Raw genomic sequence first — 54,457 nt, 5'->3', positions numbered from 1 at the left:
TGACTTCGTTCAAGCAGGAATTGTTTGGCCCCGTGGCTTCGATCATCACCGCCCGCGACTGCGCCCACGCCGTGGCCCTGGCCAACGACAGCGAGTTCGGCCTGACCGCCACGATCTACACCGCCAACGTGGCCCTGGCCCAGCAACTGACCAGCGAACTGGAGACCGGTGGCGTGTTCATCAACGGCTACTCCGCCAGCGATCCGCGTGTGACCTTCGGCGGCGTGAAGAAAAGCGGTTTCGGTCGTGAACTGTCGCACTTCGGTGTACGTGAGTTCTGCAATGCCCAGACGGTGTGGCTGGATCGCCGTTAAATCCTGAATACGAGAAAACCGGGCATCGCCCGGTTTTTTTTTGATGCACATCACGTTCGTGAGGAAACCCGGACTCATTCGTTACAGATACTTCAACCAGGCCATGTCCCGTCGCCGAGCCTTGAGTGCGGAGAACCAGTGCACCGCCGGGAACAGCGCAATCGCCAGCACCATCGCCGCTAGCCACACAGCCGCCACCGACGAGAAGCCGAAATAACTGCCCTGATTTAGCCCGAACAACCCCACGCCGATCAGGTAGAGCAGCTTCAGCGCATACAGGTGCAGCAGATAGAAAAACATCGGCGCCGAACCGAACACCGTCAGCCAGCGAATCCAGCGTCGCTCCTGTGCACGCTCGAACACCAGCAACAGCAGCAGACCGATGCTCACCGTCAGCGTGATGAACAACAGCGACGGCGGGTATTTGGTGATGTTGAAAAAGCTCATCAGGGTTTGCAGGCTGCTGTCATTGATCGACCACGGTTTTTCGCCGTAGCCGTTGATCAACCGCAGCGCCACAAAACCGAGCAGCCCGGAGATGCCTACGATCAGCAAACGCCGCTGACGCACACCCGCATCGGCCATTCGGGCAAACCATGGCCCCAACGCGTAACCCACACCGATCACACCGATCCACGGCAGCAACGGGTACGACGTACGCAAGCGCAAGCTCTCGCTGACTTCGATCCAGCCCCGGTCATGCAGGATCGCCCAAGGCACATGCAGCGCCGATTCCGTTCCGAAATGCACACCATCGAGCAGGTTGTGCCCGGCGATGATCGTCAGGCTCACCGTCAACAACAGCCAGCGCGGCAACCAGACCAGCAGCGACAGCGCAATCATGCTCAGGCCGATGGCCCAGATCACTTGCAGATAGATCACGGTGGGCGGCCACTGGAACGTCCAGGCGAAATTCACCAGGGTGAATTCGAGCACCACCAGGAACAGACCACGCTTGAACAGGAAAGCACTGACGTCAGCCTTGCCGTCATGTTTTTCCCCGAACAGCCACGCCGACAATCCGGTCAGCAATACGAACACCGGCGCGCACAGATGCGCCAGAGTCCGGCTGAAAAACAGCGCCGGCTCCGTGCTGGCGATGTCCATCGGATCAGACACCTGACGATGCAGCAGAAAGGTTTCGCGCACGTGGTCCAGCAACATGAACAGAATGACCAGGCCGCGCAGCGCATCAATGGACAGTAGCCGGCCAGTCGCCGGCGGGACGTTTCGGTGAACAGCAAGGGTCATGAAGGGTTCGCAATCGAATGAAGAGTTCGACCGGGCCGCAGGTAAACAGCCCGGCAATTTGCGTTACCTTATAACATGAAATTCCACTTCAGCTGCTAACGGTTCTCAAGCAGAACGCAGTCGTTCCAACAGCACCTGCAACGGATGACGCACCGTCCGGTCGGCCTGGCGCTTGACCTGGCTGCGGCACGAATAGCCGGTCGCCAGTGCTTCGCCCTTCTCTACCGACGCCTCGATCTGCTTCGCCCAGGACTGCTCGTAAATCACCGCCGAGGTTTCGCGATTGCGGGCTTCGTGGCCGTAGGTGCCGGACATTCCGCAGCAACCGGTGGTCTGGGTCGTCAGTTTCAGACCGACGCGCTCGAACACTTGCTCCCATTGCCGGGTCGCGGCGGGCGCGTTGGTCTTCTCGGTGCAGTGCGCGAGCAGGCGGAAGCTTTCGCCCTCTCGCGAGTCCGTCCGTTGCGGCATGACCTTCAGCAACCACTCCTGCACCAGCGCCACTTCAGGGCAATCCACCATGCCAGGCACCTTGAGGTATTCCTGGCGATAAACCAGCGTCATCGCCGGATCGAGCCCTACCAGCGGCACGCCCGCCTGTGCCAGTTCGCGAAGTTGACCGGCATTGCGCAACGCCGCGCGATTGAACGCCGACAGGAAGCCCTGCACATGCAGCGGTTTGCCGTTGGCGCTGAACGGCGCCAGATAGACCTGATAACCCAGTCGCGAAATCAGCTCGATCAGATCCGCCAGCATGGGTGCTTCGAAATACCGGGTGAACGCGTCCTGCACCAGCACCACGCTGCGCTCGCGTTGCGCCTGAGTCAGCGCCGAAAGCACTTCGACCGACGCCGGCTGAACCTGCCAGCGGCGCATGGCCGTGTGGAAATCGAAACGGCTGAGCAGTGGCACATCGACCATGCCGCCGAGACGCTCAAGCAAGCGACGGCTGAAAGAGGTCCCCATCAAACCGTTGTAGAGAAACGGGATCCGCGCCATGTACGGGATCGTGTACTCCAGCGAGGCGATCAGATAATCCCGCGCCGGCCGCAGGTAGCGGGTGTGATACAGCTCGAGGAATCGCGAACGGAAGTCCGGCACGTTGACCTTCACCGGGCACTGCCCCGCGCAGGACTTGCAGGCCAGGCACCCGGCCATGGCGTCGTACACCTCGTGGGAGAAGTCTTGTTCCTGCGCACGGCTGTTGCGCCAGCGCTGCAGCAACGTGCTGAAAAACGGCGGACGGCGACTGGCATCGGACAACACATCGACACCCGCTTCGCCCTGCAATCGCAGCCATTCGCGAATCAGCGAAGCCCGGCCTTTTGGCGACTGCGAACGCTGGCGAGTGGCTTTCCACGACGGGCACATTGCATCGTCGGGATCGAAGTTGTAGCAGGCGCCGTTGCCGTTGCAGTGCATGGCCGCGCCGTAGTCCTGCCAGACTTTCTCGTCGATCTGCCGATCGAGTTCGCCGCGCAGGGTCACTTCGTCGATCTTCAGCAGCGCGGCGCCGGGGATGTCAGGCGTGGCGATCTTGCCGGGGTTGAACTGGTTGAAGGGATCGAATGCCGCCTTCAAGGCTTGCAGTGCCGGGTACAACGCGCCGAAGAAGGCTGGGGCATATTCCGAGCGCAGGCCCTTGCCATGCTCGCCCCACAGCAGGCCGCCATAACGCTGGGTCAGTGCGGCGACGCCATCGGACACCGGTCGCACCAGCGCGGCTTGTTGCGGATCCTTCATGTCGAGAATCGGCCGTACATGCAGCACGCCGGCATCGACGTGGCCGAACATGCCGTATTGCAGATTGTGGCTGTCGAGCAGCTCGCGAAGTTCAGCGATGTACTCGGCCAGGTGTTGCGGCGGCACGGCGGTGTCTTCGACAAACGGCTGTGGCCGCGCCTCACCGGCAACGTTCCCGAGCAACCCCACTGCGCGTTTGCGCATGCCATAAACGCGGTTCACCGCCGCATGACCGACAGCAAGCGTGTGGCCCAGTCGCTCGACTGTCGCATCGTTGCCCAAATGCTGAACGAAAGCCTCGACCCGGCCTTGCAGCTCCTCGGGATCGTCGCCGCAGAACTCCACCAGGTTGATCCCCAGCGTCGGCCTCTCGGCGCTTTCCGGGAAATACTCGGCAACGCCGTGCCAGACGATGTCCTGCATCGCCAGCAACAGCACTTTGGAGTCCACGGTCTCGATCGACAGCGGCTTGAGCGCCATCAATGCGCGGGCGTCACGCAGGGCATCCATGAAGCCGCTGTAGCGGATGTTCACCAGCATCGTGTGCCTGGGGATCGGCAGCACATTGAGCTTGGCCTCGACCACAAACCCCAGCGAACCTTCAGCGCCGCACAGCACGCTGTTGAGGTTGAAACGGTTGTCGGCCTCACGCAGGTGCGCCAGGTCGTAGCCGGTCAGGCAGCGGTTGAGGTCGGGGAAGGTTTCCCGGATCAACTCGCCCTGCTCATCGATGATCTGCCGCGCACAGCGGTACACCTCGCCGGCCCGGCCCTCGCGGGCGCATTCCGCTGCCAGTTCACTTTCTTCCAGTGGACGACCGTGCAAGCGCTCGCCACCGCGCAAAATCATGTGCAGCTCCAGCACATGGTCGCGGGTCTTGCCGTAGGTGCAACTGCCCTGGCCGCTGGCATCGGTGTTGATCATGCCGCCAACGGTGGCGCGGTTCGACGTCGACAGTTCCGGGGCGAAAAACAGCCCGGCGGATTTCAGGGCGGCGTTGAGTTGATCCTTCACCACACCGGCCTGCACCCGCACCCAACGCTGCTCAACGTTGATTTCGAGGATACGGTTCATATGTCGTGACAGATCCACGACGATGCCGTCAGTCAGCGACTGGCCATTGGTACCAGTGCCACCGCCGCGAGGTGTAATCACCACTGTCCGGTAAGCCGGCTCGGCAATCAGACGCGCCAGCAGCGCCACGTCGTCGGCGTCGCGCGGGAATACCGCCGCTTGCGGCAAACGCTGATAAATGGAGTTGTCAGTGGCCAGCACCACGCGGCTGGCATAGTCGGCGCTGATTTCGCCGCGAAAGCCATTGGTTTCAAGGGCTTTGAGAAACTGTTGGTAATCGGTGTTCAACGCGGTGGAAGGCGACAGCTGGGCAATCATCGGGCGTGCAATCTCGGTCAAAAACGGGCCGTGTGGCGGTGAACAGTTGTGCGCAACGAATGATTGCGTCACGCTCCCGCCATCTCATAGACCTTATGTTCATTGCAGAGCGATGCCGGGACAACCGTAAAATCGACCCGCAATCCATGACTAAAACGAATGAATCCACGAACCCTCACTCCCTCGATGTCGTTGCTGCTGGCGTTTGAAGCCGCCGCACGCCATGAAAGCTACACCCGCGCCGCCCACGAACTGTCGCTGACCCAGAGTGCGGTCAGCCGTCAGGTGCAGATTCTGGAAAAGATGCTCGGCATGCGCCTGTTCAGCCGTGAAGGCCGGCGGGTGATCCTGACCGACGTCGGACGCCTGTACCAGCGCGAACTGTCCGAAGCCCTCGGCCAGATCCGCAGCGCCACCCTGCAGGCCATGGCGTTCGGCTCGGGCATTCACAGCCTGCGACTGGCGACACTGCCGACCTTCGGTTCGAAATGGCTGCTGCCGCGTTTGAAAGACTTCTACACCGCGCACCCGGGCATGACCGTGCACCTGCATTCACGCATCGAAGCCATCGACTTCGACACCAGTGAAATCGACGCGGCGATTTGTGTTGGCGGCGGTGACTGGCCGGGGCTGACCGCCCATCGCCTGCACACCGAAGAACTGGTGGTGATTGCCAGTTCGCAGCTGTCCGACACCGAACGTCGCGCGGCCGACCAGGATATCGCCGGGCAACTGCTGCTCAACGTCAGCAGCAATGCCCAGGCGTGGAGTGAATGGTTCAGCCATCACGCCCTGCCTCATCGCAGCATGCGTATGGGCCCGAGTTTTGAAATGACCTCGCACCTGATCCAGGCCGTGCGCGCCAATATCGGCATCGGGCTGGTGCCGAGAATTCTGGTGGAGGATGAATTGCACAACGGTGAGCTGCTGCAACTGGGGGAGCCGATCAGCAGTCGGCGCAGCTATTACCTGGTGTACCCGGCGCGCAATGAATCGTTGGCATCGTTGAAGGCCTTTCGGGATTGGTTGGTGCAGACGCTCTGAGTGGTTATACCGATGTTCGGGTGAGCGCAAAGCCGGGGGCGGTTGATCGCCCCCTTGCATTGACTAACGCTTCAGCGGTGGAGGTGCCTTTGGTCCCTTGATCAGTGGTTTTTCCAACTGTTTCCCATCTGGCCCGTAGAACAGGCGCGCGATGTGCGGCGGCATTGGCTGTGGCGCTCTGGCGGTCATGATGAACCCTCTGAAATCGGATTGAATTCAACCCATTTAACCTTCGCGGAATCTATCAATAAAAATTCAGCACCAAAAGGTACGTCGGTTCCATCGCTGTTGAGCCAACACGGAGATTGCAACAGAAACTGCCCATTCGAAGATTCGGGCGGCCACTCCACCGGCCAGCCTAGAACGCGCCTTTCATCATCCAGATGCAGGGTGATGACGCGATCATATTTCGCAAATGCGCTGAACCACTGGCTAGGGTAGGAAGATTGTTTCGTTACGTTTCTGCTACGCAACCAACCATGTAACTTGCCAGTGACGGACAGGCAACAGGCCAGCAACCCAAACACCAGCGAAGCAAAAAACGCCCAGGCTGTTTCAGCCTTGGAATCCCACGTTCCTACAGAAAAACCCTCCCTCCCCACCCACAAGCAGACCTCACCAACACCCAGAACGGCCCCGTGAATCACAAACGTAAAAATCAACGCCTGCACAATCTGACCGAACGTATCCGGCCGCTTGAACGCCGTCAGGGTGTAGAAAATCCAGGTCGAGACAAACCCCGGGATCAGATACTGCAACAGAGGAATCACCTCTTTCACCAGATCATCCATGATCGGTCGCTCCTTGCATCAAAAAAACATTCCTTCAGAAACAGCAATGCCGGCCCGAAAAGGGCCGGCATTCAAAGGCTAGCGCAGGCTGGAGAACCGTCTGCGATCAAGTGTCACCGCGCATTACGCATCCTGCAGAATCAGATCCGCGCCCTTCTCCGCCACCATCAGCACCGCCGCATGGGTGTTGCCCGACGTGACGTTGGGGAAGATCGACGCATCGACGATCCGCAACCCGTCCAGACCATGCACCTTGAGTCGTTTGTCGACTACCGAAGTCTGCTCATCCGCCCCCATCGCGCAGGAGCCACACAGGTGATAGATCGAACCGCAGTTGTCGCGAAAGTACTGCAGCATTTGCTCGTCGGTTTCCACCGCTGGTCCGGGCAACACTTCATCGACCGTAATGCCCTTGAGTGCCGGAGCGCCCATGATTTTGCGCATCAGACGACTGCCCTGAATCACCTCGTCGATGTCCTTTTGCGTGCTCAGGTAGTTCGGGTCGATCAACGCTGCATCGCGGGGATTTTTCGAGGCAATCGTGATGTGCCCACGACTGGTGGGGCGGCACGGGTTGAAGCACAACAGAAAGCCTGAATAGGGCTCGGGCTTGAGGCTGGCCTTGTTGTTTTTCGGAATCTGGTACGACAGCGGGTTGAAATACAGCTGCAGGTTCGGATGGCTCTGCTGCGTGTCGCCCCGGAAAAAACCGCCCGCCTGATTGACACTCATCGCCAGTGCGCCCTTGCGGGTCAGCAGGTATTTCACGCCGAGCTTGAACTGGCCGAACAGCGAGCCGAGTTCATCGTTCAGGGTCGGGATATTGGCCTTGTAGTAGTAGCTGACGCACAGGTGATCCTGCAGGTTCTGCCCCACCGCCGGCAGGTGTCTGACCACCGGAATCTGATGCCTGGCCAGTAGAGCACGATCCGCCACGCCGGACAGCTGCAGAATCTTCGGCGTATCGACGGCGCCCGCACACAGGATCACTTCCTTGCGCGCCGTGAAGGTGCGCACCACGCCATGCTGGGTGATGGAAATACCGGTGGCGCGCTGCCGGCTTTCATCGAACAGTACCCGATCAACCAGCGCGTAATGCTCGACCGTCAGGTTCGGTCGGCTCAATGCCGGGTGCAAATGGGCGAAGCTGCTGGAGCTGCGCTGACCGTTGCGGGTGTTGACGTCATAGATGCCCGCACCTTCGAATTTCGGCCCGTTGAAATCGTCGCTGCGTGGGTAGCCGAGTTCGTCGCAGCCCTTGAGGAACACGTCACAGATCGGGTGAGTCTGGCCGGCCATCGGGGTGATGCTGATCGGGCCGCTGCCGCCGTGGTATTCGCTGTCGCCCAGCGGATGGTTTTCCAGTTTGCGGAAGTACGGCAGCACATCCTTGAAGCCCCAGCCATCGTTGCCGTTGGCCGCCCAGTCGTTGAAATCATGAGCCTGACCACGCACGTAGATCATCGCGTTGATCGAGCCCGAACCACCCTGGACCTTGCCGCGCGGGGCGTAGATTTCACGATTGCCCAATTGCTTCTGCGGCTGGCTGTAATACATCCAGTTGAAGGTCGGGTTGTAATACATTTTGGCGAAGCCGACCGGGATCTTGAACCAGAGGGAACTGTCCTTGCCGCCCGCTTCCAGCAGCAGCACCGTGTATTGGCCCGAGGCCGAGAGCCGATTGGCCAGCACGCAGCCAGCGGCGCCTGCGCCAGCGATGATGTAGTCGTATGTCATGCACGGTTACCGCGTAAGTCGTTGTACAAAGAATGCCTGTCAGCCAGGCACTATCCTTGTGGGAGCGAGCTTGCTCGCGATTGCGGTGCCGCATTCAACATTGATGCTGACTGAACTGACGCTATCGCGAGCAAGCTCGCTCCCACAGGTCTTGCGGTTGGGTTAGAAACCTCGTCAGCCCCTGGCCGGCGATGTGTCTTTCACGTCAGCCGGAGTCGGTGCCATCTGCAGGTGCAGACGTTCGCCGGTATAGGGCGAATGCCTGCGCACCACGTCCATGTTCAACTCCACACCCAGACCCGGCTCGGTGGACGGGATGATGTAGCCGTCCTCCCACTGCAACGGCTTTTTCAGGACCTCGGCGTGGAAGCCGCCCCAGGTCTCGATGCTTTCCTGAATCAGAAAGTTCGGCGTGCAGGCCGCGAGCTGGAAACTCGCTGCCGCACCAATCGGCCCGTTGTATAGATGCGGGGCGATTTGTGCGTAATAGGCTTCGGCCATGCTGGCGATCTTCTTGCCTTCGAGCAGGCCGCCGCAACGCGCCACGTTCATCTGCAGAATCGACGCACCGCCAGCCTGCAACAGCTTGAAGAATTCGTACTTGGTGGTCAGGCGCTCGCCGGTGGCAATCGGAATGCTGGTCTTGGCCGCGACTTGCGCCATGGCGTCTTCCTGGCCCGGCGGCACCGGTTCTTCGAACCACAGCGGATCGTATTTCTCCAGACGTTTGGCCAGGCGAATCGCCGAGGACGGCACCATTTGCCCGTGAGTGCCGAACAGCAGATCGCACCGATTGCCCACCGCTTCGCGAATCTTGCGGCAGAAGGTTTCGCAGCGTTCCAGCACTTGCAGCGAGATCTGGTGACCGGAGTACGCGGTGTACGGGCCGGCGGGGTCGAACTTCACGGCGGTGAAGCCCTTGTTCATGTTGTCGACGGCGCATTCGGCGGCCAGGTCCGGGTCGTCGTAGTCGTACTCGCCACGGCTGTTGACCGGGTACAGGTAGGTGTAGGAACGCAGGCGTTCGTGAACCTTGCCGCCGAGCAGTTCGTAGACCGGCTTGTTCGCGGCCTTGCCGATGATGTCCCAACAGGCCATTTCCAGGCCGCTGACCACCCCCATCATGGTCAGGTCGGGACGCTGGGTGAAACCGCTCGAATAGGCCTGACGGAAGAAGCGTTCGATGTGGTGCGGGTCCTGATTCAGCAGGTAGCGCTCGAACACATCTTCGATGATCGGCAGCATGGCGTTCGGGCCGAAGGTGGCAGCGTAGATCTCACCGACACCTTCAATGCCGCAGTCGGTCTTGAGCTTGACGAACAGCCAGTACATGCCGCCGATGTGCGGTGGCGGTACGGCGACAATATGGGTTTCAAGGGCGACGACTTTCATCTCAGGCACCTGTCTTTTTCGAAGCGTTGCGATTGATCCGGGCACGCAGGGTCACGGCAGCCAGAGTGCCGATCAGACCGATAGCGGCGATGTAGCCGAAATACAGCTTGTAGCCGAGGGCGCCGGGGAAATGTTCAGTGAGGTAGCCATTGATCAACGGGATAAACGCATCCGGCATGTAACCGACCACGGAGACGATGCCGATGGCCAGTCCGGTGATGCGCAGCGGAATGTTGCAGCTGTCGAGGATCGCCCAGTACAGACCGCGAATCGCGTAGGTCATCAGTCCGATGAAAATCACGGTCGCGATCAGCAGCCCCATGCTGTTGAGTGCCGGGAACACGATCAGACCGACGATTGCCAGACTCGCCAGCAACAGCGCGACGATCAGCACCGAGATGTTCGAAAACCTGTCGCCCAGCCAACCGCCACCGATGCCGCCAATGGGGCGCATCCACAGTTTGATGGTGGTGATGGTGCCGGCCATGACGGCGGTCAGGCCGCTGCCTTGCAGGTAATCCGAGAAACTGTAGGTAGCCCAAAAGATGTGATAACCGCAGAACACGATCGCGGTGACCAGCCACAGTTCGGGGATTCTCACCAACGTCGCCAGGTCAGCGAGCAGGTTGAACTTGCCCTTCTCCACCGCCGGTGTGTCCTCCATCGACTTCGGGTCCTTGATCAGCACCAGCACGCAGCCGATGGCGATACAGGTGAAGGCGTAGAGGTAAACCACGTGCCTGAAGCCTTCGGCAGTCGACTCGCCACGGGTTTCGGTGGCGAAGGCGAACAACGCCAGGGCAACGGTTGCCAGCAGCGCTTCGACCAGCCCGCGACCGCCATCGAGGATGCCGAAGAACCGGCCCTGCTCGCTGTGATGGGCAATCATCTTCACCCGCTTGAGCACCGAGGCCCAGAACGTCAGGCCGGTAGTCAGCCCCCAGCAACCGAAGATGATCATCAGCCCGGCCATCGACGGCGCGGTCGAATACCACAGCCCCAGCGCGCCGGTCGCCACCAGCGAGAAAAAGATCAGAAAACGCGGCGCGATACGGTCGGCCAACCAGCCGCTCGGCAGATAACTGAGCAGGAAAATCGTGCCGAGCATCGAGTACAGATAACCCAGCTCGCTGTGGCTGATCTGGAACACCTCGAGCATGGTCGTTTGATAGACCTGGCGCAGGTACAGAATCGGGTAGATCGCACCGGCGGCGAGCACCAGCAACATCAATTGGAAATAGCGACTTCCCTTGTCGCTGCGGCTTTTCGAAGCCGAACTGGAACCCTGAACAGCGGCAGCAGAGGATGCATGCTTGGACATTGAAATGACCTCGGGCGACCCGTGCTCCGGGCGCCCCTGATAATTGTTTTTATAGGTGTAGCGTGAGGTGGTGGATCAGTACTTCATGACCACGAGTCGGGTCTGGGTGAATTCGAGCATGCCGTGCTTGCCGTCATCGCCGCCCAGGCCCGAGCGTTTCCATCCGGCGTGGTAGCCCTGGTATGGATCGGCCGGGGTGCGGTTGACGTACAACTCACCGGCCTCGATGGCGTTGGCGACTTTCTGCGCGGTTCGGTAATTCTCGGTGTACAGCACCGACGACAGGCCGAACTGATGGTCGTTGGCCATGGCCAGCGCTTCGTCGATGTCGCGGTACTTGAGCACCGGCAGCACCGGGCCGAATATTTCTTCCTGGACGATTTCCATCCCTTGGCGGCAACCGCTGAGCAGCGTTGGCGGGTAGAAATGCCCCGGGCCTTCCGGCAGCACGCCGCCACTTTCGAGGACGGCGCCGTCGGCGATCGCACGCTCGACCATGGCGTGGATGTTCTTCTGCGAACTGGCGTTGACCAGCGGGCCCATCAGGCTCGCGTCTGTGGCGCGGTCGCCGAATTTCACGGCGGCGATTTTCGCTTTGAGCAGCGCAAGGAAACGGTCGTGAACGCTTTCCTGCACGTAGACCCGCTCCACCGCCGTGCACAGCTGGCCGCTGTGGGTGGTCTTGGAGGCAATGATTGCGCTCGCGGCGGCTTCGAGATCAGCGTCGGCCTCAATGATTGCCGGAGTCTTGCCGCCCAGCTCCAGCGACGGCTTGGCGATGTTGGCCTTGCAGTAATCGAGGACGATGCGCCCGGCGTTGACGCTGCCGGTCAGCGTGATCAGACCCACGGTTTTATGGGTGCAGACGGCTGCGGCGGTGGCGTGATCCATGGTCAGGATGTTGATTACGCCGGCCGGCATGCCTGATTGCTCCACGGCTTTGGCGATTTCGAATGCCGAGATCGGGGTGTTGTTGCTCGGGCGCACCACCACGGTATTGCCGGCAATCAGCGCCGGAGCGATTTTGCGCAACAGGGTGTAGACCGGGTAGTTGAACGGAATCAGGCACGCGACGACGCCAATCGGCTCGCGGTGCAGAAACAGGTTTTCGTCGGGGCTGTCGCTGGGAATGATCTCGCCTTCAATACGACGTGCCCATTCGGCGTGGTAACGGGTGATCTGCGCGGCATAACGAGCTTCGTTGCTGGCGTCGTTCAGGCTTTTGCCGGATTCGGCTGCCAGGGCGGCGCCGATGGCGTCGGCGCGATCTTCAAGAGCGACTGCAAACGCTCGCAGGTGTTCGGCACGCTCGATGCTGGTGAGTTTTCCCCAGACTTTCTGCGCCGCTGCGGCGGCATCGACTGCCGCCGTGGCTTCTTCGGCAGTGGCGGCCGACACCTGGCCGATCAACGCTTCGGTGGCCGGGTTGTAGACCGCGATCAGCGCCGCGCTGGCCGGCTCGATGAAGTGGCCGTTAACAAAATTTCGCTCGACTCGCATGTGCATCGCCCATCGTTTGTTTTTATCGATGGCGCCAGTCTTGTCATCGACAGCGGGTTCAACAAACGATTTATCCGGCGATCAAACATTCGAAAAACGCACGTTACTCACAACATCGCCTTCGAAGGCTCAAGCTGGCGCTGCGCCAGCCAGATCTCTTCCTGCAACCACTGACTGAACGCCTGCAATTGCGGCATCTGTGTCTGTTCCGGGCGGGTCACCAGCCAGTACGACTGGTGCCCTTCCACATGCACGTTGTGCACTTGGGTCAACTGCCCGCTGGCCAGTTCCGAGGCGACCATGTGCCAGTCGGCAATGGTGATGCCCAGCCCGTCGACAGCCGCTTGAATCGCCAGATCCAGCAGGTCGAATTCATAACCGCCCTGGGTATCGACACCGGTAATGCGCGCCGCGTCGAGCCAGTGCTTCCAGGTCAGATAACGCTGATCCTCCCGGGCCAGCACGTGCAGCAGGGTCAAACGATTGAGGTCAATGCCCTGATCGCCGCCCTCCCGCGCATAGAGCGTCGGCGCACATACGGCGATGTGCCGTTCCTGAATCAGCAACGAACTGTCGAGCCCGTCCCATTCACCGTTACCGAAGCGGATGGCGCAATCGAGGGTGCTGGTTTCCGCCAGACTGTCCTGCAAACGAGTAGTGATGCTCAGCTCCAGCTCCGGATGCTGCTCGCGCAGGCGCCCCAGGCGTGGCATCAACCAGCGGCTGGTGAAGGTGGGCGGCGCGTTGATGTGCAGGCGATTGGTATGGGTTTTCTGCTGGATGCTGCGCACGGTCAGCTCGATCTTGTCGAACGACTGATGCAACGCCCGCAGCAAGATCTTGCCGGCACCGGTCAGTTCAAGATGGTGATGGCGGCGCTCCAGCAGACTTTCGCCAAGCTGCTCTTCCAACTGCCGCACCTGACGGCTGACCGCGCTCTGGGTGACGTTGAGCAACTCGGCGGCGCGGGTGAAGCTGCCGGTGCTGCCGGCCACTTCGAATGCTTTGAGTGCATTCAGGCCGGGCATTCTGCGTTTCATACAAGGCACTCGAAAACCACTGACAAGGCGCAAAGCATCCCACGACATTGGCGAATTGTCCTACAGGATTTTCCGAGTAACATGCGTTCGACGCAGGTTTCATCATCGTTTTTATCGTTTGTCCTGTATCGGACGGAGGGCAAAACTGCGCGGCATCTCTAATAAAAACAATCGAGAGCCGCTCCATGCCCTTCCCTGCATCTTTGCGCCTGCGCACCACCTCCATCGCTCTGTTCTGCAGCTTTGCCGCCCCGGCCATGGCGGTCCAGGTCACCGACAACCTCGACCTGGGCGGCGCCATCCGTGCCCGCTGGGATGTGGACCCGGATCGCGACATCCAGAAGTTCGGCCTCGACACGGTGTTCCTCAGTGCCAGGTACAACTCCGACTCGTGGATCGGTGAAGCGCAATACCGCTTCTACGGTCGCTCCTACCCCTACCAGTACACCAAGAACTACGGCGACATCCGCTTCGCCAAGTTCGCGTGGGTCGGCTACAAGTTCAACCCTGACCAGCAAGTGCAAGTGGGCCTCAACACCGTGCCGTTCGGCTTGCAGCCGTACTTCGGCAGCACCTTCTACGAAACCCTGGGCAACGTCATCGGCCTGGAGGACGTGCAACAGATCGGCACCAAATACATCCAGCAAAGCGGCGACTGGAACATCCAGGCCGGTTATTACCTGCGCCCGGCCTGGCAAGGCAAAGGCACCAGCAAAGGCGTGACGTATTCGAGCGTGGTGTCCGAGGCCGACAGCTACGTGGCCGACGGCAGCAACAACCAGGAACGCAACACCGTGGTGCTGCGAATCGCCAGGGCAATGGATCTGGGGCCGTGGAAGTCCGAAGTCGGGATCTCCGGCCTGACCTCGACCCTCGAAAACAAGGACACCAATAACGATGGTCGGCGCAACGCCGTGGCCGTGCACTACATGGGCAAGAACGGCCCGTGGGGCGTGCAGTTGCAGGCAGCGCGGCAGCAAATGTCGCCACGCAATCCCGGCAGCGATGAAGTGGTGACCCTCGGTGGCTACGACGGCACTTACAACGTTGCCAGTCGCGGCAATCTGTACGTGGCCGACCTGAGTTACGACGTCGGCGGCAAATACCTGTTCGATCAGATCAGCGGGATCAAGCTGTACGCCAACTACAGCGCATTCGACAAGTCTGCCAGCGGCTTCAAGACGTCCGAGCGGGTGATTCTCGGGACCTCGTTTTCCGTAAGTAAATTGTGGGTGGCCACGGAGTGGCTGTTCGGCAAAAACGACCCGTACATCGGTGGCAGCAGCTACACCCAGAGCCTTGGCGCGGGTGGGCTGGACCAGTGGGAGAATCAGTTGTATGTGAACGTCGGTTACTACTTCTGATCCAGCTTCGTTTTCGCCCTTCAAATTGCTATCGCGAGCAAGCTCTCCCACAGTGGATTTGTGTCTGTGGGAGCGAGCTTGCTCGCGATGGCGTCTGCTCAAACAACACTTGCATCCGCCCATCACCAATAGTCAGATAGGCCCCTCTCAAAACAACAATAAACCGCCCGATCCGGAGTTCCGCCTCCATGCGTCAACTGCCCTCGCTCAACACCCTGCGCGTGTTCGAAGAAGTCGCCCGTCATCGCAGTTTCAGTCAGGCCGCCATCGGGTTGAACGTCACCCAGGGCGCGGTCAGTCGCCAGATCAAACAGCTTGAAGACTACCTCGGCGTGGCGCTGTTTGTGCGCACGCCTCAAGGGCTGTCGCTGACCGAAGCCGGCAGCAATCTCTCCCCGCATCTGGCCGAAGCCTTCGATCACATCGAACGCGCCTTGCAGGCCGTGCGCGTGCCCAATCTGCGCCAGCGTTTGAAAGTGCTGGCACCGCCGACCTGGGCCACCCGCTGGCTGTCGCCACACCTGCGCGCATTCTGTCAGCGCTACCCGGACATCAACCTCAGCGTCACCAACCAGATCGGCCACGACAGCCTATCGGAAGTCGATTGCCACATCCGCTTCGGCCTCGCGGCAGCGCCTCATTGCGCCAGCCGGTTGCTGGTGATGGAAAGACACATCGCGGTGGCCAGCCCGGAACTGTTCAACGGCGATCAGCCACCGGACCTGCGGCAGTTTCCGCTGCTGCACATCCTGCACGACGGCAAGCGTTTGAAGGTCTGGGAGAACTGGCTGGCGGCCATGGGCCGGGATGACATCGATGCCGGGCAAGGGCTGGAATTCAGCACCCTGGATCAGGTGATCCACACCGCGCTGGCCGGCGGTGGCTTGGCGGTGATCGACCGGCAGATGATCGAAAAGGAACTGGCCAACGGCAGCCTGTTGCCGATCACCCCGATTGAGGTGATCGGCCCTTATGGGTATTGGCTGGATGTGGCGAATGACAAGCAAGGGTTGTCGAAGGTGAGGCTTTTTACTGAGTGGCTCGGCATTGTGTCCAACCCCTGAAGAGCCCCTCACCCTAGCCCTCTCCCGGAGGGAGAGGGGACCTACCGAGGTGTTTATTAGACATACATCGACCTGATCCACCGAGCCGAACTCAGGCCTAGAAAACCATGAAAATCTGCTCCCTTTCCCCCTCTCCCCTCTGGGGCGGTCCGACGTTTCGGGAGGGCTGGGGTGAGGGGTGGATCTCAAGCAAATCACAATAGTGGCTGCTCACCGTAATAAAATCACACGGAAGCAGCTACTTTCGCAGCCACAACGCCTCCCCCCTCCACCGGACTCTGCGCCTTGCACGCCTGACTCAACGTCAACGACTTGGTCTCCGGCGCCCATGCCCAGGACAGCAACGCGCCAATCGCCAAAATCGCCGCAAGTATGCCCATGGTCGGACTCAAGCCGATCCCCGCCACGCTCACCGGCAACAGGAACGTACTGACCGCCGAACCCAGACGGCTGACCGCCGTCGCCAGACCGATCCCGCTGGCCCGCACTTCCGTCGGGAAGCTCTCCGCCGGGAACACGCCCACCAGATTGCTCACCGCCGACAACACCAACGTGAACACGCCGAACACCAGCACCATCAGCCACGCCGCACTGCCCGGCAACACCGCCAGCAGAAACAACGCCACCGCCAGAATGATGAACGCGTTGATCAGGAACCCGCGTCGGGTGAATCTGATCGTGCACCAGATGCCGATCAATGCGCCGAGGATCAGCAGCATATTGAGCATCAGCTCGGTGCCGAAACCTTCGGCCAGGCCCATCTTCTGCAGGATCGACGGCAGGAAGGTGTAGATGGCGAAGTACGGCATGACGATGCAGACGAAGAACAGACAGTTGAACGCCGTGCGCTTGCGATATTCGCGACTGAACAGCACCGCGTAACCCGAATGGTTTTCACTGGAGCGGGTTTCATCCAGTTCGACGTTGTCGCCCAGGTGCTTTTTGACGACGGCACGGGCTTCGGCCACCCGGCCCTGATTGACCAGCCAGCGTGGAGATTCCGGGGTGCCGATTCGCGCAATCAGAATCAACGCGGCAGGGATCGCCGACGACGCCAGCATCCAGCGCCAGGCATCATCACCGAGGCTCAGCATGGCAGTGCCGACGAAGGTCGCTGCGACGTAGCCGAAAGTCCAGATCACGCTGAACGAACCCAGCAATACGCCGCGATGTTTCTTCGGCGCGAACTCGGCAAGCATCGCGTGACCGACGCTGAAATCGCCGCCCAGACCGATGCCGATCAGCACCCGGCAGAGGAACAGGCTCATGGCGGTCTCGACGTAGAACTGCATCACCGAAGCGAGCGTGATCAGCACGAAACTGACCAGGAAGATTTTCTGCCGGCCAACCTTGTCCGAGATCCAGCCGAAAAACAGACTGCCGAGAAACAGGCCGATCAACGCCGAAGCGCCGATCAGGCCCTGCCAGAACGCATCGAGCTGCATCTGCGGGCTGAGTAAAGTGAACGCGATGCCGATCAGGCCCAGGATATAGCCGTCGGTAAAGTGTGCGCCGAAGGTCAGGCCGGCGATCTTGAGGTGGAAGCGCCCGATGGGCAGGTCATCGATCTTTACGGATTGAGCGGACATGTTCGTCTCCAATTGTTGTTATTGACGGAGAAACCGATAGCTCTTGCTGTTCAATTGTGGGAGCGAGCTTGCTCGCTCCCACAGGGTTCGGGCAGGCTTACAAACCACCCATCAACAGGTATTTGATCTCCAGATAGTCATCCAGACCGTACTTCGAACCTTCACGTCCAAGGCCCGATTCCTTGATGCCGCCGAACGGCGCCACCTCCGTGGAGATGATCCCTTCGTTGATACCGACCATCCCGGCTTCCAGCCCTTCGGCCATGCGCCAGACGCGGCCGATGTCGCGGCTGTAGAAGTAAGCCGAGAGGCCGAACGGCGTGTTGTTGGCCCGCGCCAACACCTCGGCTTCGTCCTTGAAGCGGAAACACGCCGCCACCGGGCCGAAGGTTTCGTCTTGGGCGATCAGCATGTTGCCGCTGGCTTCGGTGAGGATGGTCGGCTCGTAGAACGTGCCGCCCAGCGCATGTCGACGACCGCCGCACAACAGTGTGGCGCCCTTCTCCAGCGCATCGCTGACGTGGGCTTCGACCTTGGCCAGCGCGGCGGCATTGATCAACGGACCTTGTTCGGTCTCCCCCTCCAACGCACTGCCCACGCGCATCGCCGCCACGGCTTCGGCGAGTTTGCCGGTGAAGGCTTCGTAGACGCCGTCCTGAATGAAGAAGCGGTTGACGCACACACAGGTCTGCCCGGTGTTGCGGAATTTCGAGGCCATCGCGCCTTTGACGGCCGCGTCGATGTCGGCGTCGTCGAAGACAATGAACGGCGCGTTGCCGCCCAGTTCCAGCGAGACTTTTTTCAGGGTTTCGGCAGCCTGACGCATCAGCAGTTTGCCGGTGCGAGTCGAGCCGGTGAACGACAGTTTGCGCACCACACTGGACGCTTGCAGCGCGCCGCCAATGGCCACCGCGTCGCCGGAGACGATGTTGAACACACCCGCCGGAATCCCGGCCTGCTCGGCCAGTACCGCGAGGGCGAATGCCGACAGCGGGGTTTCTTCCGATGGTTTGAGAATCATCGTGCAACCCGCAGCCAGCGCCGGGCCGACCTTGCGGGTGACCATCGCCAGCGGGAAGTTCCACGGGGTGATTGCCGCGACCACGCCGATGGCTTCCCTGGTCACGATGATCCGCGCATCAGCCTTGTGGCTCGGAATCACATCACCGTAGGCACGCTTGGCTTCTTCACCGAACCATTCGAGAAAACTCGCGGCGTACACCACTTCGCCCTTGGCTTCCGCCAATGGTTTGCCCTGCTCGCGGCTGAGCAAGGTCGCCAGTTCCTGCTGGTTGGCGAGCATCAGATCGCTCCAGCGTTTCAGACGCTGGCTGCGTTCCTTGGCAGTGAGTTTGCGCCAGGCCGGCAAGGCACGATTGGCGGCTTCGATGGCGAGGTTGGTTTCCTCGGCACCAGCCTTTTGCACCTCGGCGATCAACTGACCGTTGGCCGGGTTGCGCACCGGATAAGTGGCGCCACCACTGCCCCACTGACCGTCGATAAAGTTGCCGTGACGGATCAATTCACTCATGCCACAGCCCCCTGCAATGTGAAGCGCTCCAGCCCCGGACGTGCCGCACGCAGGATGCGCTTGCCGGCGGTGTAATCGTTGATCACGTCGCACGGGGTGTAGTTGCGTTCCAGTTCATGCAGCTCCTCGGCGTCGAGTCTGGTTTCCAATGCCGCCAGTGCGCTGTCGAACTGCGCCGTGGTGTCGGCGCCGACCAGCATGCAGTCCACGCCCGGGTGATTGACGACCCAGGCCTGGGCGATCTGCGCGTTCGACACGCCACGGGCACGGGCCACGCGCTGTACCGAATGAGCGATTTCGAACGAGGCTTCGTCGCTGTACATCTGCTGGGTAAAGAAGTCGGTCTGGTTGCGGGTCGATTGCACGTCACCGGTCAACAGACCACGGGCCAGCGGGCTGAACACCGACACGCCGATGCCCTGATCGCGGCAGAACGGGATCATCTCGCGCTCTTCCTCGCGGTAAGCGCAGTTCAATTGCAGCTGCATGTTGATCGGCTTGACCCAACCATTGCGCTCGCAGGCCATGAGGATTTTCGCCAGTTGGCCGGTGAGCATGGTCGACACGCCGATGTAGCGTGCCTTGCCGGATCGCACGATGTCGTTCAGTGCGCCCATGGTTTCTTCGACCGGGGTGTTCACGTCGAAGTAATGCAGCATGAACACGTCGACGTAATCCATGTCCAGACGCTTCAGCGAGGCATCGATGCTGTCCATGATGTGCTTGCGCGAATGACCGCTGGCGTTGATCGCATTGCGGGTGCCGTAGCCGACCTTGGTAGTGATCACCAGATCTTCACGACGAGCCAGACGTTTGACGATGCGCCCCACCACTTCTTCGCCGACACCGGCGGAATAGAAATCCGCCAGGTCGATGAAATTCACGCCGTTGTTCAGCGCGTGAGCGACGATCGGCTCGCTTTGCTTTTCATTGAAGATCCATGGTTTCCAGTCCGGGGTGCCCATGTTCATGGTGCCCAGGCACAGGCGGGAGACTTGCAGGCCGGAGTTGCCCAAACGGATGTATTGCATGGCGCGGACCTCAGGCTTTTGGCGTGTAGAAAGGGTTGCTGATGTGGTTGACCACATCCTTGAGCTGCGCGGTTTCCGGCTTGCCGGTCAGGGCGGCGCGGATCGCGGTGCGGCAGGCGTTGTAGTTGTTCTGGTAGACCGCGTCGAGGTCATCGCAGGCCGGGTTGACCCAGTTGGCGGTGACGATCGCCCACTCGTCTTCGGCTTCCGGCGGCAGCGTGCCGTCGAGCAGCGCTTCGAGCACAGCTTTGGCGATACCGGCCTGAGAGGCGCCCCAGGTTGCGTTGCCGTGCAGGTCGCTGCTGATCGCAGCCTTGTTGACGTACAGGGTCATCGGCTTGACCGGGATATTCGGCTGGGCGATCACCATGAACGGGCAGTGACCCTGGCTCGGCGATGCCAGACTGTTGGCGAACGCCTGCCCTGCCGGACCATTGCGCGGGCCGATCAGGATATTGATGTGCGCGGCGTTCACGCCCGGGCCTTCGAAACCTTCACCGATGTACAGGTCGAGTTCTTTCATCAGTCATTACTCTTTGCGATGCAGAGGGATTTTTCGGGGTGATCGACAGCTCACGCGGGCCGAGAGGCCAACGGGATCAATAACGGGCACGGGGAGATACGAAGGGACAATCGGGACATGGCTGCAAACGCTCTCTGGTTGTTATTGATGAGCTGTGTTTGCGATTTTTTAACACCGGGTATCGGGACACCCGTAACCATTAAAAATCATAGGGCAATGACTTTTAGTCATAGCCTTGATGCAGGTAAAAAGGCAGGCGAGAAAAATCCCGCTCGAAAGCGGGATTTTCGAACTGCGTCGATTACGCGACGACGGGAATCAGTGGATCCGCAGACGCCAGCGCAATGGCACGGTCAGCGGCCGGCGGGTAGATCCACTGGGTGTTGATCTGGGTCTTGAGCGACTTGCCCTCCTCCTTGACCAGTTTCACCTGACGATCCCAGCCTTCGGTATACACCGCGCCCCAGGCGCCGAGGTCGAGGCAGGTCACGTATTTCGGCTGGCTGTACGGGGTAGGATCGACACCGAGAATCTGCGCCGCGACGTTGTTGCCGGCATGCCGGCCCAGGGAAATCGCGTGCTGGCAGGTCATCAAGGCGAAGTTGCCGATGTCGTCGGTGGCCGCATAAGCCACGTCGCCGGTGGCGAAGATATCGTCCTGGCCGATGACTTTCAGGTGCGCATCGACATGCAGACGGCCCTGGCGATCACGCTCGGCCGGAATCTGCTCGGTCAGGGAGCTGGCGCGCACACCGGTGGTCCAGACCACGGTTTTTGCTTCGATGCGCTGGCCGTCCGACAGGGTCACGCCGTTTTCATCGACCGACAGCACCGACACACCCAGTCGCCATTCAACGCCCAGTGCTTCACTCGCTTCGGCAATCGAAACGCTGATGGCTTCGCCCATGGCCGCACCGACTTTCTGCCCACGGTCGACGATGATCACTTGAACATCGGCCTGATCACCCAGCACTTCCCGCAGACGTGCCGGCATTTCGGTTGCGGTTTCGATGCCGGTGAAGCCGCCGCCAGCCACCACCACGGTGTTGCGCGCCTGGCTCGCAGGTTGATCGGCCAAGGATTTCAGGTGGTTTTCCAGACGAATCGCGGCTTCGATCTGGTCAACGTCAAAGGCGTGTTCTGCGACGCCCGGGGTATCCGGCAGCGCCAGGCCACTGCCCGACGCCAGCACCAGTTTGTCGTAGTGGAAAACTTGAGCGGCACCGTTGGCGTCGGTGTAACCCACGGTTTTGGCATTCACGTCGATGGTGTTCGCGGCGCCCTTGATGAAGTTGATACCTACCGCGTCGAACAGGTCGCCCAGCGGCGCAGCCAGCGTGTGGGCATTCGGCTCGTAGAAACGTGGGCGCACACGCAGTTCCGCCTGCGGCGCCAGCACGGTCACTTCGATGTTGTCGCGGTTGTGAATGTCGACCAGACGAGTCGCACTCAGCGCCGTCCACATGCCACCGAAACCTGCGCCGATTACCAGAATGTGCTGTTGCATTGTTGTCTCCAGGCCCGAAGCCAAGTCGTAGAAAGAGGGTCAAGAATTCACGTTTATCGGGAGTCGGCACGCTTGTGGTTTCTGAAAGCGTTGAACACTGCTCACCGGATAACGGCGACTGTATTGGTCGCCGTTATATCCAACAAGTCAGATTATCCGATCATTAGAATCGAATTATTCGATAGTTAATGCGGTTCTTTTTGAGGATTCCGAACCCATAAAAACCGCCATAAATCGAAAAAAACCTGGTTTAAGGCAAAGATTCAGACGCTTATCAGATTTGTCCGCCACGAATACCCCTGCTAACATCTGCGACAATTAAAGTCGGAGATAGCTATGTCGCTTTACAGTGCAGGCGTCGAGTACGGCATCCATTGCCTGGCGTTTCTGGTGGGCAGCGGCGGTGACAGTCGCGAAGCGAGCGTGCGCGACCTGGCGGATCTGCAGGGGGTGCCGCTGGATTACCTGGCGAAGATCTTCACCAAACTGGCCAAGGGCAAACTCGTGGTGGCCACCGGCGGTGTACGTGGCGGTTTTACGTTGGCGCGCCCGGCGGACGAGATCACCCTGCTCGATATCGTCAACGCCATCGATGGCCCGAAGAACATTTTCGAATGCCGGGACATCCGCGGACGCTGCGCGCTGTTCGACGGCTCGCCGCCGGACTGGGCCGTGGACGGGACCTGCTCGATCCACGGGGCGATGATGGTTGCGCAGAAGCGCATGGAAGAAGCCCTCGCCCAGCAGACCATTCTCGACATCGCCAGAAAGGTCGGGCGCAAGGCGCCGGCAGAATTCAACAGCCAGGTGGAAAACTGGATTCAGGATCGTCGCGACAGGAAGACCGCCGGCTCGGGCATCCCGCTCACCGACATCACCGACTGACAGGCAAAAAAAAGCAGAAACCGATCACGCGGTTTCTGCCTTTTCATTTCGGCCGTTCCGCCTCAGAGGCAATCGCGTACCGATTTGCGCAGCGAGCCGGACTTGGCCCATGGCGGCCCCTGGTACAGCGACACGCGGCTGCCATCCTTGTACTTGACGATATCGAGAATCTCGTCGGCGGTGACGATGCTTGGCGCCGTGATCCGGTAACCGTTGGAAATCGCGACCTGCGAGGTCTTGGGAATATCCTGCTGCCACAATGGCAACACGCATGCGGCGTAGTCCTTGGGAGCCTTGCCGCTGACCTTGCTGAGATTCGGCTCGCCCGGGACCAGCGATGCCGGAAGTGAACAACCGGCCAACGCGGCCATCAGCAGGCCCCCGATCAACATCCGCATAATGAATCCTTCATCTGAAAAAGCGCGAATTTACCCTGTTACTGGTTGAACATCCATCGTGGCGCAATGCTTTGCCTGTCGAAAGGCGCGCTGCTTCTCATCGACACCCTCCTGTTCCGACCAGCGGTATCCCGTTGGCGTCTGCGGTCCATCTGTACAACCTCTTGCGAAAATGCGGCTACTCTTTTCTACCGAGAATGTTCCGGAGGTGATCATGCGGCTCAATGAATACGAACATGAACTTCAACGTGACTTGCAAAGTGTGGCATCTGACCTGAGATGGTCGGCAGTCGATCTCAAGCGGATCGCCGAGCAGTTGCGCAAATCCGGCAACGAGGCGGACGCGCAGACAGTGCTCAGGTCTTGCGAGGTCCTGCAAAGCGACGAGGAACGCTTGCAGCTCTATGCCCGGGAAGTGAAGGCCCGCGCCATCAGCCGAACGAAAGTCCACTGACTCTCGGCCCGCCAACAAAAAGCCCCGGACAATCCGGGGCTTTTTCATTGCAGGCGTTCAGCCCGACTTGCGCCCGCCGGCGCGGCTCCTGTAACCCGGAAGCGCAGCGGCATACGCCAGTGCTTCCTCCCGGCTGGCGAAAGACGCCAGTCGATCACCCTGCGTGCAGACCCGCCACGGGCCATTGTTCACACGGAGTACGTCGTAGCCATTCATGTGCATTTTGTTCAGCATCGCCATGCTCATAGGCACCTCCTGTCGACTATCGATCAACTGCACTTTTTTACCTTACACCCGGTTGGCTACCGAAAGCCGACCAGACGTCGCCCCACCTTCGCGTCAACGACCCGGCACTTTTACGCCTGTCTGTCGCTCGAAAGCCACAGGCGCCTCTAAATCAAGGCGCGGTCCGAATATTGCATTTTTATTACCGTTTAATGACAGCCGGTAATCGGGTAACCCATGAAAGTACGCGCCACCATCATTTGCGAGCAGGATCGACACATTCTCCTGGTGCGCAAACCGCGATGCCGCTGGAATTTACCGGGCGGCAAGGTCGAGCCCAAGGAAACCAGGGCTGACGCCGCAGCGCGTGAACTGGAGGAAGAAACCGGCCTGCTCGCCGACGGCATGCTGTACCTGATGGAACTGGAGTCAGGCGACACGCGCCACCACGTCTACGAAGCATCGGTGCTGAATATTGACGAAGTACGGCCACAGAACGAGATCGTCGATTGCCTGTGGCATCCGCTGGACGCGGTGCAGAACCTGAGTGTCAGCGAGGCGACCCGGCAGATCGTCCGGGCCTTTCAGCGCCGCCTCTGAATCAGCCGGCAAACGCCCGGCGCCCGGCACTCATTTCAGTGCGCAGCTCACCGATGAAGTTGGAAATGTCACGAATGGTGACCAGGTGTTCCGGTGACACCCCGTTGAGCAGCAAATCGACACGGCCAGTGTCAGGCTCGTAAACCTTGATCTGCAACAAACCCTGCGCCGTTTCGGTGCAGTCGCAATACAAGGGCGAGAAGCCGGACTCGACGATGCGGCAAATGTCGGCAATGGCAAGCATGACGAACGCCTCGCGGGCGATGGTTCGGTCGATCGATTGAGCATAGATGAGCTTCTCCCCGCCTGCGCGAATCGCCGGAGCGGAAAATGCCAAATGCTTCACATCTTTGATGTCGCTATCAGTTGGCGTCGCGATTCCAGATCCAGTTCCAGATCCCCGGCAGGCGTACCGGGTCCGAACTCTTCTGCACCGTACGCGCCAGCGCGGCTTTTTCCAGCAACGCGTGATCATCGTAAAAGGGTTTGTCTGCCAGCCGCACGCCAGTGGCCGCCGCACTGTCGAGCAGAATCTGCAGATACTCGCGGGCGTGGCGTGCGGTATAGCGGTTGAGGTCATGGAATGTCACGACCACCGGAATCACACCGTCCACCGTCGGCAACTCACCCAGGGCGATTCGCTCGCGAACCTCCGACAACTGCCGCAGCATGTTGGCGCGTCGCCTGGGACTGGCATTGAAACCCCAGATCTTGCCGTCATTGGCACTCAGATCGGTGAGCAACATATGCAAGCCGTGTTTCTGATACGCCGCAAACGTACGCTTGTCGTAATTCCAGAATGGCGGACGCAACAGCACCGGTGGCGCGCCGGTGATCGCCGCGATGTCTGCCGTGCCATTGGTCAGCGCAGTTTCCAGTTCCTGCGGATCGAGCGAACGATGATTGGTGTGCCAGTGGGTGGCCGTGTGGAAACCGAGAATGTGCCCTTCATCGTGTTCGCGATGCATGATCCGCCGGCCGATTTCACTGTTGCCGGCTCTCGGTGCACGGGTCTGGACAAAAAATACCGCTTTGATGCCCGGCTGCAACGGGTTGTCTTTCAGACTGTCGAGCACGGTTTCGGTCGGGTTGTAGAAACTCGAAGCGCTGGGACCGTCATCGAAGGTCAGCAGAAATTTCACCGGCGCCTGCGCATCCAGTCGCGAGCGGGTTTGCTCAGTCATTTCGATAGGAGCGGCAATGCAACCGGCCAGCCCGATGAGAATGGCGGCAATGCAGAAAAGCTTGAACCAGTGTTTCATGTTTTGCCTTGAGCCCGACCGTTGCGGTCACGTTGTCGATTGGCAAAACTCCCTCGCCGCTGCTGCCTCCCTGCGGCCCACCGTAATGGGCCGAGGTTGGATAAAGATAACAGGGTTTTGTTCCGGTGCTTAGTGCGCCAGTGCCTGCTGGAACGAGGTATCGATGAGACCCGCCGTGGACAGCGGAGCCGGCAGCGCATTGACCTTGAACAGGAAGTCCGCAGTCCCTTGCAGATCGGCAGCAGCTTGCTGATCCACCGGGCCGACCGTCATGTGCGCCTGGCGCAACCAGTGCCGTGAGACCTCTTGATCGAGATTGGCTTTCTTCGCCCACAGATCCGCGTATTCGTCAGTGTGACTGTCGACCCAGGCCCTGGCCTGTTTCAGGCGCCCGAGAAAATCGGCAATCGCATCACGCTTGCTGTCGATGGACGGCGCAGACGCGGCGATGGCGCTCAAACCCGGCATCAGGTTTTTTGCGGTCAGAATCGGTCGTGCACCGGAGAACACGATTTGCTGGGAAATGTACGGCTCCCACACCGGAAAGGCATCGATGCTGCCCTGAGGCAATGCCGCAGCGGCATCGATCGGCATCAATTTGACGAAGTCGACGTAATTGTCCGGCAACCCGTTCTGCTGCAGTGCACGCAAGGTCAACTGCTGGCTCCAGGCACCCGGCCAGTAAGCGACTTTCTTGCCCTTCAGGTCCTCGATGGTTTTTACCGGCGAATCCTTGGGCACCAACAAAGCGATGGTGTCCGGGTTCTGCCGCGACACACCGATCAGTTTCACCGGTGCCTGTTTCGCGGCGAGAAACAGAAAGCCCGAATCGCCGAGAAAGCCCAGATCCAGCGAGCCGGTCTGTAGCGCTTCGGCCAACGGGGCGGCGGCCTGGAAGTGTTTCCAGTCGACAGTGTACGGCGCGTCCTTGAGTACGCCGGACGCTTCTACCGAGGCGCGGACGTTGTAGTAATTCTGATCACCGACGTGCAGGACGACAGGTTCGGCCGCATAAGTCAGAGGCGAGGCAATCAAGGCGCTGGTCAACGCAGCACGCAGAAAACGGGAGAGCTTCATGGCGAGTCCTGAAAAGGAGGTTTTCATAGACCATAACGCTCTTATAAAGCGCATTTGAAATTCTATTAACGAATAAGCTAAGCACGGTCGATGAGCGCTGTTGGCCTGGCAACAGTGGCACGGCACAGTGTTTTCCTTGCAACAGTTCAAAGCGCACCAACCGCACCAAAAACCCGCAAACACGGGACTCAGGGCATATGGCACAGAGCCTGCAATATTCCATTCATGCAGGAAGCATTCGAAAAAAATATCTTTCTGGACATAAGAAACAGTTGCCTTGCCGGAGCGTGCCCATGAAATCCCGCTTACCGTTTTCCCGAGTCAAAACGCTGCTCGCGGCCTGTGCTGTCGCCCTGAGCCTGCAACCGCTCGCCCACGCGACGGAAACGCCACCCGCTGAAATACATCTGGACTATGCCTATTATTCCCCTGTCAGCCTGGCGCTGAAACATTTGGGTTATCTGGAAAAGGCCCTACCCCGGAGCAAGGTCAGTTGGGTGCTCAGCCAGGGCAGCAACCGTTCGCTGGAATACCTCAACAGCGGCGGCGTGGATTTCGCTTCCTCGGCCAGCCTCGCCGCGGTGCTGAGCCGCGCCAACGGCAGCCCGATCAAATCGGTGTACGTCTACAGCCGCGCCGAGTGGACTGCGCTGGTGGTGCGCAAGGACGCGCCGTACCAGACCGTCGCCGACCTCAAAGGCAAGAAAATTGCCGCCACCAAGGGCACTGACCCGTACCTGTTCACCCTGCGCAGCCTGCAACAGGCCGGGCTGAAGAAGGACGACGTGGAACTGGTGCATCTGCAGCACCCGGACGGCCGCACCGCGCTGGAGAAAGGCGACGTCGACGCCTGGGCCGGCCTCGATCCGCACATGGCCGCCAGCCAGGTACAGGCCGGTTCGCGCCTGCTGTATCGCAATCGCGACTTCAACAGCTACGGCGTGGTCAGCGTCACCGAGCAATACGCCAAGGAACACCCGCAAACCATCGATACCGTGATCAAGGCCTACGAACAGGCCCGCGAATGGTCGGTGAAGAACCCGGACGAACTGGCCAAGTTGCTCGCCAGCGAATCCGGCCTGCCGCTGGACGTGGCCAGGCTGCAACTGTCGCGCACCGACCTGAGCAGCCCGCGACTCACCGCCGCCGACGTACTGGCATCGAAAGCCGCCGCGCCGATTCTGGTCTCCGAAGAGCTGGTGCGCCGAGGGGTGAATGTCGATCAGGTCATCGATCAATTGATCGACACCGGCTTCCAGCAAGTCGCCGCCACCCAGTAACCGATCAGACTCACGACATCCGCGTGCGTCGCGGATCGGTCGTGAGCGGAGCACCCTCCATGAGCAATGACCTGCCCGCCCGCCTCGCCGTGCCGCGGCCACGCCTGCAATACCGGCTGCTGAATCCGCTCTGGCGCAGTCGCGCCAAAGGGCTGGCCCTGCCGATGCTGATCGTGATCGCCCTGGAGATCATCGTGCGCGTTGGCTGGCTGCCGTCCTATCAGATGCCTGCGCCGAGCGAAATCGCCCTGACCCTCACCGACCTCGCCGAAGGCGCACTATGGAAACACATCGGCGCCAGCCTGATCCGCGTGCTGATCGGATTTGCCATCGGCGCGGGCCTGGCCTTGGTGTTTGCCGCCTGGGTCGGCCTGAGCCGTGAGGCAGAGGCCTACCTGGAGCCGACCTTTGCGGCGCTGCGCTCGATTCCCAGTCTGGCCTGGGTGCCACTGTTGCTGCTGTGGCTGGGCATCGACGAGACCTCGAAAATCGTCCTGATTGCCATCGGCGCGTTCTTCCCCGTCTACGTCAACGTGGTCGCGGCGATCCGCAACATTGACCGCAAACTGGTGGAAGTCGGCCACATTTATGGCTTCAGTCGCTTGCAACTGGTGCGTCGGATCTTGCTACCCGCTGCCCTGCCCGGCCTGTTCACCGGGCTGCGCAGCGGCATGAGCCTGGCGTGGATGTTTCTGGTGGCGGCCGAACTGATCGCGGCGACCAAAGGCCTGGGCTATCTGCTGAGCGACGGGCGCGAAACCTCCCGGCCGGACATCGTGCTGGCGGCGATCATCGTTCTGGCGCTGTTGGGCAAACTCAGTGACAGCCTGCTCGCCACACTCGAGCGCCGCTGGCTGGCCTGGCGCGACACCTTCACCGGTCAGGGCGGCAAGGACTGATCCGCACAACTACGCTGAACGTTCAGGCAGTGTTCGCTGGAGGTTCGGCCAATGTGCGGAAGACTCTCGCAGTACCGCGGCATACACGATTTCGTCGCGGTGCTGAGCATTCCCGATGCGCTGGTCAATCATGTCGGCGACCCGCCGCTGGTGCGTTACAACGCAGCGCCCGGCACCTTGCTGGCGGTTCTGCATCAACACGAGCAACGGCTGTTCGCGGATAACCTGCGCTGGGGCTGGCGCCCGCACTGGGCAAAGGATCGTGCAGCCCCCATCAACGCCCGCGTCGAGAAAGTCGCCCACGGCCCGTTCTTTCGGGCGATCTGGCGTCATCGCCTGATCGTGCCGGTCGACAACTGGTTCGAGTGGGTCGACGGGCCGGACAACAGCCGCCAACCCTGGCTGATCCACCGAGTCGATCATCAACCGGTTTTCTGCGCCGCCATCGGTCAGTTTCCGACTCCTGGATCAGAATCACGGGAAGACGACGGCTTCGTGATCATCACCGCCGACAGCGCAGGCGGTCTGCTCGATCTGCATGATCGCCGACCCATCGTGTTGTCCGCCGAGCGCGCACGGGAATGGCTCGACCCCACCACGCCTCTGGAGCGTGCCGAGCAAATGTTGCTGTTCGAAGGGTTGGGCAGCGAAGCGTTCGAATGGCACAAGGTCGGCAAAGCTGTCGGCAACTCCCGCAATCAGGGCGCTGAATTGATTGAAGTCGTTGCGTAAATATTGTTCAGGGCAGGTCGTTTACCCAATAGACCAGGACTTGATAGCGGATCAAATGAAAACCATTCGTTACATTCGCTGTTTCACTCTCGAGACAGTGATTGAATCAGTCGTTTGATTAAAACCAACCGCCCGTCTGACATTTCAATCGTCATACATACATTTAGTAGCACTACAGATAGCATGCGCGCCGCTTTCCTATTGGCATACCAGTTGACCGAACAGTCAACGAACCAGGAATACCCTACAAACTTGACAAGCCTTGCAGAGAACTAAGTTGCGCGACGATTTTGCAATCAAAAAGGCCAATGGCCTGGAGTGTATCTATCTGTCCACGACAGAACGCTTTCAGCTCGACTGTTTTATCGGCCACTACATAAAGACGCGAAACCTGCGTGACGTCCCCGACATCGACCGCATCCTGCGCACCACCCTCGAAAGCTATCCCTGCCATCCGCCGGTGATGGTCAACGAGCTCAATGCGTGGATCGACAAGACCTTGGGCTATCGGGCTGCACATCCCGATTTCACACAGCTGGACGATCTTTGATGAAACGAAAAGCCCCGCACTCGCGGGGCTTTTTCGTTTCACGGCTTGAGTGGTCGCTCCTGGTCACGATCGGACAATTCGCGACTGTCGTCGTGCTTCCAGGTCTGCTCCTTGTGCTTCTCCCGCTCGATCTCTTCTTCGCTCGGTTCTTCATCTTCTTCAGGACGTTTCTGCTCGGTTGCCATGTTCATCTCGCTCTCTGAAAGTCATCTTTCAAGCGTAGAACACCTGCAACTTATAGCCACCAGCGCAAAAGGAAGAAAAACGCCATGCTCAATAGCATGCTAAGCAATGTGTTACGCGTGTAGATCACCAAGCCAATCGCCACTAACGAACTCAGCAGATAGGGATTATCCCACTGCAGATTCAGTTGTTTATCCGGCATGAACACAATCGGCCCGCAAATAGCGGTCAACATACCCGGCACGGCGAACCCCAGAAATTGCCGCGCATTGCTGCTCAGACGCACGGGCAGGCGCGGTTCGAGAAATACGTAGCGGTTGAGGAATACCAGAATTCCCATGCCGAAAATCACTGCCCAGACCATCATGTGCGCTCCCGATACAACTTGTTGCAGACAAAACCGGCCATCATCCCGGCCAACCCCGACAGCACCAGCGCCGAGCCCCACTGCCAATAGCTGAACAACACCGAGCAGAACAGCGAGACCGCCACGCAGACCACCGTCGGCACATTGCGCACCACGGGCGTGATCAGCGCGATGAAGGTCGCGGCAATCGAAAAGTCCAGCCCCAGGTGCTCAAGGCCGGGAATGCTGCTGCCCAGCACGATGCCGGCCAGGGTGAAGAGATTCCAGGCGATGTAGAACGTCAGCCCTACGCCAAGGGCGTACCAGCGGTTGAACTGCTGACGGTCATGCTGGCTGGTCAGGGCGAACAGTTCGTCGGTCAGCAAAAAACCCAGGCCGATGCGCCAGCGACCCGGCAACGGCGAAATCACATGGCGCATGCTCATGCCGTAGAGCAAATGCTGTGACGTCAGCAGCAGCGTGGTCAGCAGAATCGAGAAAACCCCGGCGCCGCCCTTCAGCATGCCGATCGCCACCAGTTGCGCAGCACCGGCAAACACGATGGTGGACAAGCCCTGCCCTTGTAGCGGCGTGAGGTTGGCTTCGATCGCCATGGAGCCGGCCAGCAGCCCCCAGGGTGCGGTTGCCAGGGATAACGGCATGATTGCCGCCGCTCCGCGAAGGAAAGCACTGCGCGGCATTGATGAGTCAGACATAACGCTCTTCAACCGTGAGACAAGACCCCGGACTCTGCCAGTAAACGCCATTTGCTGGCTTGAACAATCTTGCGCAGTTGCACGAAATCCTCCAGCCGCGAGCCGTCGACCGGCGTACCATTGCAGCCATTCACATCTGCGTCAGGGAGACGACATGCTGTATCGAATTGCCGCCGACGGGCTGGTGTTGTTTCACCTTTCGTTCATTCTGTTCGTGCTGTTTGGCGGGCTGCTGGTGCTCAAGTGGCACCGAGTGGCCTGGCTGCATGTACCGGCAGCGGCCTGGGGTGTGATGGTCGAGGTGTTGCACCTGACCTGCCCGCTGACCTACTGGGAAAACCTGATGCGCCAGGCCGCCGGCCAGACCGGATATGCCGGCGGTTTCATCGAACATTACGTCTGGCCGATCATCTACCCGGCGGGACTGACTCCGCAGATTCAGCTTGTGCTGGGAGGAGTGGTGCTGGCGATCAACCTGCTGGTGTACGGGCGCCTGCTCCGCCAATCGCGACTGCGTCGCGCTGCGCGTATTCCGTTCTAGCGGGATTTCAAGGCTTCCAGCCAGGCCGGATCGAGGCGCATCTGATCGGTGTTCAGACCGAGCGCCTCCATCCGAGCCCTGTGTGCTTCAACTTCCCGGTGCAATTGCCCGTGATCGCTGGAGTTGCCGTCCAGCTCATGCATTTGCGTCAGGCCGAGGTGATAGAAACGCAGCACGTTCATCGCCACCGGATCGTCCTTCTCGACCGCTGCCGTCACCTGATGCATGACATTGGTGACGCTCATCAGGGCGCGCTTGAGCCGCCAGCCGTAAACCGCGGGGGCCATCCAGGTCTGGTTCCAGAAACGTCCGCGCAACAACGCTGCCGTCAGCAGGAAGGCAGCAAAGACACCACCGACATTGAACCGCAGGTTATCCCCGCCCGGCTCGCCGAACAGCGCCACCGCCACGGTCGAAAACACCATCGCCAGCACCAGGAACAGCACCGCAATAATCAGCGTGCTGCGCCGGGTCTGCTGGCGATAGCTGACGGCATCGATCGGTTGAATCTCGAACATCGCGACAGGCTTCCATGGCTTGAAATAAAAAGAGGCCGGCGCATTATCGCCTCTGAGGCGGATTTAGCTATGCTGGAGCTCCTTTTCATCTTTTCATCGTCCAGCGGGGGACATGGCGATACCACGCAGATCGTGCCATCTTCATTCATGGATACACTCTATTCGGATGCCATTGGCCAGGTCGGCAATGACATCGTTTTAAGGATCACTGCATGACCCAACGACACGTAATCAATGCCTCGGTCAGCCCAAAAGGCAGTCTGGAAACCCTTTCCCAACGTGAAGTTCAGCAACTGAGCCAGGCCGGAAGCGGCAGCACCTACACCCTCTTTCGCCAGTGCGCCCTGGCCATCCTCAACACCGGCGCCCATGTCGACAACGCAAAAACCATTCTGGAAGCCTACAAGGACTTCGAAATCCGCATCCATCAACAGGATCGCGGCGTACGCCTGGAACTGCTGAACGCCCCGGCCGATGCCTTCGTCGACGGCGAGATGATCGCCAGCACCCGGGAAATGCTGTTCAGCGCCCTGCGCGACATCGTCTACACCGAAAACGAACTCGATGCCCTGAGCATCGACCTGACCACCTCGCAGGGCATCAGCGATTACGTCTTCCACCTGTTGCGCAACGCACGCACCCTGCGTCCGGGCGTCGAGCCGAAAATCGTCGTGTGCTGGGGCGGTCACTCGATCAACACCGAAGAATACAAATACACCAAGAAAGTCGGCCACGAACTGGGCCTGCGCAGCCTGGACATCTGCACCGGCTGTGGCCCCGGCGTGATGAAAGGCCCGATGAAAGGCGCCACCATCGCCCACGCCAAGCAACGTATTCACGGCGGTCGCTACCTGGGCCTGACCGAGCCGGGCATCATCGCCGCCGAAGCGCCGAACCCGATCGTCAACGAGCTGGTGATCCTGCCGGACATCGAAAAACGCCTGGAAGCCTTCGTCCGTGTCGGCCACGGCATCATCATCTTCCCGGGCGGCGCCGGCACCGCCGAAGAGTTCCTGTACCTGCTGGGCATCCTGATGCACCCGGACAACGAAGGGCTGCCATTCCCGGTCATCCTGACGGGGCCGAAACATGCCGCGCCGTACCTGGAACAACTCGACGCCTTCGTTAGCGCCACCCTCGGCGAGGCAGCGAAAAAGCATTACGAAATCATCATCGACGACCCGGCCGAGGTGGCACGGCGAATGAACACAGGCCTCAAAGCGGTCAAGCAGTTCCGCCGCGAGCGCAACGACGCCTTCCACTTCAACTGGTTGCTGAAGATCGATGAAGGCTTCCAGCGCCCGTTCGACCCGACCCACGAAAACATGGCCAACCTCAAGCTGCACCGCGACCAGCCACCGCACGAACTGGCGGCCAACCTGCGCCGGGCGTTCTCCGGGATCGTTGCCGGCAACGTCAAGGACAAGGGCATTCGCCTGATCGAGGAACATGGCCCGTACCAGATCCGTGGCGACGCCGCGATCATGCAACCGCTCGATCTGCTGCTCAAAGCCTTCGTCGCCCAGCACCGGATGAAACTGCCGGGTGGCGCGGCGTATGTGCCGTGTTATCGCGTGGTTTCCTGACCGCACTTGATGCAGTGTGCCCATGAGGGAGTGAGCCCGCTCCCTCATGGCTCATCGACACTACCGAACCGCCCTGTTCTCTGACACAAAAGCCCCGCTGATTTCCCACGACAGCCACCGCGCGCGCGTACTAAGCTGGGCGATTGAATTTTCAGGGACGATCCATGAAACGTTTTGCCGCCTGCCTGTTGTCTCTTCTGGCCCTGACGGCCAATGCGGCAGACCTGCAACTGCTCACCGACTACCATCCTCCCTTGCACTTCATGCAGGGCGACCGCCTGGTCGGTTATGGCGTGGATGTGGTGCAAGCCCTGGCGGCACAGACCGGTGATCGCATTCATCTGCAACAAGTACCGCTGCTGCGCGCCCTGCGCATGGCCAGCGACGCTCCGGACACCGGGGTATTTACCGTGCTGCGCACCGACGAGCGCGACGAGCGCTATCAATGGGTCGGGCCGCTGATCGAAGTGGAAACCGCGCTGTATGCCCACGACAATTTTCAGCCACGGGTACACAGCCTGCGTGAAGCGGACCACCTTGGCCGCATTACCGTGCCGCGCAAATGGCTGGTCTACAGCTATTTGCAGGAACAGGATCTGACCAATCTCTACGGCGTGGAAACACCGGAACAGATGATGCGTCTGTTCAGTCTCGGGCGAACCGACTTCGTGGTCTCCGACACGCTGTCCAGCGCCGCCCTCGCCCGCGAGCAAGGCATGGAGCCGGGGCGCCTTCTGTATCAGATTCCGCTGATGAAGCGGGACACCTACATCGCGTTCTCCCGCCAGACCGATCCGAAACAGGTCGCACGCTGGCAGCAAGCGCTGGACGCCCTGCGAGCCGACGGTCGTCTGGAGCAAATGCGCCAGCGCTGGCTGAGCAATACCCTGCCACGCTGATCACGCATCAAGATCTTTGATAACGACTATCCGAAAAGGTGTTTTTTCTTCTGGCGCCGGTCGCCCTAAAGTGGCAGTCATCTTCCTCCCACTTTCTGGTACAGCCCCATGAAAGACTTCATCGCCCTTGGGTTTATCGTCGCCCTGATCGGTGGCACCTCCGCCGCCATTGCCAGCGCCCATGGGCCTGCTGTCGCCATGAGTGGCGTCGGCCAGTCCGGCGCGCCGAATGTCGATACCGTCAATATTGGCCGTGAGGCCGAAAGCAATGCAGACCAGTCTCTTTACGTCGCGCTGAACGACCCCGGATTCGGCTACGACGAGTGAGTGACCAAATGCGCCGCCAGCGCCTTGGCCTGCAACGCAACATCGGTCACCGCAGTACTTTCCCACCACATCCCTCTCAGTGGCGGGCCCATCGCGAACAGTCGTCGTGACACCTTGCCCTGTGCATCCAGCACCGCACCGTCAACCGTCGCCGCGATCCCCAGCGCCAATGGCCCCGGTTGTACCAGGCCACGGGACAATAATTGCTGTGGCAATGGCCGGTCGACCCTGCGCCAGTCGTATTCGATACCGCTGGAATTGATCAGCGCTGTGCCGCTCACCACGCAGGTTTGCTGCTCACCCCGGGGACGAATGCGAATACTCACACCAGCGCCCGAAACAGATTCCAGTCCTTTATAGGACGCTGCCTGAATGCGCAGCCGCCCTTCCCTGTTCAAACGCTCGACCAGTTCGGCGCTGAGCGGCGGCGAGCGATGGTGATGACTTTCCCACCACGGTCGCACATGACGCACGAACTGCCGCCGCTGCACGTCGCTCGCCTGGCTCCACAACCGCCCGATATGCGCCCGTACCGTGTCAAGCGGCGCCTGCCAGTCGATGCCTTGAGCGATTGCGCCTTTGCACTGCCGACGCAATTCGCGCACTAACTGGCGCGGCGTGCGAATAGTGTGATCTTCGGCGAGGAAATCCACCCAGGCCGGGGGTTGCCGTCGCACATGAGGCAATAATCCATGTCGGGAAAACACTTCTATCGGCCCGCGATGCCCGGCCTGCTCCAGCGACACAACCGCATCGACCATGGTCAGGCCGGAGCCGATGATCAGCACCGTGGAATGCGGATCGAGCTGACGCATGGCGCTTACATCCCAGGGATCCAGCGCGGCAGCGTTGAGACCGCTGGATTGCATTTGCGGCGTGCGGGCGGCCGGAAACATGCCGGTCGCCAACACAGCGAAAAAACCTTGCAGTCGCTGGCAGTCGCTCAAGGTGAGCTGCACCGAATCGGCCGAAGTCTGTACATCAACCACCTCAGCGCAGACATGCTCGACCGTCGAACCATGCTGCGCCCCCACCTGCTGCGCCTCGGCCAGTCGCTGCTGCACATAGACACCGAACAGCCCCCGTGGCGGAAACAATTCACTGACCGGCACATGCTGCTGATCCGACTCCGGCCAGCCGCCGCCGGCAATGTGCTCGGTCAGCCATCGGGTCAGGTCATCCGCGTTGTCCGGATCAACGCTCATCCGCGCCGCGTTGCCGTTGAGCGTGTGGCCCAGTTCAACCGCACTGTACGCTTCGCCCCGGCCCAGTTCGGCCCGAGGTTCGATCACCAGAATCTGTCGCCGGCCCGGCAAACGCAGCAATTGCACCGCCAGCATCGTGCCGCTGAGGCCGCCGCCGACAATCAGGATGTCGGCGTGACGGATGGCGGTCGTATCGGTTTGAGTCATGCCGTTCTCGCTGCAGAGGGTTTGCTCGAGCCAGTGTCGTGCAGACACCGCGAAGGAGTCTAGACAGACGCGACCTTTTTCTCCTGCCGATGCAATTCGCCCAGGTTTCGATAACCGCTGCCTGGATGAATCTCCGGCAACCTCGGCCCCTCGCCAAACAGCTTCTCGCGCAATGTCCCCGGCGCATATTCGGTCTTGTAGACGCCGCGCTTCTGTAACTCCGGTACCAGCAATTCCACGGCGTCGATGAAGGTTTCATGGGTCAGTGCGTAGGCCAGGTTGAAACCGTCGACGTCGGTTTCCTCGACCCATTCCTGTAGCAGGTCCGCCACCGTTTCCGGGCTGCCGACGAACAACGGGCCGAAACCGCCGATACCGACCCAGTCGGCCAGTTCATTCGGAGTCCAGACTTTGTTCGGGTCCGCCGTGGAAAACGCTTCGACCGCCGACTGAATCGCGTTGGTGTGTACGTGCTTGAGCGGTTCGTCCGGTTTGAAGCGGCTGAAGTCGATACCGGTCCAGCCGGAAATCAACGCCATCGCGCCCTCGTAACTCACCCAGGATTTGTACTCTTCGAACTTGGCTTTGGCCTTGGCGTCAGTCTCGCCGAGGATCACGGTTTGCAAATTGAAAATCAGGATCTTCGACGGGTCGCGCCCGGCCTCCGCGGCGCGGCGGCGGATGTCGGCTACGGTTTTCTTGAGCAGCACTTTCGACGGCGCGGCGACGAAAACGCACTCGGCATGCTCGGCGGCAAACTGCTTGCCCCGGCTGGACGCCCCGGCCTGATAGAGAACCGGCGTACGCTGCGGCGACGGCTCGCAGAGGTGGATACCCGGCACCTGAAAGTGTTTACCCTGGTGGCGGATCTCGTGGATCTTGCTCGGATCGCTGAAAATTCGCCGTTCGCGGTCCCGCAAAATCGCGCCCTCCTCCCAACTGCCTTCCCAGAGCTTGTAGCAGACCTCCAGGTATTCCTCGGCAAAGTCGTAACGCGCGTCGTGTTCGGTCTGGGCTTGCTGGCCGATGTTTTTCGCGCCGCTTTCCAGATAAGAGGTAACGATATTCCAGCCGGCACGGCCCTTGGTCAGGTGATCGAGAGTCGACAGGCGTCGGGCGAACGGATACGGATGCTCGAAGGATAACGAAGCGGTCAGACCGAAACCCAGATGCTCGGTCACCAGCGCCATCGGCGGGATCAGTTGCAGGGGATCGTTGACCGGCACCTGCGCCGCCTGGCGGATCGCCGCCTGGCCGTTGCCGTTGTACACGTCGTAGATGCCCAGCACGTCGGCGATGAACAAACCGTCGAACCTGCCACGCTCAAGGATTTTCGCCAGATCGGTCCAGTACTCCAGATCCTTGTACTGCCAGGAACGGTCACGCGGATGCGCCCACAGGCCCGGTGACTGATGGCCGACGCAGTTCATGTCGAAGGCGTTGAGACGAATTTCGCGAGGCATCAGAAAGCGCTCCCGATTTTCAGAAGGCGTTCAGTGGTTTGAGTTGAAACGTTCATGTGAGGCGACTCCGTGGTTCCGGATGAGGATCCAGAACCCGTAGCAGGAGTCATGCCTGAATAGTTTTTCGTTATTTATCAACAATTTGACAAGCAAACTTAAAATATCCCGCACACAGAACAGTACAAACTGTTTACCCGCTGTCGACCCTGCAACAGTCAGATCACCACATTACGCACGAAACGCGCCGCAACGTCCCCATCGTTGCGATAGGTGTGCGGCTGATTGCTGGCGAACATGAAAAACTCCCCGGCGGCGATGTGCTGCGGCTGGTCGCCAAGCATCAGGGTCAGGCAACCCTCGAACACGAAAATCTGCTCGCTCCAGCCGTCGGCGTCCGGTTGGGAAGGATAGACCTCGCCCGGTTGCAGGCACCATTCCCACTGCTCCACTGCGCGGGTGGCGCTGGCCTTGGACAGCAGAACCGCTTTGCTGCCGGGAATGCTGCCGGCCCAGGCCAGTTCGTTGATACGACCCGGATCACGGTTGTCCGGGGCCTGGATGAGATCGCTGAAGGCCACGTCGAGGGCTTCGGCCACCCGGTCAAGCGTGGTCAGGCTGACGTTTTTTTCGCCGGCTTCGATGGCCACCAGCATGCGCCGACTGACCCCGGACTTTTCCGCGAGAGTCGTCTGGCTCATGTCGGTCGCGTGGCGCAAGCGTCGGACGTTCTGGCTGACGTGTTGCAGGACCGAGGCCCGTTGAACGGAATCTTTGTGCACTATATTGCTCACTGGCTGAGGTTGGGCAGTATACTGCGCAACATTTGGCGCATTGTGCGTCCCCTCTTCAAAAGTGTGCAAGATCATGACGTCAGCCAGTCCCTCTCAAACGTCCCTGCGGTTTTCCCGGTTCAGCAAGGCCGAGTGCGTGCTCGTGCTGATCACCATGCTCTGGGGCGGCACCTTTCTGCTGGTGCAGCACGCCATGACCGTCAGTGGCCCGATGTTTTTTGTCGGCCTGCGCTTTGCCGCAGCGGCGAGCATCGTGGCGTTGTTTTCCTGGAAACACTTGCGCGAGCTGACCCTGTTCGAATTCAAGGCGGGTGCCTTCATCGGCGTGGCCATCCTGCTCGGTTATGGCTTGCAGACCGTAGGCTTGCAGACTATTCCGAGCAGTCAGTCGGCGTTCATCACGGCGCTGTATGTGCCATTCGTGCCGCTGTTGCAATGGCTGGTGCTGGGCCGGCGTCCCGGCTTGATGCCGAGCATCGGCATCATGCTGGCGTTTACCGGACTGATGCTGCTGTCGGGGCCCTCTGGCGCTTCGTTGAACTTCAGTCCCGGTGAAATCGCCACACTGATCAGCGCCATCGCCATCGCGGCGGAGATCATCCTGATCAGCACCTATGCGGGCCAGGTCGATGTGCGCCGGGTGACGGTGGTGCAACTGGCGACAACTTCAGCGTTGGCATTTTTGATGGTGGTACCGACCGGTGAGGCGATCCCGGACTTTTCGTGGCTGCTGGTGACCACCGCTTTGGGGCTGGGCGCTATGAGCGCGGCGATTCAGGTCGCCATGAATTGGGCGCAGAAAAGCGTTTCACCCACCCGCGCGACCCTGATCTACGCCGGCGAACCCGTATGGGCCGGGATCGCCGGCAGAATTGCCGGCGAGCGCCTGCCAGCGATTGCCCTGGTCGGTGCGGGGCTGATCGTGGCGGCGGTGATTGTCAGTGAGCTGAAGACCAAGGGCAAAGAAACACAACCGGTCACAGAAGCATTCGAGCGCGAGACAGAAGGCTGAACGAGGATTTTGCGTCTATTTTGTAGGATTCAGAGACATCCTCGCGTTTGGCGATCCGGGAGCTGGCACGTATGATGCTTCACAAACTTCCGCAGATTAGAAGCCTATGTCCCTGATAGTTCTACTGCTTCTGCCTTTTCTGGGCAGCTGTGTGGCCGCGGTGCTGCCACACAACGCACGTAACGCCGAATCCCTGTTGGCAGGTCTGGTCGCCTTGATCGGAACCGTTGCTGTCGCCATGCTGTACCCGCAAATCGCCCATGGCGGCGTGATTCGCGAAGAGTTCAACTGGCTGCCCAGCCTCGGACTGAACTTCGTCCTGCGCATGGACGGTTTCGCCTGGCTCTTCTCGATGCTGGTGCTGGGCATCGGCACCCTCGTTTCCTTGTATGCCCGTTATTACATGTCGCCGGACGATCCGGTGCCGCGTTTCTTCGCGTTCTTTCTGGCGTTCATGGGCGCCATGCTCGGGCTGGTGATTTCCGGCAACCTGATCCAGATCGTGTTCTTCTGGGAGCTGACCAGCCTTTTTTCGTTCCTGTTGATCGGCTACTGGCATCACCGCCACGACGCCCGACGCGGCGCCTACATGGCGCTGATGGTCACCGGTGCGGGAGGGTTGTGTCTGCTGGCGGGGGTCATGATCCTCGGCCATGTCGTCGGCAGCTATGACCTGGACAAGGTCCTGGCCGCCGGTGATCTGATTCGTGCACATGCCCTCTACCCCATCCTGCTTCCCCTCATTCTCATTGGCGCACTCAGCAAAAGTGCGCAGTTTCCCTTCCACTTCTGGCTGCCTCACGCCATGGCGGCACCGACACCGGTTTCGGCTTACCTGCACTCGGCGACCATGGTCAAGGCCGGGGTGTTCCTGCTCGCCCGGTTGTGGCCTTCGCTGTCCGGCAGTGAAGAATGGTTTTACATCGTCAGCGGCGCCGGTGCCGCCACTCTGTTGCTCGGCGCGTACTGCGCAATGTTCCAGAACGATCTCAAGGGCCTGCTGGCCTACTCGACCATCAGCCACCTCGGCCTGATCACGCTCCTGCTGGGTCTGAACAGCCCGCTGGCCGCCGTCGCCGCGGTGTTCCACATTCTCAACCACGCGACCTTCAAGGCTTCGCTGTTCATGGCCGCCGGGATCATCGACCACGAAAGTGGCACCCGCGACATCCGCAAGCTCAACGGCCTGTTCAAACTGATCCCGTTCACCGCCACTCTGGCGATGGTGGCCAGCGCCTCCATGGCCGGCGTGCCGTTGCTCAATGGTTTCCTGTCGAAAGAGATGTTCTTCGCCGAAACCGTGTTCATCAACGCCACTGCGTGGGTTGAAGCAACCCTGCCGATCGTGGCGACCATCGCCGGCACGTTCAGCGTTGCCTACTCGCTGCGCTTTACCGTCGACGTGTTCTTCGGCCCCACCGCCACCGACCTGCCTCACACCCCGCACGAACCGCCACGCTGGATGCGCGCACCGGTTGAACTGCTGGTGTTCACCTGCCTGCTGGTCGGAATTTTCCCGGCCCAGATCGTCGGCCCGTTGTTGGCGGCGGCTGCACTGCCGGTAGTCGGCGGCGTACTTCCGCAATACAGCCTGGCGATCTGGCACGGCCTCAACGCCCCGATGATCATGAGCCTGATTGCCATGTCCGGCGGCATCGTGGTCTATCTGCTGCTGCGCAATCAGCTCAAGCGTGGCCGTTTCAAGTTCCCGCCGCTGGTGGGCCGCTTCAACGGCAAGCGCCTGTTCGAGCGCAGCCTCGTCGCGATGATGCGTCTGGCTCGGCGATTGGAGCGGCGGATCGGCACCAGGCGCCTGCAAACCCAGCTGTTCCTGATGGTCCTGGCGGCGGTGCTCGCCGGGTTGATCCCGATGCTGCACAGCAGCCTGAGCTGGGGCGACCGGCCGAAAATCCCCGGCTCCATCGTGTTCGTGACCCTGTGGCTGCTGGCTATCGCCTGCGCCCTCGGCGCCGCATGGCAGGCCAAATATCACCGTCTCGCCGCCCTGACCATGGTCAGTGTCTGCGGACTGATGACCTGCGTGAGCTTCGTCTGGTTCTCGGCACCGGATCTGGCCCTGACGCAACTGGTGGTCGAAGTGGTGACTACGGTGCTGATCCTGCTCGGACTGCGCTGGCTGCCACGACGCATCGAAGAGGTTTCGCCATTGCCGAGCAGTCTGCGCAAGGCGCGAGTGCGGCGTCTGCGCGACCTGTTGCTGTCGATTGCCGTCGGCGGTGGCATGGCGCTGCTGTCCTACGCGATGCTGACCCGACAGACCCCGAACGACATTTCTTCGTTCTATCTGAGTCGCGCCTTGCCTGAAGGCGGCGGCAGCAACGTGGTCAACGTGATGCTGGTGGACTTCCGTGGTTTCGACACCCTCGGCGAGATCACCGTACTGGTAGCCGTGGCGCTGACCGTGTTCGCCCTGTTGCGCCGCTTCCGTCCGCCGAAAGAAAGCCTGCAACTGCCCGCCCAGCAACGCTTGCTGGCGCCGGACGTGGTGACCGATCTGGTCAACCCGCGTTCGGCCAGCGACACCGCTCTTGGTTTCATGATGGTCCCGGCGGTGCTGGTGCGCCTGCTGCTGCCGATAGCGCTGGTGGTGTCGTTCTATCTGTTCATGCGCGGACACAACCAGCCGGGCGGCGGGTTTGTCGCCGGTCTGGTGATGTCGGTGGCGTTCATCCTGCAATACATGGTCGCCGGCACCCAGTGGGTCGAGGCGCAAATGAGTCTGCGACCGCTGCGCTGGATGGGCACCGGGTTGCTGTTCGCCACGGTCACCGGTCTCGGCGCGATGTTGGCGGGTTACCCGTTCCTCACCACGCACACCTGGCATTTCAACGTGCCGATACTGGGTGACATTCATATCGCCAGTGCGCTGTTCTTCGACATTGGCGTATACGCAGTGGTGGTCGGGTCGACGCTGTTGATCCTCACCGCCCTCGCCCACCAATCGGTCCGGGGCCACAAAACCGCTGCCATCAAAGGAGCCGTCTGATGGAAGAAGTCATCGCAATCGCCATCGGCGTGCTCGCCGCCTCCGGCGTCTGGCTGATCCTGCGGCCACGGACGTTCCAGGTGGTCATGGGCCTGTGCCTGCTGTCCTATGGCGTCAACCTGTTCATCTTCAGCATGGGCAGCCTGTTCATCGGCAAGGAGCCGATCATCAAGGACGGTGTGCCGCAGGACCTGCTCAATTACACCGACCCGCTGCCTCAGGCGCTGGTTTTGACGGCGATCGTCATCAGCTTCGCCATGACCGCACTGTTTCTGGTGGTACTGCTCGCTTCACGGGGCCTGACCGGCACCGACCATGTGGACGGCCGGGAGCCCAGGGAATGACGGCGATGACGCACCTGATCGCTGCGCCGATCCTGCTGCCGCTGCTGACGGCTGCCATCATGTTGATGCTCGGCGAAAAACACCGTCCGCTGAAGGCAAAGATCAACCTGTTTTCCAGCCTGCTGGGGCTGGTGATTTCCCTGCTGTTGCTGCAATGGACCCAGACCACCGGCGTGCCCGGCTCCATCGGCGTCTACCTGCCGGGCAACTGGCAAGTGCCATTCGGCATCGTGCTGGTGGTCGATCGGCTGTCGGCGTTGATGCTGGTGCTGACCGGCATCATCGGCGTCAGCGCCCTGCTGTTCGCCATGGCCCGCTGGGATGGCGCAGGCTCAAGCTTCCATGCGCTGTTCCAGATTCAGTTGATGGGCCTTTACGGCGCGTTCCTGACGGCGGACCTGTTCAACCTGTTCGTGTTCTTCGAAGTGCTGCTCGCGGCGTCCTACGGTTTGCTGCTCCACGGCTCGGGCCGGGCGCGGGTGTCGTCGGGGCTGCATTACATTTCGATCAACCTGCTGGCGTCGTCGCTGTTCCTGATCGGCGCGGCATTGATCTACGGCGTCACCGGCACGTTGAACATGGCCGACCTGGCCATGAAAATTCCGTTGGTGCCGGAAGCCGACCGAGGCCTGCTGCATGCAGGCGCGGCCATCCTGGCGGTGGCATTCCTGGCCAAGGCCGGAATGTGGCCACTGAACTTCTGGCTGGTACCGGCCTATTCCTCGGCCAGCGCGCCAGTGGCGGCGATGTTCGCGATCATGACCAAGGTTGGCGTCTACACCTTGCTGCGCCTGTGGACGCTGCTGTTCTCCGGGCAGGCCGGTGCTTCGGCCTACTTCGGCGGTGACTGGCTGATCTACGGCGGCATGGCGACCATGCTCTGCGCCGGCGTGGCGATCATCGCCGCGCAACGCCTGGAACGCATGGCCAGCCTGAGCATTCTGGTGTCGGCGGGGATTCTGTTATCGGCAGTGGGCTTCGCCCAGCCGAACCTCATTGGCGCAGCGCTGTTCTATCTGGTCAGCTCGACCCTGGCGCTGAGCGCACTGTTTTTGCTGGCGGAACTGATCGAACGTTCGCGAACCGCCATCGAAGTACCACTGGAGGACGAAAACGAGCTGCTTCCGCGTCCGCAACAATGGCTGCCACCAGTCAAGGGCATCAACCTCGACGATGACCAGAAAGCCGTGGTCGGTCAGGTGATTCCGTGGACCATGGCGTTCCTCGGTCTGAGCTTCATCGCCTGTGCGCTGCTGATCGTCGGCATGCCGCCATTGTCGGGATTCATCGGCAAGCTGAGCCTGATCGGCGCCCTGCTCAACCCGCTGGGTCTGGGTGCCGGAGAGCCGATCTCCATGGCGGCCTGGGGCTTGCTGGCACTGCTGATCCTCACCGGCCTCGGCTCGTTGATGGCCTTCTCGCGACTGGGCATCCAGCGCTTCTGGTCACCGGAAGAGCGTCCGTCACCGGTGCTGCGCAAGCTCGAGTGCACGCCGATTTTCCTGCTGCTCGGCCTGAGCATCGCCCTGACCTTCAAGGCTGAACCGCTGCTGCGTTACACCCAGGCCGCAGCAGACGCATTGAACAATCCGCAGCAATACGTAATGGCGGTGCTCGGCACTCGCGCCGTTCCGGGCCCCGAAGCCAAGGCTGCGCTGCTGGAGGTGCAACCATGAAGCGCCTGTTTCCAGCTCCGTGGCTGTCGCTTGCATTGTGGTTGCTGTGGCTGGTGTTGAACCTGTCGATCAGCCCCGGCAACCTGCTGCTGGGGGCGGCATTGGGTTTCTGCGCGCCGCTGATGATGCGCAAACTGCGTCCGCAACGTATTCACATCCGCCGTCCAGGCGTGATTCTGCGCCTGATCCTGATGGTCGGGCGTGACGTGGTGGTTTCCAATCTGGCGGTGGCCTGGGGCGTTCTCAACGCCGGTCGTCGTCAGCCTCGCTCGCGTTTCATCAAGGTGCCGCTGGATCTGCGCGATGCCCATGGTCTGGCGGCGTTGTCGATGGTCTGCACGGTCGTGCCCGGCACAGTGTGGTCGGAACTGGCGCTGGATCGCAGCATTCTGCTGATGCACGTCTGGGATCTGGATGACGAGGCGCAATTCATCCAGCACTTCAAGATCACGTACGAGCGACCGTTGATGGAGATTTTCGAATGAGCCCGCTGCTGTCGAATGCCATTGTGCTGACGCTTTTCCTGTTTTCCCTGGCGATGGTGTTCACGCTGATTCGCCTGTTCAAAGGGCCATCGGCGCAGGATCGGGTACTGGCGCTGGACTACCTGTACATCGTCGCCATGCTGATGATGCTGACCCTGGGAATTCGCTACTCCAGCGATACCTATTTCGAAGCGGCGCTTCTGATCGCGCTGTTCGGTTTCGTCGGCTCGTTTGCCCTGGCGAAATTCCTGCTGCGTGGCGAGGTGATCGAATGAACGCTCAATTGTCTCTGTGGGTGGAAATCCCGGTGGCGATCCTGCTGGTGCTCAGCGGCCTGTTTGCCCTGATCGGTGCAATCGGGCTGGTGCGCATGAAGGACTACTTCCAGCGCATGCATCCGCCGGCACTGGCCTCGACTCTCGGCGCGTGGTGCGTGGCCCTGGCGTCGATCATCTGTTTTTCCGCGCTCAAGTCCGGACCTGTGCTGCACGCCTGGCTGATCCCGATCCTGCTGTCGATCACAGTGCCGGTGACCACCCTGCTGCTGGCCCGGGCGGCGCTGTTCCGCAAACGCATGGCCGGGGATAATGTGCCGGCCGAAGTCAGCAGCCGACGCACCGAGAGCGGCAGCTAGATCCAGGCGACAGCCAACAGCCCGGCTCCCAATATCAGACACAATGGCGAGTAGACCCAGGTGTCGAGCCGGGCAAATCGCGACCCCTTCACTTCCTTGAAAAAACCCACCAGTTCCGAATCGCCGATCGCCCTCGCGAACATCAGCAGCGCAATTGCGCTGATAACCCACTGCAACGCCCAGTGATGCACTGGCGAAAACCACCAGCCCACTCTCATGCACACCAGTGCGGCAATCAGCAACAGGGCCACCGCTACCACCAGCGTGATCCAGCCTGATGGTTTGAACGCCGGCCTGAGGGTCTGTCCGCCGTTTTCCACCGGAACCTGCGGTATCACCGCCACGGTCGCCCACTGTCCACCCATCGCCCAATACACATGCATCAGGCTGATCGCCGCAAATATCGTCACCAGCCATTGAGCCAACACAAAGGTCATGGTCGAGAATCCTTTCCAGGGATTTGAACAAAACATCCTAGTCGGCATTTTTCCATGTGCACGACCGGTCGGCGGTGCGGTAAAGTGCCGCCCCATGAAACTCCCCCGTTCCGATCGCTCACTGCTGGCCTGGATGCTCTATTGCTGCGTCCTGTTCAACGTGTTCGCCTGCAGCATCGGTCACGGGCAAATGGTCGGCATGCAGCTCAACGGTATCGGCGGCCAGTTCTGTACCATCGATCCGGGCACCCGGGCGCCTCTGACTTCCAGTCCTTCCGAAGAAAAACTGCCAACCCTGGCCAAGGCTTTCGGCTGTCCTCTGTGCTCCACCGGCGGCATGGGCCCGGCGTTCAACTCCAGCCTGACGCTGGCGATCCTGCCGGAACAACACAGTCCGCCGCTGCCGGCCATCGTCAGCCCCGACCTCCCTGCCCGCTTCATCTGGCCTTCGGCCAATCCTCGCGCCCCGCCGCTCGCCTGAGTGTCTTTGCCTTTTTGATTTGTCAGCTCACTGCGCCAACGCGCTGCGTTCGCCTGTGCGCTGACGCCCAGACAAGCATTCAGGATTCAAACGATGAAACAACTTACCTTGCTGGCGAGCCTGTGCGGCTGCCTGTCCGTCAACGCCTGGGCGCAATCCGCGGTGGATCTGGCACCAATCACCATTGACGGCGAGTCCGCTGCCGAGCCGGGCCTGAGCCTCGACCAGTCCAGCGGCATGGCTTCGCGTCTCGGCCTGAGCGTACGCGACACCCCGGCCTCGGTGGCCATCGCCAACCGCAATGACATCGAGCGCCACGGCGCGCAGAACTTCCAGGACGCTGCGAACACCCTGCCCGGTGTCAACGCCAGCGCGCCGCCGGGCTTCGGTGGTTTCGTGTCCTATCGGGGTTTCACCAGCAGCCAGATCACCCAGATGTTCAATGGCGTCAACGTCTCCGGCGGGCTGGCACGACCCGTGGACTCGTGGATTTATGATCGGGTGGAACTGGTCGGTGGCCCGTCCTCGCTGATCAACGGCGCAGGCTCGGTCGGCGGTTCGCTGAACTACGTAACCAAACTGGCCACCCGCGACGAGCAGGCCGCCGAAGGCCGGGTCAGCTACGGCACCTACGACACCACTGAAACCGCTTTCGGCCTCAATCACGCCCTGAGCCAGCCCGGCGCCGACGTGCAGCATTACGCACGCTTCGACATCAGCCACAACACCAGCAACGGCTACATCGACCGCCAGGAACGCGATGCCTGGAGCATGGCGTTCTCGTTGCTCAGCGACCTGACGCCGAACCTCTCGCATACCCTGGCCCTGGAATATCAGGACGAACACGAAGACAGCCCGTACTGGGGCACCCCGGTGCTCAATCCCAAGGCTGGAGAATTGAAAATCGACCGCCACCACCGCTTTAACAACTACAACGTCGAGGACGGTCGCTATGAGCAGCGCACAATCTGGGTGCGCTCGATCATCGATTACCGGATCAACGACAGCACCACCCTGCGCAACACGCTTTATCACCTCGACAGCCAGCGCGATTACCGCAACCTCGAAACCTACCAGTACAACGCCGACAACAGCGCCGTGAACCGCTCCACCGCCTATCAGGTCAGGCATCAGGGTGAGCAGGATGGCAATCAGTTCGAACTGCGCCACGACAACACGTTGTTCGGCCTGGATACCACCTGGTCCGGCGGCTTCGAGTACAAGGTCAACCAGACGACCAACTCCCCGCTCAATGTCAAAGGTGCGAGCATCGTGGATCCGGACAACTACCGCCCAGGGCACTTCTACGACATACCGGGCACGAAACCGGGTTTTGTCAGCGACAAGACCAATGCGGTCACCACCAGAGCGTTATTCGCTGAAAACCGTCTCGCACTGACCGACAAACTCTCGCTGCTCACTGGCCTGCGCCATGACGATATCGACCTCGATGTGACCAATCATCGCACGGTGACCGCAAGTAACCCGCGTCATCTCAAGCGCAGCTGGGAACCGGTCACCGGGCGTATCGGCCTGACGTATCAGTTCATTCCGTCAGCCAACGTTTATGTGCAATACAGCACCGCCGCCGAGCAACCCAATGGCACTCAGGACTTCGATGTTTCAACAGGCAAGCAATGGGAAATCGGCAGCAAGTTCGACTATCTGAACGGCCGCGGCTCGGCGACGGTGGCCGCCTACACCATCAAACGCAAGGACTTTGCCGTCACCGATCCGCTGGACCCTGCCAACAGCATTCCGGTCGGTCAGCAAACTTCGAAGGGCATCGAGATCGCAAACTCCCTGCGGATCACCGACAAGCTGCTGGTCGAAGGCAATTTCGCCTGGGTCGACGCCCGGTACGATGACTTCAACGAAAAGAACGCCGCTGGCGTGGTGGTTTCACGCAAGGGCAACACGCCGACCAACGTCCCCGACCGGGTCGGCAATCTGTGGCTGACCTATGACTTTTCACCGCAATGGCAAGGCGGGGTCGATGCGCGGTATGTGGCGTCGGTGTATGCAGACAATGCCAACACCCTGACCGTGCCGTCATATACGTTGTTCGGCAGTTTTCTCAGCTACAGGGTCGACTCCCATACCACCGTCACCGGTCGCGTGCGCAACCTGACGAACGAGGTGTATGCCGAGTTCGCCCATGTGTCGCCGGCGTACTACCTGGGCACGCCACGTACCCTGGAACTGGCCGTACAAAACCGATTCTGATGTTGTCCGGCGAGGGAGTGCGCTCCCTCGCCACAGCGCTACAGGCCCGCTTGAACCTTGTCCGCGACATCCTTGGGCAGCCACGCCTGCCACACATCCGGATGAGCCTTCATGAACGCCTGCGCCGCGTCCCTTGGCGGTGTGTGCTTCTCACTCATTTCGGCCAGCGCCTTGTTCAGATCATCGATTGGAAAATCGACCTTGCTGAAAAACGCAACGATCTCCGGATACTGCTTCTGAAACGGTGTGGACACGCCGATCGACAGCTTGGACGCCAGGGAGCGGGTCGGCTTCGGATCGGGGTTATCGGCGTCGGTCAGGGTCTTCCAGGCTTCGGCATCGAACGGCGGCTCTTCGAGCTGCACCAGTTTGAACTTGCCGAGCAGCGGCGTCGGCGACCAGTAATAGAACAGCACCGGTTTACCCCGGCGGATCGACGAACTGATTTCGGCATCCAGCGCAGCACCGGAGCCACTGCGGAAATTGGTGAAGTCGTCCTGCAATCCATAGGCCGTCAGCTTCTGCTTGTTCACCACTTCCGATGTCCAGCCGATAGGGCTGTTGAGGAACCGTCCCTTTTTCGGGTTCTCCGGATCCTTGAACACATCCTTGTATTTCTTCAGATCACTGACACTGCGCAGGTCCGGCGCCAGCGGCTTGATGCCTTTGGCGGCATCGCCCTTGATCACGTATTCCGGCACCCACCATCCCTCCGTGGCGCCTTTTACCGTATCACCGAGGCTCGCGACCTTGCCTTCAGCCTCGGCCTTGACCCACACCGGGCTGCGTCCGGCCCACTCCTCACCGATGACCTGAATGTCATTGTTGGCGAGCGCGGTTTCCAGAGTGATGGTCGTGCCGGGCAATGTGTCGGTGGGAAGCCCATAGCCTTTCTCGACGATGATCCGCAGGACGTCGGTGATCAGGCTGCCGCTTTCCCAGTTCAGGTCGGCGAAATGGATCGGCGCCTGTGCGGCATTGACCGCCGGCACCACTGTCAACAAACCGAATGTGGCCAGACCAGCAGCCAGCAACCGTCGAAATCCGTTCATGCTTTGCACCTCGTGCTGTTCACAGCAATAGCAGGAAGGCCTGACAGAAGACCGCCAGCCTCTGAATACTCAGTCAACTGACTGTAGACGAGGTTCCTGCTTTTTCAGGGGCAAGCCACGGACAAGGCTACTTTTCAGACATTTCCTGCAAGCGTTGAAGCTCGCGTCTGACCATGCTGGCGTATTCGGCAGGCTGCAAAGTGTAGATCTGCGAGGCGACCCAGCCGAGCCAGGCGCCTTTCAATCCGGCTTTTGCATCGAACAGGCGCCGGGCTTCGTCGCGAGCGCTGTCGAGGTTCTGCAAATGGAAATCGGCGCGACTCACACCTGTCACTCGCTGGCCTTGAAGGTCACCAGTTCGCCCTTGCGCCACTTGGCAACCTTGGCGGTCACGGCCTTGAGGGTCTTGGTCAGGCCTTCCTGCAATTGCTCATTGGCGGCGAAGACGGTGACCGCGCTGTGGCCTTCCTTGAACACGATGGCATGGCCGTCGGCCGTGCTGACAAAGGCGTAATCGCCCAGACCGTACACGGTCATTTTGATTTCGCGAAAACGGATGTCCATCTTGCCGCCTTCACGGCTGGGCAATACCGAAGCGCTGAAATGATCGCCGACCTTGAGCTTGAGGCCGGGTTTGTCATCGACCACCAAGGCACTTTCGGTGTCGATTTCGGCAACATAAATGCCTTCGGCGTTTTGCTCGGTGATGTAAACAAAACGCGACTGAAACTGCTTGACCAGCTTTGCCCGCAAATCACCCAGCACGAACAAAGCATGCATATCGAGGTTACTGACTGCCAAAGAAACATCCCCACACTTGAAAGAGTGCCGCCTGCGAATAACGCCCACGACAATAAAAACGGACCGGCCGATGGTGTTGCGCGATGAAGCCCAAAATTGGAATGAACGAAGTGCTCATCCGGCGCGAGACGGGCAAGACTACTGCAATGCCACCTGCGAAACCTGCAAAGACGTTCTCCAAATGTTGAAGGAAAACGCCGCGAGGCGGGCCAGAGAATGGTGACTACAAACTTTAGGGAAAAAGCTCACCAAGAAAAGCACTTTTCCGACATATCGCACGCAAAAAATTGCTTTAGATAACGCCATGCCGACAACAGGTGTCGGCGATTCTAGAGCAGCGACGCTGCTTGCGACTACCCGCAACCGTCTGTAAATGCGGGTCAACTCATGAAAAGGACTTCATATGTGCACTTTGACGCATTTTGCCGTGGCTTGCGAACAACCCTTTGTCCTGAATGCTCAAGGTCCTGGCCCTGACACAGCATCGGTGTCACTCGGCCGGGGCCCCATGTTTCAGGTGATTCCGGCAGGCAACGCCTTTTTTCACATCAGGGAAAAGTCGACGGGTCTTGTCAGAGGTTTCCGTGAGGATCACAACGCGGCCTGCGCCCTCGCCCGTTCACTGGAATCGCGAATCGAACTCCTGACCGGTGGGCCCCTCAGATAATGAGAGTAATCGTCCACTTTCAAGGAGCACACCATGGAAATGCCTACCTACAACCTGACAACACTGTTCGATCAGTTAGGGCTGCCTTCAGAGGAAACCGCGATTGACGACTTCATCGAAGCTCACCCGCTCGATGCCGATACCAAACTGATCAATGCCGACTTCTGGAACCCGCAACAGGCGCAGTTGCTCAAGGAGTGGTTGCGTGCCGATGGTGAAGAAGCGGTGATGGTCGATGAGTTGAACGTGCGCCTGCATCGGGGCAAGTAATCACGATCAGTGCAGGCTGTCACAGGATTTGGCGCCCAGTTGCGCGAGCCACGCAGCCCTGCACTCCTCGGCCTCATCGCGACTGGCGAACGCTGTGCCACGCCGCTCGCCGTTGAGCAGCACGACCCAGCAGACACTCTGTCCCATTGCGCGAAGCCCGGCCGGAACACCGCTGCCGATCATCACAGCGACATCGACTCTGCATTGCATGCTGTCCTCCGATTTTTCATTAGCTGCCTAACTATGCAGGCATGTTAATGATTTGGATCAAATGGAAACAGCAGCGTCCGTGCACAGCTTAATTGCAGTTCCGGCAACAATGCGTCAACGCGGACTTTCTGGTTTGTAGCCCAGTCGCAACCCACCCCAGTGCCGTCCCTTGACCATGATCGGAACAGATAAATCGTGCATCAGCTCGCCCGTATCACGGGTGTAAGTCTGCAACAGCACCGGTTGTTGATGGCTGCCACAGCGAATGCCGGTGCGATCGGTAAACTTGCGTTTGGTGCGGTTGTGCATGGTATCGGTTTGCACATCGCCAGTCAGTGGCTGACTGAACGCCAGATTGTGGGTCGGCACATACCCCTGCTGCGTGCAGGCGATGGCAAAGATCAGACCTTCGTGTCGCGGCAGCAAGGGTTCCTGAATCGCTGGCAGCACCTGATCGGTGTAACGGTCGAAGCGAGTCTGGAACTTGGCGGGCTGGGTGTTCGGGATCGGCAGATACTGACGGTCGAACAAGTCTTCAAGGCTGATCCGCCCTTGCTCGACATCGGCCTCGAAGCGCGCGGCAATCTGGGCAGCCCCTTCACGCGCCAGATCGTAGATACGCTGGTGATAGTCATCCAGACCGACTTCGGCCAGGCGCTCACTGATGACTTCAGCCTGTCCTTCCATCTGCACCGCAGCCTCGGCCAGGCGTCGTGTCTGTTGGTCACTGATCGCCAGATCGCTGCGCATCTGTTCGATGGCCGTGAACAGGCTGTCGAGCTGTTCGCGATTGGTCTCGGCACCTCGGGCGATTTCGCCGACCTGGGTTTCAACCCCGGCCGTCAGTCGCGCAATATTCTCCAGGTGCTGGCCGGTGTTCTCGACCTGCTCGACACCGGTATGCAGATCGTCGGAGAGCTGACGAATCTGCTCCACCACCTGCGCAGTACGCTGCTGAATGTCGGCGACCATCTCGCCGACTTCTCCGGTGGCGGTTGCTGTACGAGCTGCCAGACCGCGTACCTCATCCGCCACCACCGCAAACCCTCGGCCATGCTCGCCGGCACGGGCCGCTTCAATAGCGGCATTCAACGCCAGAAGATTGGTCTGACTGGCAATGGACTGAATCACCAGCGTCACACGCTGAATGTCATCACTTCGCTCGCTCAAGGCTTCGATCAGTTCACGGCTGGCATTGGCACGCTGACTGAGCAGATGCATGCGCGAAATGGAATCGACCAGCTCGGTACGACCCGCCGCGCTGCTGTGATGGGCCTCGCTGGCGGCGCCCAGCGCTTCGTGGCTGAGCTGAGAAGTCGCTTGTTCGGTGACGATCATCACTTCGGCGTTATCGACGATCTGTGCGGCAGCATCGAGTTGCGATTGCAGCTTGCCGGCCAGCTCCTTGACGGAAAACGCCACGCCTGCAGCCGAAAGCGCGTTATGGCTGGTGGTGTAGGAAAGGTCGCGGGTCAGCTCGGACATCGCGTTGCTGCTGTCGACCGGCTCCGCATCGGGTACAGCACGGGAGCGCAGGCGCGGCAGCCAGACAATCAGCACCGCCAGCGGCATGCTCACGTATAACGGCCATTCGCCGAAGGTCATCCCGGCGAGCAACAGCATCAGGGCGATGCTTTGCAGGGTTGGCGTCAGCCAGCGATTTTTCGGCAAAACAACTGGTGCCGGCACAGCCGCAACCAGAGATCCATCTCTCGTCATTTTGTTACCCCACGCTCGTTTTCATTGTTGTGACTGCATTAAACGCCACTACAAGGCCATTATCCATGGTCCGTTAGTCGTGGGGCTGTGGCAGGTCAATGGAACGCTGCGAGGGTGTGCGGCGGACGAGAAAAAGCAAAGATCGCAGCCTTCTGCAG

General features: G+C 60.3%; 57 protein-coding genes (1 of these 57 cut by a window edge). 26 read left to right on the top strand and 31 right to left on the bottom strand.

Features of this window, described 5'->3' with window-relative positions; translation table 11 throughout:
* Nucleotides 1-314: the 3' portion of an aldehyde dehydrogenase family protein gene (locus BBF94_RS15135; protein WP_065259875.1), read on the top strand. Its footprint begins 1,078 nt before the window's first position; 314 of the gene's 1,392 nt are visible here — the last part of the coding sequence; its start codon lies beyond the left edge, outside the window; its stop codon occupies nt 312-314.
* Nucleotides 315-395: 81 nt separating this feature from the next.
* Here the strand turns inward: BBF94_RS15135 and BBF94_RS15130 are convergent, their stop codons facing one another.
* Both BBF94_RS15130 and ydiJ read right to left on the bottom strand, forming a co-directional pair.
* Nucleotides 396-1,565: a DUF1624 domain-containing protein gene (locus BBF94_RS15130; RefSeq protein WP_065259797.1), complete on the bottom strand. Its 1,170-nt coding sequence runs from the start codon at nt 1,563-1,565 to the stop codon at nt 396-398.
* Nucleotides 1,566-1,670: 105 nt separating this feature from the next.
* On the bottom strand, nt 1,671-4,700 hold the full coding sequence (ydiJ, locus tag BBF94_RS15125) for a D-2-hydroxyglutarate dehydrogenase YdiJ (protein WP_065259796.1): 3,030 nt from the start codon (nt 4,698-4,700) through the stop codon (nt 1,671-1,673).
* A gap of 159 nt (nt 4,701-4,859) precedes the next feature.
* On the opposite strand from ydiJ, the gene BBF94_RS15120 reads away from it, so the two are divergent.
* Entirely contained in the window at nt 4,860-5,744 is an 885-nt protein-coding gene (locus BBF94_RS15120) for a LysR substrate-binding domain-containing protein (protein ID WP_065259795.1), read from the top strand.
* A gap of 185 nt (nt 5,745-5,929) precedes the next feature.
* Here the strand turns inward: BBF94_RS15120 and BBF94_RS15115 are convergent, their stop codons facing one another.
* The 6 genes from BBF94_RS15115 to BBF94_RS15090 all read right to left on the bottom strand — a co-directional run bounded on the left by BBF94_RS15115 (nt 5,930) and on the right by BBF94_RS15090 (nt 13,525).
* Nucleotides 5,930-6,535 carry a DUF6338 family protein gene (locus BBF94_RS15115; RefSeq protein WP_065259794.1) on the bottom strand — a complete coding sequence of 202 codons (606 nt, stop codon included), beginning with the start codon at nt 6,533-6,535 and terminating at the stop codon, nt 5,930-5,932.
* Between the two features lie 123 nt (nt 6,536-6,658).
* Complete coding sequence (locus BBF94_RS15110; protein WP_065259793.1) at nt 6,659-8,272, bottom strand: GMC family oxidoreductase; 1,614 nt, start codon at nt 8,270-8,272, stop codon at nt 6,659-6,661.
* Nucleotides 8,273-8,446: 174 nt separating this feature from the next.
* Complete coding sequence (locus BBF94_RS15105) at nt 8,447-9,664, bottom strand: mandelate racemase/muconate lactonizing enzyme family protein (protein ID WP_065259792.1); 1,218 nt, start codon at nt 9,662-9,664, stop codon at nt 8,447-8,449.
* Nucleotide 9,665: 1 nt separating this feature from the next.
* On the bottom strand, nt 9,666-10,985 hold the full coding sequence (locus tag BBF94_RS15100; RefSeq protein WP_065259791.1) for an MFS transporter: 1,320 nt from the start codon (nt 10,983-10,985) through the stop codon (nt 9,666-9,668).
* A 75-nt stretch (nt 10,986-11,060) separates the two neighbouring features.
* Nucleotides 11,061-12,485 (bottom strand): aldehyde dehydrogenase, encoded by a 1,425-nt coding sequence (gene aldA, locus BBF94_RS15095; RefSeq protein WP_065259874.1) that lies wholly within the window; start codon nt 12,483-12,485, stop codon nt 11,061-11,063.
* 107 nt (nt 12,486-12,592) lie between these two features.
* Nucleotides 12,593-13,525, bottom strand: a complete 933-nt coding sequence (locus tag BBF94_RS15090; RefSeq protein WP_065259790.1) for a LysR substrate-binding domain-containing protein — start codon at nt 13,523-13,525, stop codon at nt 12,593-12,595.
* Nucleotides 13,526-13,710: 185 nt separating this feature from the next.
* On the opposite strand from BBF94_RS15090, the gene BBF94_RS15085 reads away from it, so the two are divergent.
* Both BBF94_RS15085 and BBF94_RS15080 read left to right on the top strand, forming a co-directional pair.
* Nucleotides 13,711-14,889, top strand: a complete 1,179-nt coding sequence (locus BBF94_RS15085; RefSeq protein WP_065259789.1) for a hypothetical protein — start codon at nt 13,711-13,713, stop codon at nt 14,887-14,889.
* A gap of 188 nt (nt 14,890-15,077) precedes the next feature.
* Nucleotides 15,078-15,953, top strand: coding sequence for a LysR substrate-binding domain-containing protein (locus BBF94_RS15080; protein WP_065259788.1), 876 nt, complete (start codon nt 15,078-15,080; stop codon nt 15,951-15,953).
* Nucleotides 15,954-16,177: 224 nt separating this feature from the next.
* Here the strand turns inward: BBF94_RS15080 and BBF94_RS15075 are convergent, their stop codons facing one another.
* From BBF94_RS15075 to BBF94_RS15055, 5 genes are all read right to left on the bottom strand, one after another.
* Nucleotides 16,178-17,542, bottom strand: a complete 1,365-nt coding sequence (locus BBF94_RS15075) for an MFS transporter (RefSeq protein WP_065259787.1) — start codon at nt 17,540-17,542, stop codon at nt 16,178-16,180.
* Between the two features lie 97 nt (nt 17,543-17,639).
* A complete protein-coding gene (locus BBF94_RS15070; RefSeq protein WP_065259786.1) occupies nt 17,640-19,073 on the bottom strand; it encodes an NAD-dependent succinate-semialdehyde dehydrogenase in 1,434 nt (477 codons plus the stop codon).
* Entirely contained in the window at nt 19,070-20,104 is a 1,035-nt protein-coding gene (locus BBF94_RS15065) for an aldo/keto reductase (protein ID WP_065259785.1), read from the bottom strand. Before BBF94_RS15065 ends, BBF94_RS15070 begins: the two co-directional genes overlap by 4 nt.
* 10 nt (nt 20,105-20,114) lie before the next feature.
* The gene (fae, locus tag BBF94_RS15060) at nt 20,115-20,627 is read right to left on the bottom strand and encodes a formaldehyde-activating enzyme (RefSeq protein ID WP_065259784.1); all 513 of its coding nucleotides are present in this window, start codon (nt 20,625-20,627) and stop codon (nt 20,115-20,117) included.
* A 301-nt stretch (nt 20,628-20,928) separates the two neighbouring features.
* Nucleotides 20,929-22,134, bottom strand: coding sequence for an NAD(P)/FAD-dependent oxidoreductase (locus BBF94_RS15055; RefSeq protein ID WP_065259783.1), 1,206 nt, complete (start codon nt 22,132-22,134; stop codon nt 20,929-20,931).
* Between the two features lie 336 nt (nt 22,135-22,470).
* On the opposite strand from BBF94_RS15055, the gene BBF94_RS15050 reads away from it, so the two are divergent.
* The gene (locus tag BBF94_RS15050; RefSeq protein ID WP_065259782.1) at nt 22,471-23,019 is read left to right on the top strand and encodes an RrF2 family transcriptional regulator; all 549 of its coding nucleotides are present in this window, start codon (nt 22,471-22,473) and stop codon (nt 23,017-23,019) included.
* A 62-nt stretch (nt 23,020-23,081) separates the two neighbouring features.
* Here the strand turns inward: BBF94_RS15050 and BBF94_RS15045 are convergent, their stop codons facing one another.
* Nucleotides 23,082-23,417, bottom strand: a complete 336-nt coding sequence (locus tag BBF94_RS15045; protein WP_065259781.1) for a hypothetical protein — start codon at nt 23,415-23,417, stop codon at nt 23,082-23,084.
* Nucleotides 23,418-23,631: 214 nt separating this feature from the next.
* On the opposite strand from BBF94_RS15045, the gene BBF94_RS15040 reads away from it, so the two are divergent.
* Complete coding sequence (locus BBF94_RS15040) at nt 23,632-23,871, top strand: hypothetical protein (protein ID WP_065259780.1); 240 nt, start codon at nt 23,632-23,634, stop codon at nt 23,869-23,871.
* 57 nt (nt 23,872-23,928) lie between these two features.
* Here BBF94_RS15040 and BBF94_RS15035 read toward each other — a convergent pair whose 3' ends face one another.
* Nucleotides 23,929-24,117, bottom strand: a complete 189-nt coding sequence (locus BBF94_RS15035) for a DUF2188 domain-containing protein (protein WP_065259779.1) — start codon at nt 24,115-24,117, stop codon at nt 23,929-23,931.
* A 216-nt stretch (nt 24,118-24,333) separates the two neighbouring features.
* On the opposite strand from BBF94_RS15035, the gene BBF94_RS15030 reads away from it, so the two are divergent.
* On the top strand, nt 24,334-24,696 hold the full coding sequence (locus tag BBF94_RS15030) for an NUDIX hydrolase (RefSeq protein ID WP_065259778.1): 363 nt from the start codon (nt 24,334-24,336) through the stop codon (nt 24,694-24,696).
* A gap of 1 nt (nt 24,697) precedes the next feature.
* On the opposite strand, the gene BBF94_RS15025 is transcribed toward BBF94_RS15030, so the two are convergent.
* The 3 genes from BBF94_RS15025 to BBF94_RS15015 form a co-directional block, all read right to left on the bottom strand.
* Nucleotides 24,698-24,940, bottom strand: coding sequence for a DUF1652 domain-containing protein (locus BBF94_RS15025; RefSeq protein WP_065259873.1), 243 nt, complete (start codon nt 24,938-24,940; stop codon nt 24,698-24,700).
* A 118-nt stretch (nt 24,941-25,058) separates the two neighbouring features.
* Nucleotides 25,059-25,958: a polysaccharide deacetylase family protein gene (locus BBF94_RS15020; protein WP_065259777.1), complete on the bottom strand. Its 900-nt coding sequence runs from the start codon at nt 25,956-25,958 to the stop codon at nt 25,059-25,061.
* A gap of 129 nt (nt 25,959-26,087) precedes the next feature.
* Entirely contained in the window at nt 26,088-27,035 is a 948-nt protein-coding gene (locus BBF94_RS15015; RefSeq protein WP_065259776.1) for an ABC transporter substrate-binding protein, read from the bottom strand.
* Between the two features lie 293 nt (nt 27,036-27,328).
* Between BBF94_RS15015 and BBF94_RS15010 the strand changes: the two genes are divergently transcribed.
* The 4 genes from BBF94_RS15010 to BBF94_RS14995 all read left to right on the top strand — a co-directional run bounded on the left by BBF94_RS15010 (nt 27,329) and on the right by BBF94_RS14995 (nt 30,496).
* Nucleotides 27,329-28,315: an aliphatic sulfonate ABC transporter substrate-binding protein gene (locus tag BBF94_RS15010; protein ID WP_065259775.1), complete on the top strand. Its 987-nt coding sequence runs from the start codon at nt 27,329-27,331 to the stop codon at nt 28,313-28,315.
* A 59-nt stretch (nt 28,316-28,374) separates the two neighbouring features.
* A complete protein-coding gene (locus BBF94_RS15005; RefSeq protein WP_065259774.1) occupies nt 28,375-29,214 on the top strand; it encodes an ABC transporter permease in 840 nt (279 codons plus the stop codon).
* Nucleotides 29,215-29,265: 51 nt separating this feature from the next.
* Entirely contained in the window at nt 29,266-29,946 is a 681-nt protein-coding gene (locus BBF94_RS15000) for an SOS response-associated peptidase family protein (RefSeq protein ID WP_065259773.1), read from the top strand.
* 277 nt (nt 29,947-30,223) lie between these two features.
* Entirely contained in the window at nt 30,224-30,496 is a 273-nt protein-coding gene (locus tag BBF94_RS14995) for a hypothetical protein (protein ID WP_065259772.1), read from the top strand.
* A 38-nt stretch (nt 30,497-30,534) separates the two neighbouring features.
* On the opposite strand, the gene BBF94_RS27985 is transcribed toward BBF94_RS14995, so the two are convergent.
* From BBF94_RS27985 to BBF94_RS14985, 3 genes are read right to left on the bottom strand one after another with little or no spacing between them, the layout of a single operon-like run.
* Complete coding sequence (locus tag BBF94_RS27985; RefSeq protein ID WP_176704463.1) at nt 30,535-30,687, bottom strand: hypothetical protein; 153 nt, start codon at nt 30,685-30,687, stop codon at nt 30,535-30,537.
* 44 nt (nt 30,688-30,731) lie between these two features.
* On the bottom strand, nt 30,732-31,043 hold the full coding sequence (locus tag BBF94_RS14990; RefSeq protein WP_164872179.1) for an AzlD domain-containing protein: 312 nt from the start codon (nt 31,041-31,043) through the stop codon (nt 30,732-30,734).
* Nucleotides 31,043-31,741: an AzlC family ABC transporter permease gene (locus BBF94_RS14985; RefSeq protein WP_065259770.1), complete on the bottom strand. Its 699-nt coding sequence runs from the start codon at nt 31,739-31,741 to the stop codon at nt 31,043-31,045. Before BBF94_RS14985 ends, BBF94_RS14990 begins: the two co-directional genes overlap by 1 nt.
* A 154-nt stretch (nt 31,742-31,895) precedes the next feature.
* Between BBF94_RS14985 and BBF94_RS14980 the strand changes: the two genes are divergently transcribed.
* Nucleotides 31,896-32,282, top strand: coding sequence for a DUF2784 domain-containing protein (locus tag BBF94_RS14980; protein WP_065259769.1), 387 nt, complete (start codon nt 31,896-31,898; stop codon nt 32,280-32,282).
* Here BBF94_RS14980 and BBF94_RS14975 read toward each other — a convergent pair.
* Nucleotides 32,279-32,800: a DUF3087 family protein gene (locus tag BBF94_RS14975; RefSeq protein ID WP_065259768.1), complete on the bottom strand. Its 522-nt coding sequence runs from the start codon at nt 32,798-32,800 to the stop codon at nt 32,279-32,281. The genes BBF94_RS14980 and BBF94_RS14975 overlap by 4 nt on opposite strands.
* 212 nt (nt 32,801-33,012) lie before the next feature.
* On the opposite strand from BBF94_RS14975, the gene ppnN reads away from it, so the two are divergent.
* The 3 genes from ppnN to BBF94_RS14960 all read left to right on the top strand — a co-directional run bounded on the left by ppnN (nt 33,013) and on the right by BBF94_RS14960 (nt 35,612).
* Nucleotides 33,013-34,386, top strand: coding sequence for a nucleotide 5'-monophosphate nucleosidase PpnN (gene ppnN / locus BBF94_RS14970; protein ID WP_065259767.1), 1,374 nt, complete (start codon nt 33,013-33,015; stop codon nt 34,384-34,386).
* Between the two features lie 164 nt (nt 34,387-34,550).
* Nucleotides 34,551-35,285 carry a substrate-binding periplasmic protein gene (locus BBF94_RS14965; protein ID WP_065259766.1) on the top strand — a complete coding sequence of 245 codons (735 nt, stop codon included), beginning with the start codon at nt 34,551-34,553 and terminating at the stop codon, nt 35,283-35,285.
* A 108-nt stretch (nt 35,286-35,393) separates the two neighbouring features.
* Entirely contained in the window at nt 35,394-35,612 is a 219-nt protein-coding gene (locus tag BBF94_RS14960) for a hypothetical protein (RefSeq protein WP_065259765.1), read from the top strand.
* On the opposite strand, the gene BBF94_RS14955 is transcribed toward BBF94_RS14960, so the two are convergent.
* From BBF94_RS14955 to BBF94_RS14945, 3 genes are all read right to left on the bottom strand, one after another.
* The gene (locus BBF94_RS14955) at nt 35,600-37,024 is read right to left on the bottom strand and encodes an FAD/NAD(P)-binding protein (RefSeq protein WP_065259764.1); all 1,425 of its coding nucleotides are present in this window, start codon (nt 37,022-37,024) and stop codon (nt 35,600-35,602) included. The two genes, BBF94_RS14960 and BBF94_RS14955, sit on opposite strands and share 13 nt — an antisense overlap.
* A 59-nt stretch (nt 37,025-37,083) precedes the next feature.
* Complete coding sequence (locus BBF94_RS14950; RefSeq protein ID WP_065259763.1) at nt 37,084-38,487, bottom strand: LLM class flavin-dependent oxidoreductase; 1,404 nt, start codon at nt 38,485-38,487, stop codon at nt 37,084-37,086.
* A gap of 215 nt (nt 38,488-38,702) precedes the next feature.
* Nucleotides 38,703-39,266 (bottom strand): helix-turn-helix domain-containing protein, encoded by a 564-nt coding sequence (locus BBF94_RS14945; protein WP_065259762.1) that lies wholly within the window; start codon nt 39,264-39,266, stop codon nt 38,703-38,705.
* 85 nt (nt 39,267-39,351) lie between these two features.
* Here BBF94_RS14945 and BBF94_RS14940 point away from each other — a divergent pair, with 85 nt between their 5' ends.
* The 7 genes from BBF94_RS14940 to BBF94_RS14910 all read left to right on the top strand — a co-directional run bounded on the left by BBF94_RS14940 (nt 39,352) and on the right by BBF94_RS14910 (nt 46,436).
* Entirely contained in the window at nt 39,352-40,290 is a 939-nt protein-coding gene (locus BBF94_RS14940; protein WP_065259761.1) for a DMT family transporter, read from the top strand.
* 106 nt (nt 40,291-40,396) lie between these two features.
* Nucleotides 40,397-43,297: a monovalent cation/H+ antiporter subunit A gene (locus BBF94_RS14935; protein ID WP_065259760.1), complete on the top strand. Its 2,901-nt coding sequence runs from the start codon at nt 40,397-40,399 to the stop codon at nt 43,295-43,297.
* Nucleotides 43,297-43,641: a Na+/H+ antiporter subunit C gene (locus tag BBF94_RS14930; RefSeq protein ID WP_057007546.1), complete on the top strand. Its 345-nt coding sequence runs from the start codon at nt 43,297-43,299 to the stop codon at nt 43,639-43,641. Before BBF94_RS14935 ends, BBF94_RS14930 begins: the two co-directional genes overlap by 1 nt.
* Complete coding sequence (locus BBF94_RS14925; RefSeq protein WP_065259759.1) at nt 43,638-45,317, top strand: monovalent cation/H+ antiporter subunit D; 1,680 nt, start codon at nt 43,638-43,640, stop codon at nt 45,315-45,317. The genes BBF94_RS14930 and BBF94_RS14925 overlap by 4 nt, the downstream gene beginning before the upstream one ends.
* On the top strand, nt 45,314-45,802 hold the full coding sequence (locus BBF94_RS14920) for a Na+/H+ antiporter subunit E (RefSeq protein WP_065259758.1): 489 nt from the start codon (nt 45,314-45,316) through the stop codon (nt 45,800-45,802). Before BBF94_RS14925 ends, BBF94_RS14920 begins: the two co-directional genes overlap by 4 nt.
* A complete protein-coding gene (locus BBF94_RS14915) occupies nt 45,799-46,077 on the top strand; it encodes a K+/H+ antiporter subunit F (RefSeq protein WP_065259757.1) in 279 nt (92 codons plus the stop codon). The genes BBF94_RS14920 and BBF94_RS14915 overlap by 4 nt, the downstream gene beginning before the upstream one ends.
* A complete protein-coding gene (locus BBF94_RS14910; protein WP_065259756.1) occupies nt 46,074-46,436 on the top strand; it encodes a Na+/H+ antiporter subunit G in 363 nt (120 codons plus the stop codon). Before BBF94_RS14915 ends, BBF94_RS14910 begins: the two co-directional genes overlap by 4 nt.
* Here BBF94_RS14910 and BBF94_RS14905 read toward each other — a convergent pair.
* On the bottom strand, nt 46,433-46,873 hold the full coding sequence (locus BBF94_RS14905; protein ID WP_065259755.1) for a DUF3995 domain-containing protein: 441 nt from the start codon (nt 46,871-46,873) through the stop codon (nt 46,433-46,435). The genes BBF94_RS14910 and BBF94_RS14905 overlap by 4 nt on opposite strands.
* 94 nt (nt 46,874-46,967) lie before the next feature.
* Between BBF94_RS14905 and BBF94_RS14900 the strand changes: the two genes are divergently transcribed.
* Both BBF94_RS14900 and BBF94_RS14895 read left to right on the top strand, forming a co-directional pair.
* Entirely contained in the window at nt 46,968-47,354 is a 387-nt protein-coding gene (locus BBF94_RS14900) for a DUF2946 domain-containing protein (RefSeq protein WP_065259754.1), read from the top strand.
* A 93-nt stretch (nt 47,355-47,447) separates the two neighbouring features.
* Nucleotides 47,448-49,580 carry a TonB-dependent receptor gene (locus BBF94_RS14895; protein ID WP_065259753.1) on the top strand — a complete coding sequence of 711 codons (2,133 nt, stop codon included), beginning with the start codon at nt 47,448-47,450 and terminating at the stop codon, nt 49,578-49,580.
* Nucleotides 49,581-49,618: 38 nt separating this feature from the next.
* On the opposite strand, the gene BBF94_RS14890 is transcribed toward BBF94_RS14895, so the two are convergent.
* From BBF94_RS14890 to BBF94_RS14880, 3 genes are all read right to left on the bottom strand, one after another.
* A complete protein-coding gene (locus tag BBF94_RS14890) occupies nt 49,619-50,632 on the bottom strand; it encodes an ABC transporter substrate-binding protein (protein WP_065259752.1) in 1,014 nt (337 codons plus the stop codon).
* A gap of 127 nt (nt 50,633-50,759) precedes the next feature.
* The gene (locus BBF94_RS14885; RefSeq protein WP_065259751.1) at nt 50,760-50,957 is read right to left on the bottom strand and encodes a hypothetical protein; all 198 of its coding nucleotides are present in this window, start codon (nt 50,955-50,957) and stop codon (nt 50,760-50,762) included.
* Between the two features lie 5 nt (nt 50,958-50,962).
* Complete coding sequence (locus BBF94_RS14880; RefSeq protein WP_065259750.1) at nt 50,963-51,412, bottom strand: hypothetical protein; 450 nt, start codon at nt 51,410-51,412, stop codon at nt 50,963-50,965.
* Between the two features lie 424 nt (nt 51,413-51,836).
* Here BBF94_RS14880 and BBF94_RS28175 point away from each other — a divergent pair, with 424 nt between their 5' ends.
* Both BBF94_RS28175 and BBF94_RS14875 read left to right on the top strand, forming a co-directional pair.
* Nucleotides 51,837-52,100, top strand: coding sequence for a hypothetical protein (locus BBF94_RS28175; RefSeq protein WP_141676583.1), 264 nt, complete (start codon nt 51,837-51,839; stop codon nt 52,098-52,100).
* Between the two features lie 33 nt (nt 52,101-52,133).
* Nucleotides 52,134-52,370, top strand: a complete 237-nt coding sequence (locus BBF94_RS14875; RefSeq protein WP_065259749.1) for a DUF2789 family protein — start codon at nt 52,134-52,136, stop codon at nt 52,368-52,370.
* A 6-nt stretch (nt 52,371-52,376) separates the two neighbouring features.
* Here the strand turns inward: BBF94_RS14875 and BBF94_RS14870 are convergent, their stop codons facing one another.
* Both BBF94_RS14870 and BBF94_RS14865 read right to left on the bottom strand, forming a co-directional pair.
* Complete coding sequence (locus BBF94_RS14870) at nt 52,377-52,580, bottom strand: hypothetical protein (RefSeq protein WP_065259748.1); 204 nt, start codon at nt 52,578-52,580, stop codon at nt 52,377-52,379.
* 114 nt (nt 52,581-52,694) lie between these two features.
* Complete coding sequence (locus BBF94_RS14865; RefSeq protein WP_404820945.1) at nt 52,695-53,918, bottom strand: methyl-accepting chemotaxis protein; 1,224 nt, start codon at nt 53,916-53,918, stop codon at nt 52,695-52,697.
* Between the last annotated feature and the right edge of the window lie 539 nt (nt 53,919-54,457).

This window comes from Pseudomonas bananamidigenes (assembly GCF_001679645.1).
GTDB classification, from domain to species: Bacteria; Pseudomonadota; Gammaproteobacteria; order Pseudomonadales; family Pseudomonadaceae; genus Aquipseudomonas; species Aquipseudomonas bananamidigenes.
Note: the sequence above shows the minus strand (reverse complement) of the source record. Positions and strands in the feature narration are given on the sequence as shown.

What these genes read in the sequence shown, in the direction of transcription:
- BBF94_RS14930 (WP_057007546.1), top strand. Translation starts at nt 43,297, where the DNA reads ATGGAAGAAGTCATCGCAATCGCCATCGGCGTGCTCGCCGCCTCCGGC.
- BBF94_RS14910 (WP_065259756.1), top strand. Translation starts at nt 46,074, where the DNA reads ATGAACGCTCAATTGTCTCTGTGGGTGGAAATCCCGGTGGCGATCCTG.
- BBF94_RS15055 (WP_065259783.1), bottom strand. Translation starts at nt 22,134, where the DNA reads ATGCAACAGCACATTCTGGTAATCGGCGCAGGTTTCGGTGGCATGTGG.
- BBF94_RS14980 (WP_065259769.1), top strand. Translation starts at nt 31,896, where the DNA reads ATGCTGTATCGAATTGCCGCCGACGGGCTGGTGTTGTTTCACCTTTCG.
- BBF94_RS14870 (WP_065259748.1), bottom strand. Translation starts at nt 52,580, where the DNA reads ATGCAATGCAGAGTCGATGTCGCTGTGATGATCGGCAGCGGTGTTCCG.
- BBF94_RS27985 (WP_176704463.1), bottom strand. Translation starts at nt 30,687, where the DNA reads ATGAACATGGCAACCGAGCAGAAACGTCCTGAAGAAGATGAAGAACCG.
- BBF94_RS15020 (WP_065259777.1), bottom strand. Translation starts at nt 25,958, where the DNA reads ATGAAACACTGGTTCAAGCTTTTCTGCATTGCCGCCATTCTCATCGGG.
- BBF94_RS14880 (WP_065259750.1), bottom strand. Translation starts at nt 51,412, where the DNA reads ATGCATGCTTTGTTCGTGCTGGGTGATTTGCGGGCAAAGCTGGTCAAG.
- BBF94_RS14865 (WP_404820945.1), bottom strand. Translation starts at nt 53,918, where the DNA reads ATGATCGTCACCGAACAAGCGACTTCTCAGCTCAGCCACGAAGCGCTG.
- BBF94_RS14920 (WP_065259758.1), top strand. Translation starts at nt 45,314, where the DNA reads ATGAAGCGCCTGTTTCCAGCTCCGTGGCTGTCGCTTGCATTGTGGTTG.
- BBF94_RS14990 (WP_164872179.1), bottom strand. Translation starts at nt 31,043, where the DNA reads ATGGTCTGGGCAGTGATTTTCGGCATGGGAATTCTGGTATTCCTCAAC.
- BBF94_RS15115 (WP_065259794.1), bottom strand. Translation starts at nt 6,535, where the DNA reads ATGGATGATCTGGTGAAAGAGGTGATTCCTCTGTTGCAGTATCTGATC.
- BBF94_RS28175 (WP_141676583.1), top strand. Translation starts at nt 51,837, where the DNA reads ATGTGCACTTTGACGCATTTTGCCGTGGCTTGCGAACAACCCTTTGTC.
- fae (WP_065259784.1), bottom strand. Translation starts at nt 20,627, where the DNA reads ATGAAAGAACTCGACCTGTACATCGGTGAAGGTTTCGAAGGCCCGGGC.
- BBF94_RS14965 (WP_065259766.1), top strand. Translation starts at nt 34,551, where the DNA reads ATGAAACGTTTTGCCGCCTGCCTGTTGTCTCTTCTGGCCCTGACGGCC.
- BBF94_RS15025 (WP_065259873.1), bottom strand. Translation starts at nt 24,940, where the DNA reads ATGCTTGCCATTGCCGACATTTGCCGCATCGTCGAGTCCGGCTTCTCG.
- BBF94_RS15005 (WP_065259774.1), top strand. Translation starts at nt 28,375, where the DNA reads ATGAGCAATGACCTGCCCGCCCGCCTCGCCGTGCCGCGGCCACGCCTG.
- BBF94_RS15120 (WP_065259795.1), top strand. Translation starts at nt 4,860, where the DNA reads ATGAATCCACGAACCCTCACTCCCTCGATGTCGTTGCTGCTGGCGTTT.
- BBF94_RS15085 (WP_065259789.1), top strand. Translation starts at nt 13,711, where the DNA reads ATGCCCTTCCCTGCATCTTTGCGCCTGCGCACCACCTCCATCGCTCTG.
- BBF94_RS15040 (WP_065259780.1), top strand. Translation starts at nt 23,632, where the DNA reads ATGCGGCTCAATGAATACGAACATGAACTTCAACGTGACTTGCAAAGT.
- BBF94_RS14935 (WP_065259760.1), top strand. Translation starts at nt 40,397, where the DNA reads ATGTCCCTGATAGTTCTACTGCTTCTGCCTTTTCTGGGCAGCTGTGTG.
- BBF94_RS14960 (WP_065259765.1), top strand. Translation starts at nt 35,394, where the DNA reads ATGAAAGACTTCATCGCCCTTGGGTTTATCGTCGCCCTGATCGGTGGC.
- BBF94_RS14975 (WP_065259768.1), bottom strand. Translation starts at nt 32,800, where the DNA reads ATGTTCGAGATTCAACCGATCGATGCCGTCAGCTATCGCCAGCAGACC.
- BBF94_RS15105 (WP_065259792.1), bottom strand. Translation starts at nt 9,664, where the DNA reads ATGAAAGTCGTCGCCCTTGAAACCCATATTGTCGCCGTACCGCCACCG.
- BBF94_RS14900 (WP_065259754.1), top strand. Translation starts at nt 46,968, where the DNA reads ATGAAACTCCCCCGTTCCGATCGCTCACTGCTGGCCTGGATGCTCTAT.
- BBF94_RS15045 (WP_065259781.1), bottom strand. Translation starts at nt 23,417, where the DNA reads ATGCGGATGTTGATCGGGGGCCTGCTGATGGCCGCGTTGGCCGGTTGT.
- BBF94_RS14905 (WP_065259755.1), bottom strand. Translation starts at nt 46,873, where the DNA reads ATGACCTTTGTGTTGGCTCAATGGCTGGTGACGATATTTGCGGCGATC.
- BBF94_RS14875 (WP_065259749.1), top strand. Translation starts at nt 52,134, where the DNA reads ATGGAAATGCCTACCTACAACCTGACAACACTGTTCGATCAGTTAGGG.
- BBF94_RS14985 (WP_065259770.1), bottom strand. Translation starts at nt 31,741, where the DNA reads ATGTCTGACTCATCAATGCCGCGCAGTGCTTTCCTTCGCGGAGCGGCG.
- BBF94_RS15100 (WP_065259791.1), bottom strand. Translation starts at nt 10,985, where the DNA reads ATGTCCAAGCATGCATCCTCTGCTGCCGCTGTTCAGGGTTCCAGTTCG.
- BBF94_RS15035 (WP_065259779.1), bottom strand. Translation starts at nt 24,117, where the DNA reads ATGAGCATGGCGATGCTGAACAAAATGCACATGAATGGCTACGACGTA.
- BBF94_RS15130 (WP_065259797.1), bottom strand. Translation starts at nt 1,565, where the DNA reads ATGACCCTTGCTGTTCACCGAAACGTCCCGCCGGCGACTGGCCGGCTA.
- BBF94_RS14915 (WP_065259757.1), top strand. Translation starts at nt 45,799, where the DNA reads ATGAGCCCGCTGCTGTCGAATGCCATTGTGCTGACGCTTTTCCTGTTT.
- BBF94_RS14895 (WP_065259753.1), top strand. Translation starts at nt 47,448, where the DNA reads ATGAAACAACTTACCTTGCTGGCGAGCCTGTGCGGCTGCCTGTCCGTC.
- BBF94_RS14940 (WP_065259761.1), top strand. Translation starts at nt 39,352, where the DNA reads ATGACGTCAGCCAGTCCCTCTCAAACGTCCCTGCGGTTTTCCCGGTTC.
- BBF94_RS15010 (WP_065259775.1), top strand. Translation starts at nt 27,329, where the DNA reads ATGAAATCCCGCTTACCGTTTTCCCGAGTCAAAACGCTGCTCGCGGCC.
- BBF94_RS14890 (WP_065259752.1), bottom strand. Translation starts at nt 50,632, where the DNA reads ATGAACGGATTTCGACGGTTGCTGGCTGCTGGTCTGGCCACATTCGGT.
- BBF94_RS14925 (WP_065259759.1), top strand. Translation starts at nt 43,638, where the DNA reads ATGACGGCGATGACGCACCTGATCGCTGCGCCGATCCTGCTGCCGCTG.
- BBF94_RS15110 (WP_065259793.1), bottom strand. Translation starts at nt 8,272, where the DNA reads ATGACATACGACTACATCATCGCTGGCGCAGGCGCCGCTGGCTGCGTG.
- BBF94_RS15075 (WP_065259787.1), bottom strand. Translation starts at nt 17,542, where the DNA reads ATGTCCGCTCAATCCGTAAAGATCGATGACCTGCCCATCGGGCGCTTC.
- BBF94_RS15080 (WP_065259788.1), top strand. Translation starts at nt 15,078, where the DNA reads ATGCGTCAACTGCCCTCGCTCAACACCCTGCGCGTGTTCGAAGAAGTC.
- BBF94_RS15030 (WP_065259778.1), top strand. Translation starts at nt 24,334, where the DNA reads ATGAAAGTACGCGCCACCATCATTTGCGAGCAGGATCGACACATTCTC.
- BBF94_RS15050 (WP_065259782.1), top strand. Translation starts at nt 22,471, where the DNA reads ATGTCGCTTTACAGTGCAGGCGTCGAGTACGGCATCCATTGCCTGGCG.
- BBF94_RS14950 (WP_065259763.1), bottom strand. Translation starts at nt 38,487, where the DNA reads ATGCCTCGCGAAATTCGTCTCAACGCCTTCGACATGAACTGCGTCGGC.
- BBF94_RS15015 (WP_065259776.1), bottom strand. Translation starts at nt 27,035, where the DNA reads ATGAAGCTCTCCCGTTTTCTGCGTGCTGCGTTGACCAGCGCCTTGATT.
- aldA (WP_065259874.1), bottom strand. Translation starts at nt 12,485, where the DNA reads ATGCGAGTCGAGCGAAATTTTGTTAACGGCCACTTCATCGAGCCGGCC.
- BBF94_RS15090 (WP_065259790.1), bottom strand. Translation starts at nt 13,525, where the DNA reads ATGAAACGCAGAATGCCCGGCCTGAATGCACTCAAAGCATTCGAAGTG.
- BBF94_RS14955 (WP_065259764.1), bottom strand. Translation starts at nt 37,024, where the DNA reads ATGACTCAAACCGATACGACCGCCATCCGTCACGCCGACATCCTGATT.
- ppnN (WP_065259767.1), top strand. Translation starts at nt 33,013, where the DNA reads ATGACCCAACGACACGTAATCAATGCCTCGGTCAGCCCAAAAGGCAGT.
- BBF94_RS15065 (WP_065259785.1), bottom strand. Translation starts at nt 20,104, where the DNA reads ATGCAATACATCCGTTTGGGCAACTCCGGCCTGCAAGTCTCCCGCCTG.
- ydiJ (WP_065259796.1), bottom strand. Translation starts at nt 4,700, where the DNA reads ATGATTGCCCAGCTGTCGCCTTCCACCGCGTTGAACACCGATTACCAA.
- BBF94_RS15070 (WP_065259786.1), bottom strand. Translation starts at nt 19,073, where the DNA reads ATGAGTGAATTGATCCGTCACGGCAACTTTATCGACGGTCAGTGGGGC.
- BBF94_RS15000 (WP_065259773.1), top strand. Translation starts at nt 29,266, where the DNA reads ATGTGCGGAAGACTCTCGCAGTACCGCGGCATACACGATTTCGTCGCG.